The sequence below is a fragment of the Nonomuraea rosea genome (genome assembly GCF_039539705.1).
Taxonomy (GTDB): Bacteria; Actinomycetota; Actinomycetes; order Streptosporangiales; family Streptosporangiaceae; genus Nonomuraea; species Nonomuraea rosea.
Map to the genome: position 1 here is coordinate 1 of NZ_BAABDQ010000034.1, position 55,640 is coordinate 55,640.

Sequence of the window (55,640 nt, forward strand, 5' to 3'; positions counted from 1 at the left end):
CCTCGCCCTGGGAGCCACCGCCTGACACCACAACCACCACCCAAACCGACCACCCCCCCGAACCCACCCCGGCACAACCACAGCCCAAACCGACCACCCACCCCGGCACCCTCGCCACACGCGAGCAGCGCCGGGGTTTCCGCTTTCCACCACCCCGACCCGCGCCTATGAGCCGCGCCACGAGCGCCGTGCGGGAGGCCGGACCGGCGGGCGCGGTGCACGCCATGCCGCCATGCCGGGCAAGGGCTCGGAGACGTCTCGGCACTGCTGCGCGCCCTGGTCACCGCCGGGCCGGATCCCGCCGGGGTGCTAAGTGCACATGAGCGGAGCCGGCGCTCTCAGCTCCGGCGTCCGCAGCCGGTGGTCAAGGGCTGGTTCGCGTTCCCGGCCGCTTCATCGGGCCCAGCGCCGCAGGTCGGCGATGGCCTTGGCCTTCTGCTGTGGTGGCAGCTCGGCGATCACGTCGCCCAGGAAGACGTGGTGGACGCCGGGCGCGGTGTAGACGGCCGAGTCGCGACTGCCCCGCCCGAGCCGGTACGGCTCAGCGGTCATCGGATCGTTGCCCCCGTTGACGAACATGAGCCTGCTACGCGAGCGTCTCACAACCTAGACGCATCGCAAATACCCACAAGCCCGACATTTCCTACTTGATGTGCATGTTACGCTCATCGGCATGCGCACCGTCTCCCTACCGGCTGCTGCCCTGGTCACCGCACTCGCGCTGACCGCGTGCGGCGCGAACGCCCAGCCGGCCGCCTCCCCCGGCAAGTCCGTCATCCTCATCACGCCCAACCCCGTGGGGACGAACAGCTTCCTGCAGCTCAGCGTCAAGGGCGCGGAAGCGGCGGCCAAGGAGATCGGCGCGTCGTTCAAGCTGTACGAGAGCAAGGACCCGACGAGCATCGCCCAGAACCTCGACGCCGCCGTACGCGCCAAGCCCACCGTGATCGTCGGCGTCAGCTTCTCCTTCGACGACCTGTTCGCCACCGTGCCGAAGCAGCAGCCCCAGCAGCAGTTCCTCCAGGTCGACTCCTGCGCCAAGGACCAGGCGGCCAACCTCACCTGCGTGTCCTTCAAGGAGCACGAGGCCGCCTACCTGGCGGGGGTGGAGGCGGGGCTGCTGTCCAAGAGCGGCAAGCTGGGCGTGGTGGCGGCGATCGACTCGCCGTTCGTGCACCGCTGGATCGACCCGTTCTTCGCCGGGGCCAAGTCCGTCAACGCCGGGGCCACCGGCACGCCGCTCTACGTGGGCGGCAACAACCCCTTCAGCGACCCGGCGCGGGCCAAGTCGCAGGCCCAGACGCTCACCGGACAGGGCGCCGACATCGTGGCCGCGGCCGCGTCCGGCGGCAACCAGGGCGTCTTCGAGGCGGCCGCCGCCGCGGGCGCCAAGGCATTCGGCGTGGACGTCAACCAGTGCGCCCAGAGGGCCGGCACCGTCATCGACAACGTGCTCAAGCACGTCGACGTGGCCGAGAGCGCCGCGCTCAAGGACATCGCCGCGGGCAAGGCGGGCGGCGTGAAGGTGTACGGGCTGAAGGAGGGCGGCGTCGGCGTCAACGCGCTCGCCGGCGACCTGGCCTCCTCCGGCTGCACCGTGGCCGCGAGCCCCGAGGTGGTCGCCAAGGTGAAGCAGGTGCGCGACGACATCGTGGCGGGACGCGTGACGGTCGCCGACCCGCTGACCGGATGAGCACGCCCGCCGTCGAGCTGGTCGGCATCACCAAGCGCTTCGGCGGCGTGCTCGCCAACGACGACGTCTCCCTGACCGTCGAGCGCGGCGAGGTGCACGCCGTCGTCGGCGAGAACGGGGCAGGCAAGTCCACGCTCATGTCCGTCCTGTACGGCCTGCACCGGCCGGACGCCGGGCACGTGCTGCGGGCCGGGACGCGGGTGCGGCTGCGCTCCCCCGCGGACGCCGTGGCGCACGGGCTCGGGATGGTGCATCAGCGTTTCCGGCTGTTCCCCGGGCTGAGCGTGGCCGAGAACGTGGTCATCGGGGCCGAGCCGGTGCGGTACGGCGCGCTCGACCGGGGCGCCGCCCGGCACGCGGTCGCCTCCCTGGCCCAGAGGTACGGGCTCGCGGTCGATCCCGACGCGCGGGCCGGTGACCTGCCGGTGGGGACGCGGCAGCGGGTCGAGATCCTCAAGGCGCTCTACCGGCGGGCCGAGGTGCTGATCCTGGACGAGCCCACCGCCGTGCTCACCCCCGGCGAGGCCGAGGGGCTGTTCAGGATGGTGCGGGAGCTGGCGGGCGAAGGCGTGTCGGTGCTGCTGGTCACGCACAAGCTGGAGGAGATCCTGGCGGCGGGCGACCGGGTCACGGTGCTGCGCGGCGGACGGGTGACGGGACGCTTCGCCACGGCGGACACCTCCGCGGACGAGCTGGTCCGCAGCATGATCGGCCGCTCACTCCATACAGCCTCGCCGAGTCTCTCGCCGCCGGAGGCCCAGGCCCCGCCGGGCCACGGCCCCGCGGGTGGGCCGGCCGCTGGGCCGTACCTGCTGGAAGTTCGTGACCTGCACGTTCGCGACCGGGACGGTGTGCCGGCGGTGGCCGGGGTGTCGTTCGGGGTGCGCGGCGGCGAGATCGTCGGCATCGCGGGCGTCGCGGGAAGCGGGCAGCGCGAGCTGGTGGACGTCGTGACCGGGCTGCGGCGCGCCGGATCCGGCACCGTGCTGCTCCACGGCGAGCCCGCCGCCGGCGGCAGGGAGCCCAGGGTGGCCTACGTGCCGGGCGACCGCGCCGGGCGGGCGACCGCACCCGGCATGTCGCTCGCCGACAACCTGCTCATGGGCGATCAGCGCGGCTTCGCACTGAGCCCGGGAGGGGTCCGGCGGCGGGCCGCCGAGCTGGTCGAGCGGTTCTCGATCCGGGCCGCCTCCGTGCGGACGCCCATCGCCCACCTGTCCGGCGGCAACGCGCAGAAGGCGGTGCTGGCCAGGGAGCTGTCCAGGGACACGCCGGTGCTGGTGGTGGAGGAGCCGACCCAGGGGGTGGACGTGGGCGCGCAGGAGCAGATCCACGCCCTGCTGTCCGAGGCGCGCGCCGCCGGGCGGGCGGTGCTGCTGCAGTCGAGCGAGCTGTCCGAGCTGCGCGCCCTGTCGGATCGGATGCTGGTGATGTTCGAGGGCCGCCTGGTCGCGGAGCTCCCGGTCGCGGAGGCCACCGACGAACGCGTCGGCGCCGCCATGACGGGCAACGACGCCACCCGCGCCCCGGAGCCCTCGGGGGAGGCTCTCGGATGACGCCGCCACCGCGCACCGGGGCGGTGCGGGTCGTGTGGTCGCCGGCCGTCGTGGCCGTGGCCGGGGCGCTCCTGCTCACCACGCTCGTCATGCTCGCCGTGGGGGTGGATCCGTTCCTCGCCTATCCGGCGCTGGTCCGGGGCGCGCTCATGGACGGCAACCTGGAGTACACCCTCGCCGCCTACGTGCCCACCCTCGGCATGGCCGTGGCGTTCGCGATCCCGCTGCGGGCGGGCGAGTTCAACCTGGGCGGCGACGGCCAGCTCTCGCTGGGCGGCATCGCGGCCGCCGCGCTGGCCCTGCACGCCGGGGGCTCGTTCGTGCTGCCGCTGGTCGGGGCGGCGCTGGCGGGGGCGCTGCTGGCAGGCGTGTCCGCGCCGCTGCGCACCAGGCTCGGCATCCCCGCCATCGTCAGCACGCTGCTGCTCAGCGCCCCCGCCGTGTCCCTGGCCTCCTACCTGGCCCGCTTCCCGCTGGCCGAGCGGGGAACCGGGCTGGCGCAGACGCCGCTCCTGCCGGACGCGGCCCACCTGCCCGCGCTGGGGTCGAGCACGTACGTGACGATCGCGCTGCCGCTGGTCGCCGTCCTGACGGTGCTGTGGCTGCTCGCCGACGCCCGCACCGTCCCCGGGTACGAGATCCGCGCGCTCGGCGCGAACCGGGAGTTCGCCCGGTACGGCGGCGTCCGGGTGAACCGGCTGGCGGCCGTGACCCTGGCCGCGGGCGGCGCGTTCGCCGGTCTGGTCGGCGGGCTGATCGTGCTGGGCGCGCCGTACCGGTTCGTGGACGGCGCGCTGACCGCCCCCGGCTACACCTTCACCGCGATCGCGGCCGTGCTGCTGGCCGCCGGACGCCCGCCGGCGATCCCGGCCACGGTGGCGTTGCTGACGATCCTGCAGGCCGGCGGCCAGGGCATGGAGCGGGAGGCGGGCGTGCCGAGCCAGCTCACCCAGATCGTGCAGGGCCTGATCATCGTGTTCGTCGCGGTGACCACCGTCACGAGGACGCTGCGGGCGAGGAGTCGCGCATGAACGCGTTCCTGGCCGCCGTGCTCACCGCCACCGCGCCCGTCGTGCTGGCCGCCCTGGGCGGGCTGCTGTGCTCGGTCTCCGGCGTGTTCAACATGGCCCTGGAGGGCCAGCTCCTGTGGGGCGCGTTCACCGCGGTGCTGTTCAGCCACCTGACGGGCAGCGCGTGGCTCGGCGTGGCGGGGGCGGTGCTCTGCACCACCGTGTACGCCCTGCTGCTGTCGGTCCCGGCGGTGAGCCTGCGCGCGGACCCGGTCGTGGTGGCGGTCGGCACGAACCTGCTGGCGCTCGGCCTGACCGCGTTCCTCATGCGGCAGATCTTCGGCAGCGGCGGCACGTTCAGCTCGCCCGAGCTGGCGGGCCTGCCGACGCTGGCCGCGCTCGGGCTGGACGTGCCGATGCTCGGGCCGCAGTCGCCGCTGGTGCCGGTCGCGTTCCTGCTGGTCGCGGCGGCGGCCTGGTGGCTCGGGCGGACCCGCTCCGGGCTGCGGCTGCGCGGCATCGGGCAGCACGCCGAGGCCGCCGAGTCGATCGGGCTGCGCGTGAGCGGCTACCGGCACGCGGCGGTGCTGGGCGCGGGCGCGCTGTGCGGGCTCGGCGGGGCGCAGCTCGCGCTGGGCAACGTGACGCTGTTCAGCGAGGGGATGAGCGCGGGGCGCGGCTGGGTGGCCGTGGTCGCGGTCATGCTCGCCGGCGCGCGGCCGTGGCTGGGCCTGGGGGCCTGCCTGTTGTTCGGGGCCGCGGAGGCTCTGGGGTTCCGGCTGCAGGGGCTCGGGCTCCCGCAGCAGGCCGCCGACGCGGCCCCGTACGTGATCACGCTGCTCGCCCTCGTCGTGGTGGCGGCGGCGCGCAGGAAGGAGACGACTGGATGAACGGCCCTGTGCTGGCGGACTCCGTGCGGTTCGCCGGGGACGCGGTCGAGATCCTCGACCGCCGCGTGTACCCGTTCGAGGTGCGATGGGTGCGCTGCGCCACGAGCGAGGACGTCGCGGCGGCCATCGAGCAGATGGTGACGCAGAGCTCGGGCCCGCTGTTCGCGGCTACGGCCGGGATGGTGCTGGGCGCCCGCGAGGCCAGGCGCGATCCGCCGGCGGAGGCGGCGGCCCGGCTGCGGGCCGTGGGAGCGCGCCTGGTCGCGACCCGGCCGACGAACAACCACATCAGGGACGCGGTGCACGCCGTCCTGTCGGGGATCACCGCCGAGCACGGAGACGCGCTGGTCGCGGCCGTGGAGCGGGCGGCGCGGGCGCATGACGCCGCCTACCGGGCGCGCAGTGACGCGCTGGGCGAGCACGCCGCCTCCCTGCTCCCCGACGGCGCCCGCGTGCTCACCCACTGCTGGGCCGACGCGTACCTCATCGGCACCGTGCGGGCGGCTCAGCGGGCCGGCAAGCGGCTGGAGTTCGTCTGCACGGAGACGCGGCCGTACCTGCAGGGCGCCCGGCTGACCGCGGCCACGCTGGTCGAGATGGGCTACCGGCCGACGCTCATCACCGACGGCATGGTGGCCGCCGCGCTGTCCGACGGCCTCGCCGACGTCGCGCTGACCGCCGCCGACCGCGTGACACTGGACGGCCACGTGATCAACAAGGTCGGCACGCTCGGCGTCGCGCTCGCCGCCGGCGCGTTCGGCGTCCCGTTCTACGCCCTGGTGGACGCGCCCGACCCGCAGGCGCCCACCGCCCAGGACGTCGTGATCGAGCGGCGCGACGGCGACGAGGTGCTGTACGCGCTCGGCCGCCGCACCGCAGCGGACGGAGTGACCGGCTATTACCCGGCCTTCGACGTGACCCCGCCCCATCTGGTGACCCGCATCGTGACCGAACGCGGCGTCTACCAGCCCGACCGAGTGAAGGAGAGTCTGTGAGACGCGTGGTGGTCGACACCGACACCGGCATCGACGACGCCCATACCCTGCTGTACCTGGCCGGCCGGCCCGACGCCGAGATCGTCGCGATCACCTCGGTGTACGGCAACTGCTCCGAGGAGGACGCCACCCGCAACATCGGCTACGTCAACGGCCTGCTCGGCCTGGACGTGCCGGTGGCCAGGGGCGCCGCGGAGCCGCTGCGGGGCCCGGCCCACATCGCCGGGTACGTGCACGGCAAGGACGGCCTGGGCGACCTCGGCCGCGACCGGCCGCTGCCCGCGGTGGCCGCGGAGTCCGGCCCGGAGCTGCTGGTACGCCTGGCGAACGAGCAGCCGGGCGAGCTCGACCTGCTGGCGCTGGGCCCGCTCACCAACCTGGCGCTGGCCCTGCGTCTGGACCCCGAGCTGTTCACCAAGTACCGCTCGGTCGTCCTGATGGGCGGCTCAGGCCCCTACGCCCCGCCCGGCACGCTGCTGATGATCGACGCCAACGTCAACAACGACCCCGAGGCGGCCCGCGCGGTGTTCGCCGCGCCGCGCCGCGAGCTGGTCATGGTCGGTGTGAACGTGACGGCCGGCACGATCCTGGACGAGCGCGCGATCGCCGCCCTGCGGGCCTCCGGAACGCCGGTGGCCCGGTTCGCGGTCGAGATCCTGGACGCGTACCTGGACTTCTACCAGAACGAGTGGGGCCGCCGGATCATCCCCCTGCACGACCCGCTCGCGGCGGGCGTGCTGCTGGACCGCACGTTCGCGACCGCCTGGACGGACGGGCCGGTCAACGTGCGCGGCGACGGCTTCCTGTGGCGGGCCAGGCTGATGCGCACGCATGACGGGCTGCCGCCCGCCTTCGCCTATGACGCCGCGCCTCCCACGCGGGTGATCACCGCGGTGGACGCGTCCCGGTTCGTGGCCGACTTCGTGGAGGTGCTGACGCGATGACCACGATCGTGCTCGACATCGAGGGCACCACCAGCTCGACGGAGTCCGTCCACGTCGGCCTGTACGCCTACGCCCGCCCCCGGCTCGGCCCGCACATCGACGCCCACCACGACGACCCCGTGGTCCGCGCGGCGCTGGCCGAGATCGGCGCGGACGACACCGGCGCGGCCGTGCGCGTGCTGCACGGCTGGATGGACGGCGACGTCAAGGCCACGCCGCTGAAGACCCTGCAGGGCCGGATCTGGGCGGAGGGCTTCGCCGCCGGCGAGCTGACCGCCCACTTCTTCCCCGACGTGCCGCCCGCGCTGCGCGCCTGGCACGCGGCGGGGCACCGGCTCGCGGTGTTCTCCTCCGGCTCGGTGGCCAGCCAGCGGCCGTGGTTCGCCCACGCGGCGGACGGCGACCTGTCGGCGCTGGTCGGCCACTGGTTCGACACCGTCAACGCGGGCCCCAAGCGGGAGCCGGTCGCGTACGAGCGGATCGCCGGGACGCTCGGCGACCCGGCCGGGCTGCTGTTCCTGTCCGACGTCCCGGCCGAGCTGGACGCCGCGGCGGCGGCCGGCTGGCGCACCACGGGAGTGCGCAGGCCGGGCGAGCCGAACGCGGCCACGCCGTTCGACCCCCATCCCGTCATCGCGACTTTCGAGGAGGTCCGCCCATGAGCGGCGTCGAGACCACGCCGGCCGCCGAGCAGGTGCACGCGGCCGGGGCCCGGCTGGCGGCCGAGGCGGCCCGCTTCACCGGCATCGGCTGGATGCGCGGCACCTCGGGCAACATCTCGGAGGTCGTCTCCCGCGAGCCGCTGCGGCTGGCCGTGACGGCCAGCGGCCTGGACAAGGGCGAGCTGTCGCCGACCGACGTGGCCGTGGTCGGCCCGGTGGGCGAATCGGTCGCGGTGGCGGGCGTGACGCCGCTGCGTCCGTCCGCCGAGGCCGGGCTGCACGCCCGGGTGGCGGCCCTGACGGGTGCGGACGCGGTCGTCCACGTCCACGCGCTCAACGCGGTGGTGGCCGGGCATCGCTGGCCGGGCGGGGTGCTGCTGCGTGACGTGGAGACGCTCAAGGGCATCGGCCGGCTGGCCCACGACGACGAGGTGACGATCCCGGTCATCGGCAACAGCCAGGACATGGGCGAGCTGGGCGACTGGTTCGAGTCCGCCTACGACCCGCGCACGCCCGCCGTCATCGTGGCCGGGCACGGCCTGTACGCGTGGGGCACGGATCTCAAGCACGCCCGCCACGTCACCGAGTGCGTGGAGTGGCTGCTGGCGTACGCGCTGGCCACGGCCTGACGCGCACCGGCTGGGAGGCTTCGCCGCCCTCCCAGCCGTGCCCCCCAGCTGTGCTCAGGCGGCCGTCTCGGTCAGCACCTGGCCCACGCGCTCGAACAGCGGCTTCGGCTCGACGTTCGTGCCCGGGTCGACGAGCAGCAACCGAGCCGCGGCCAGCACGGCGCGGATGGCGCGGACGCGCTGCTCCTCGGGCAGGGACTCGATGTCGCTGACCCGGGAGAAGCCGATCACCCGCCGGGCCGCCTTGACCGCCGCGAACGGCGCGGCGTCGGCGTACACCCCGGCCAGGCAGCGGTCGAGGCCGATGACGCGCGGGTCGGCACGGCCCGGCCACAGCTCGGTGAACTCGTCGGCGAAGCCCTGCCAGGTCTCCGCCGCCTGGGCCAGCACCCACGCGGCGTGCGCGGCGTCGCCCTGGACGACGGCGCGGGCCGCGGCCAGCACGTAGTTGCCCCACAACGCGCCGACGTCGAAGCCGATCGGCCCGTAGAAGGCGAACTCGACGTCGAACGCCTTGGCCGAACGGGGCTCGTCGCGCACCAGCACCGAGCCGGTGTGCAGGTCGCCGTGGATCAGCGCCTCGGCGTGCGTCATGAACGCCAGCTTCGCCGCGCCGACGGCGGCCCGCACGTCCGGGTCGCCCGCGTACGCCGCCACGTCGGCCTCGTTGGCGGGCAGGATCAGGTTGTGCTCGTGGGTGATGTACGGCTCGGTGAAGACCAGGTCCTCGGTGATCTCGCACAGCTCCGGGTTGGCGGCCGTGGCCAGCGCCGCCTTGTGCCCCTTGGCGCCGAGGCCGAACACCGAGGTCCCGAACGCCACCTTCGCGACGTAGCGCCCTATATCGGCGGCGGCGCCCTCGTGCCGCAGCCCCTCGTTGAGCGCGCCGCGCCACACGCGGTGGTCCGACAGGTCCTCGATGGCGATGACGTGCCGGTCGGGGTCGGCGTCGTAGAGCTCCGGCACCAGGCCGGGGGCGACCCGGTTGTGCACGCGCAGCGCGCGGCCCTCGATGCCGTTGCGTTCCGGGGTGATGGGCCAGGTGGGGTCCACCCGGACGTACGGGAGCGCCTGCTTGAGCACCAGTCCCCCGTGCTCGGCCGCGGCCACGAACACCAGGTTGAGATTGCCGTCGCCCACCTCCCGCACGTGCGAGACCGCGCCGAAGCGTTCGAGCGCGGGCCGGGCCGCGACGTAGCCGGCCACGGTGTCCACCGTGAGGAGCTCGTAGCTCACCTGATCCTCCTGAGCGTGTAACTGGTCACGAGCGCGCCGACCAGCAGCGCGCCCTGGACGAACGTCTGGGCGTAGTAGGGGGCGTTCAGCATGGTCAGGCCGTTGATCATGACGCCGATGAACAGCGCGCCGACCACCGTCCCGAGCGCGTTGGGCCGGTTGGCGCCGAGCACCGCGAACCCGATCAGCGCCGCGGCCACCGACTGCAGCAGGTACGGGTCCCCCGCGCCCACGTCTCCCCTGCCGAGCCTGGCCGACAGCAGGATCCCGGCCACGGCCGCGCACACCCCGGACACGGCGTAGGCCAGCGCACGGTAGCGGGCCACGCGGATGCCGGCCAGGCGGGCGGCCTCGGGGTTGCCGCCGATCGCGTACAGGGCGCGGCCCCAGCGGGTGTGGTTGAGCAGGACGTACACGGTCGCGGCGAGCAGCGCGAACACCACGACGGGGACCGGCACCGAGGCGATCGTGCCGCCGCCGAGCCAGGCGAATCCCTCGGTGTAGCGGCCGGGCGCGGGGGCGCCGTCCACGGTCATCCCGGGGGCGACCGACTGGCCGCCCGTGACGATCAGCGCCAGGCCCTGGAAGAGGAAGAGCGTGCCGAGCGTGGCCACCAGGTCGGGGACCTTGGCGACCACGGTGAGCAGCACGTTGACGGCGGCGACGAGCAGGCCGGTGAGCAGCCCGGCGACCACGGCGGTGGCGCCGGTGAGGTTGAACCGGACCATGGTCAGGGCGGTCACCATGACGACGGCGCCGACGCAGGCGCCGGCCGAGAGGTCGAAGCCGCCGGTGGTCATGGAGACGGTGACGCCCAGGGCGACGATCCCGACCACGGCGACGGACTGCAGGACGACCAGGGCGTTGGGGTACGTGGCGAAGGCCGGGCGCAGCAGGGAGAACAGGACGAGCATGGCGGCCAGCACGCCCAGCAACCCGTACCGGTAGGCGACGGCGGCCACCCGCGACCCGGCCGTCCTGGCCTTCGGGGCGGCGCGGCCCGTGGTGGAGGTGGTGGCGGTCATGCGAGCTCTCCGTGCTGCTGGTCGTGCGGGTCTCCCCGCCGGGATGCCGGACATCAGGGCGGCCAGGCGTTCCGGGGTCGCCTCGGCGATCGGGAGCTCCCCGGCGGCGGTGCCCTCGTGCAGGACCAGCACGCGGTCGGCCAGCCCCCGCAGCTCCTGCGGATCCGAGGTGGCGACGACCACGGCCGCCTGCTTCGCCCGCTCGCGCACGACGCGGCCGATGTCCGCGCGGGCGGCCACGTCCACGCCGCGGAAGGGCTCGTCGAGCACCAGCAGCCGCGGCTCGCCGGCCAGCCATCGCCCGACCACGACCTTCTGCTGGTTGCCGCCCGACAGCGCCTCGATGGGCGCGTCGTGACCCGGGCCGCGCACGCCGAACAGCTCGATGACCCGCCGGGCGGCGTCCGTCTCCGAGCGCCGTCCGAGCAGCCCGGACCGGCGGCTGTGCCGCCGCAGCCAGGGCAGCGTCACATGGGCCCGGACCGACCAGCCGGGGACGATGGACTGCGCCGCCCGTTCCTCGGGCGCGAACGCCACCCCTCTGTCGATCGCCGCGCGGGGGTCCTTCGGCCGGTACGGCGCGCCGTCGAGCTCCAGCCGCCCCGACAGCAGCGGCCTGGCCCCGCCGAGCTGTTCGAGAACCTCGGTCTTGCCGGCGCCCACCAGCCCGGTCACGCCCAGCACCTCACCCGCGCGCACCCGCAGCCCGAACGCCGGACTGCCGGCCACGGCACGCACTCCCTCGGCGACCAGCACGTCCGGCACCGGCCCCGCGCTCTCCGGCGGTCCCGCGCTCTCCGACGGCTCCGGCTGCCTCACGCCGCCTGACGGGACGGCCGGGGCGGCCGGGGCGGCCGGGGCGGCCGGGGCGGCGGCGGGCGCGTACCCGCCTGCGGCGACCGGGCCGAGCATGGCCGCGACGATCGACTCCCGGGACACCGGCGCGGTGAACGTGGCGGCCAGCTCGCCGTCCCGCAGGACCGCCACCCGGTCGCACAGGGTCTCGATCTCCGCCAGCCGATGCGACACGTACAGGACGGAGACCCCCTGGGCCGCCGCCTCCCGCACCCGCACGCCGAGCGCGTCCGCCTCCACCTCCGACAGCGTCGACGTCGGCTCGTCGAGGATCAGCAGCCGCGCCCGCCGGGCCAGCGCCCGTGCGATGAGGATCTGCTGCCGCGCGCTCGCGGACAGGCTCTCCACCGGGACGTCCAGCGGCAGCCCCAGGTCGGGGGCGACCGCGGTGGCGGCGGCGCGTACCCGCGCCCGGGTCAGGAACCAGCCGCCGCCGGCCGCCAGCGAGTCGAGCGTCAGGTTCTCGGCCACGCTGGCCCCGAACACCACCCCGTCGTCGATGTTCTGGTGCACGGTCTGGACCCCGGCCGCCTGCGCGTCCAGCGGCCCGCCGAACTCCAGGGGCCGCCCCTCGTACGACAGGGTGCCGGACGTCGGCGGCGTCGCCCCGGACAGGATCTTGATGAGCGTGGACTTGCCCGCCCCGTTCGTGCCGATGAGCCCGACGATCTCACCGGGCCGCAACTCCAGGGTGACCGACGACAGAGCCCTGGTGGCCCCGTACACCTTGGAGACGGACGTGACCGCGAAGGTCACGACGCCGTCCAGGGCACGCGTGCCACGTCGGGGGTCGTCAGGCCGGGGAAGGCCCGGGTGAGCTGCTCGACGCTGGTGATGCCGGCGTCCCGCAGCCCTTTCTGGGTGATGAGCGAGGGCGGCACGGTGAGCGCGCGGTCCACGTTCTCCCCCGCAACGAGCAGGGCGGCGGCGCGCACCGCGACCCGGCCCACGTTGGCGGGGTCGGTGGCGGAGGTCGCCACCCACGGGCTGTCCGGCTCGGTCATGACGCCGATGTCGGCGGTGGAGACGTCCGCGCCGTAGATCTTCACCTTGCCGGCCAGGCCCAGCTCCTTGACGGCCAGCGCGGCGCCCTTGGCGAACTCGTCGTACGGCGCGAAGATCGCCTTGGCCCCCGGGTTGGCCTGGAGCGCCGCCTTGGCCTGGTCGGCGACCGCCGAGGCGGTCGAGCTGTTGACCACGCCGATCTGCGCGACCTGCTTGATGCCCGGGTTGTCCTTCTTGAACTGCTCCCAGGTCTCGTTGCGCCGGTCGAGCGGCGCGAAGCCGGCCACGTACACGTAGACGACCTCGCCGGAGCCGCCCGTGTCGGCCTTGAGCGCGCCCAGCGCCTGCTCGGCGATCGCGTGGTCGTCCTGGCTCAGGGCCACGGCCTCGGAGGCCCCGGGATCGACGTCGAACGCGACGAGCGGGATCTTCGCCGCGACCGCCTTCTTGACGGCGGGCTGCACGGTCTGGGCGAACCCGTGGTCCACGATGATCGCGTCGGACTTCGCGGTGACGGCCTGCTCCAGGTTGAGCGCCTGCTTGTCGTTGTTGCCGTCGCCGCTGGAGACCTCCAGCCGCACGTTGAGCGCCTTGGCCTCGGCCTGCGCCCCGGCCAGCCACTGCTCGAAGTAGTCGCCGGAGGAGAGCTGCCGTACCAGGGAGATCCGCACGTCCCCGCCGGCGAACTTCGCGGGCACGGGCGCGGACGGGGCGGAGGAGGCGGGGGCCGAGGAGGCGGCGGCGGGCGAGGGTGCTGACGTCGCGGGAGCGCCCTGGGAGCAGCCGGCCAGGACGAAGAGGGCCACAACGCCCAGAAGTCGTGCGGGTTTCACAGGGCGGACTATATCCCACAATTCATACACATATAGTAGGATTTACCTCCATGACGTACCTGACCGTGTACACCGACAGCGAAGAGCCCGAGACCCTCCTGGAGAGCGAGGACGCCGCGGAGATCGCCGCGACGCTCAAGGAGATCGACGTCGTCCTGCGCCACTGGCAGGTCGTCGAGGACCTGCCTCCGGGCGCGGGCCAGGAGGAGATCCTGGCGGCCTATCGCGAGCAGGTGGAGCGCGTCATCGCCGAGGAGGGCTACACGTTCGTGGACGTCGCGCAGCTCCACCCCGACAACAGCGCCGACTGGCCGGAGCGGGCGGCGGCGGCCCGGCAGAAGTTCCTGTCGGAGCACACCCACGACGACGACGAGGTGCGCTACTTCGTCTCCGGCTCGGGCATCTTCTACCTGCACGTGGCCGGCAAGGTGCACGCGGTGCTGTGCGAGGGCGGCGACCTGCTGAGCGTGCCGAAGAACACCACGCACTGGTTCGACATGGGCACCCGGCCGGCCTTCACCGCGATCCGCTTCTTCCACGACGACGACGGCTGGATCGGCGACTTCACCGGCAGCCCCATCGCCGCGCGCATCCCGGACTTCGACACGATCGCGGCGAACCGCGCGGCCAGGGCGAGCTGAACGCGACCGCCGTTCCCCTGTCCCCGCGCCGCCGAACCGGAGGCTCTTTCATGCGCTCGCACTGGTTCCTGCCGACCACCGGCGACGGCCACGACGTCCGCTCGGCCATCACCACGACCGACGCCTTCCGGCCGGCCGCGCGCGCGGCGACCGTCCCGTACCTGACGCAGGTCGCCAGGGCGGCGGAGGAGGCCGGGTTCGAGGCCGCGCTCACCCCGGTCGGGGCCGGCTGCCCCGACCCGTGGATCGTGTGCGCCGCCGTCGCCCAGCACACCGACCGGCTGAAGCTGCTGGTCGCCTTCCGCACCGGGTACGCGCTGCCCACCCTGCTGGCCCAGCAGGCGCAGGCGTTCCAGGAGATCTCCGGCGGCCGGCTGCTGCTCAACGTCGTCACCGGCGGCGACCCCGTGGAGCAGCGCGCGTACGGAGACTTCCTCGACCACGACGCCCGCTACGCCAGGACCGGCGAGTTCCTGCACGTGCTGCGCCGCGCCTGGGAGGGCGTGCCGTTCGACCACCAGGGCGCGCACTACCGGGTGGAGGGCGGCGGCCTGGCCGCGCCGCTCGACCCCCGGCCCGAGCTGTACTTCGGTGGCGCCTCCCCCGCCGCCGAGCAGGTCGCCGCCCGGCACGCCGACGTGGTGCTCATGTGGGGCGAGCCACCGGCCGCGATCGCCGGGCGCGTCACGCGGCTGCGCGAGCTGTCCGCCCCCCTGGGGCGCGAGCTCCGGTACGGCCTGCGCGTGCACGTCATCGCCCGCGACACCTCCGAGGCGGCGTGGGCCGAGGCCGATCGGCTGCTGGCGGGCATGGATCCGGCGCGGATCGCCGAGGCCCAGCGCCGCTTCGCCCGCTACGACTCCGTGGGCCAGAGCCGCATGGTCGGCCTGCACGCCGGCGACACCCGCGACCTGGAGATCCATCCGGGGCTGTGGGCGGGCGTCGGGCTGGTCCGCGAGGGCGCCGGCACCGCTCTGGTGGGCTCGTACGACGAGGTCGCCGGGCTGATGCGCGCGTACGCGGCGGCGGGCGTGCACGAGTTCGTGCTGTCGGGGTGGCCGCATCTGGAGGAGGCGTACCGGGTGGGCGAGTACGTCATCCCCCGCCTGGCCGTCCAGCACGCAGGACTGTAGCCCGCCGCCTTGACGATCCCAGCACGCTCCTCGCCGCTCATGCGGAGGAGCGCTGAACGACCTGCGGGATGGAAGGGACGACGTCGAGATCACGAGGATGGCCCGACAGGCCGGCCACGACCGTTTCGGCCCGATGCCGGCCGGCTTCGCGCAGGTCGTAGCGGACGGTGGTGAGCGGCGGCAGCGCCGGCGGCGCGGTTGCGGTGTCGTCGGCGCCGCAGCGATCACTCCGGTCAGCGCCGTGCTCCCCGACCTTTCCGACGACTCCCGGTGCGCACTACGTTCCCAGGGGATTTGACACCCACGCCCTCCGCCGGCACCGGCAACAAACCGAATGCGCGGAAGCGACCGGGTGGTGTTGCATACAGACGTGACCGGCGGACCTGACGGCAGGGGACGACGACGGCCTCCTGGTCTGCCATGTCCGGCCGCGCCGGCCTGGTCACGGCGCGTCAGACGCCCGGCCGGCCAGGGCCTGCGCCGCACACATCAACCCCGGCAGGGAGAGGCACCGAACACGTGAAGGACACCGAGATCCCGCGGGCGGTGGCCGCGGCCGTCGACACGGCCGCCGAGTACGGTCTGGGCGCCGACGACGCCGCTGTGCTGCACAACTCGAACCGGATCGCCGTCCGGCTGCGGCCCAGCGGCGTGCTCGCCCGGGTCGCGCCCCTCTCGCACCGCCTCGACTTCGAGGTCGAGATCGCCCGGTGCCTCGCCGGGACCGGCAGCCCGGTGGCGGGTCCCGATCCGAGGGCCGAGCCCCGCGTCCATGTCCGCGACGGCTTCGCCGTCACCCTCTGGACCTACTACGAGCCCACCGCCGCACCCGAGAACCACCCGCCCGCCGCCTACGCCGACGCCCTGGCCCGGCTGCACGCCGGCCTGCGCCGCATCAACCTCGCCGCACCGCACTTCACCGACCGCGTCGCCGACGCCCTCCGGGTGGTCGAGGACCCCGCCGTCAGCCCGGACCTCGGTGCCACGGAACGCGCCCTGCTGACCGGCACCCTCCACGGAATCAGCCGCGCGATCCTGGACCGCGGCACGCCGCAACAGCTCCTGCACGGCGAACCGCACCCCGGCAACCTGCTCGCCACCGCGGACGGACCGCTCTTCATCGACCTGGAGACCGTCTGCCGCGGACCCGTCGAGTTCGACCTCGCGCATGCTCCGGAGGACGTCGCCGCGCACTACCCGGGCGCCGACGCCGGGCTGCTCGCCGACTGCCGGATCCTCAGCCTCGCCCTCGTGGTCTCCTGGCGCTGGGACCGCGACGACCAACTCCCCGACGGGCGCGAAAGGGGCCGGGAGTGGCTCGCCCAGTTGCGGGCCGCCCTCGACCGCCGGGAGCACGCCGCCGGCGGCGGCGGCCACTGAGCGGCGCCCGCACATCACCGCCGCCGGAGGCCGCGGGAAAAACGACTCGGTATCTCCGTGCCGCGCTCGACGGGGACCGCCGGTTCGGCGAGTTCCATCGGAGGCTCGGCGTGGCGAAGAACATCCTCGCCGTACGCTCGTCGACGCCGGCATTCTGACGATCGTGCCGGCCTCCGGCGGCGGAGCCCACCACGAGTACGTCCTCACCCCGGAAGGCGAAGCCCTGCGTCCTGTGATCGCGGCGCTGCGGCACTGGGGCGAGCAGAACTGCGCCCCAGGAACCGGATCAGGCGCATAGCCCGGTCTTTCGTCCAGCAGCCCCGCGACGAAGGAGAGGCCCTGTGCCGCGGTCGACGATCAAGGTCGGCTCGCTGAGTTTCGACGCGCTGGTGGACGGCCCGCCGGATGGGGACCTCGTCATCCTCCTGCACGGTTTCCCGGAGAGCTCTCTGCAGTGGACGGCACACGTCACAGCGCTCGCCGAGGCGGGATACCGTGCCGTGGCGGTGGATCAACGCGGATACTCCCCCGGCGCACGCCCGCCAACACCCGCGCGCAGTCCGTCCTGCTGGTGCCCAATACCGAGAGAAAACGGGAGTGGTGTGAAGGTGAAGTGACGGGCTGGTGCCGGTGGCGCGCCAGAGCACTGAGCACGGCCGGAATTGCCCGCGCCGGGCGATCGAGGTGACCGCCTGGGGACGGAGCACGCAGGCTCCTGCCGTAGGTGGAGCTCCTCCTCGGGACCCTGGCGGATCAGACGGGTGGTTCCAGCATGGGTACGAGGAACCGCCGGGCCACTGCGGCCAGTTGCGCGTCGTCGTCCAGGTCGATGACGGCACTGGGGATCGCCAGGAAGGAGGTGGAGATCCGCACCATCATCTCGGCCACGAGGTCGACGTCCAGGCTGTCCGTCACGTTGCCCGCGCGTTGCTCGCGGCGGAGCTGGCCGGCGACGAACTGCCGCACGGTCGCGAGGGTCTGGCCCCCGTCAGCCATCATGGAGGGCATGAGCAGGTCTGGTTCCGTGGCGATGAGCCCGCCGATCAGTGGGTTGCCGCGAATGGCCCGCAACGAGGTGACGAAGCCCAGGACCACCCTGTCGGCAGCGGTGTCGGCCTGTTCGATGTCGATGAGGAATTGGTCGAAGTAGCGGCGGAACTCCCGGCGCACCACGTGTTCGACCAGCGTGTCCTTGGTGTCGAACCGCCGGTACACGGTGATCCGCGACACCTTCGCCAGCCGGGCGACGTCCTCCATGGTGGAGCGCCTGATACCCATCCGGCAGAACTGCTCGTACGCCGCGTCAAGGATGCGCGTCCGTAGCTCGTCGACGTCGTTCACGCCTTCGACGGCATCGACGTAGGCGCGCTCCAGTAACGACTCCGAGCCCGCCATGAATCCGGATAGCGCAGACTCCACGGTCACCTCCTGTAGGGATTGTGCCTCAAAGCGGTCTTGTGATGCCTGTCACACTGTGCTCTGATGATACGCAGAACCATTGTCTGTTTCTCAGTATCACTCACTTCTCAGCCTCGGGCAGAGCGGGACCCTCACCTCGAAGGAGTACAGACATGGCAGAGTTGAGCAGGCGCGACATGCTGATCTCGGGCACCACCCTGGGAGCGCTCGGCGCCTTAGGCGTGGCCTCTCCGGCCCAGGCGGACTCCCTGTCCGACGGCTGGACCTGGCCGGCCAGCGGTTCGATCGCGGGCTCCGGCAGCGGCGCCGACCCCCGATGGGTGTGGGACGACGTGGCCGATCCGCTCCTCGCCTCACTGTTCGACCGCGGTCTCATCCCCGAGGTCAACCGGCTGCTGTACGACTGGAACCGCAACGACCAGCCACTGCCCGCAGGCCTGCCGGAAGACCTGCGGGCCTTCATCGAGCAGGCGCGCCGGCTGCCGTCGTGGGTCAACCCCGCCACGCTGGACGCCGGGGCCCGGTTCCATGCGCTCAAAGGGAACTACATCGTCGTCCTCACCATCGTCGGCGCCGGCATGCTCGCCACCGCCATCCCCAAGGAGGCCCGCGCGGTCTACTACTCCGCAGGCGGTGCGGATCTCAAAGACCGGGTCGCCAAGACGAACATCCTGGCGTATGCGGTCAGGCCCCAGAACGCCTGGGCGGCCGGCGGCACGGCCGTGGTGGAGGCCGTGAAGACCCGCCTGGTACACGCGGCGGTGCGGCACCTGCTGAAGTCGTCTCCCCACTGGTCCGGCCCCATCCCGATCAGCCAGGAGGACATGCTCGTCACGTGGCACACCCTGGCGACCTACTCCATGCGCGGAATGCGCGAATGGAAAGTGCGCATCTCCTCCGCCGAGGCCGCGGGGTACCTCCAATCGTTGCAGGTGATGGGGCACATGCTCGGCATCAGGGACGAGTTCCTGCCCGCCACCTGGGATTCGTCCTACACCCAGTCGGACATCGTGCTGCCCAGGAACATGGGGCCGACCTCGGAGGGGGTGGAACTGAACGCCATCCTGCGCGGCATGCTCGCGGAGATGACCAGCCCCGGCGGCATCGACAAGCCTCTCGTCAACGCGTTCTCCAGGTACCTCACCGGCAACCAGGTGGCCGACTGGAACGGCATCCCACGCCAGCCGCTGTCCGACCCGGTGGTCAAGGCCGCCTGGCCGCTGCTGGTGCAGTTCCGGGAGGGTCTGATCGGTCTGCCGCTGGTGCCCGCCACCGCCTGGCTCCTCGACGAAATGATCAAGAAGTGGACCACGTACTACCTCACCAAGGGGGCACAAACCAAGATCGTGATTCCGACCGGCAACCGGCCCAGCTGATCACGGCCCAGGGGCGCCTCTCGCCTGGGCGTTCATCGGCCTTGAAGCAGTCCGGGAACGTTGCCGCCGGGTTCGGTGACGGTGGCCACCAGGCACCCGTCCTGAACCTCGCCATGCCGTAGTTCCCCGCTCACCGATACTCGGGCGGGCTACGGCCGGTCTCAGGGGTTCTGGAAGGTCACTTCCGGGTTGGCGGGAGACGGGCCGTTCAGCAGGGGCTGGTGCTCGCCGTGGAGGTGCTGGTCGAAGAAGGCGCCCACGTACGCCGTGGTGATCTCGCCCGGCCGCTTGCCCGACAGCGGCGCGGCAGGGTCGATGATCCCGGCCTGCCCGCCCAGGATGGGCAGGTCGATGAAGGTGAAGTGGCCGGAGTCGGCCACGGTCAGCCAGCGCTTCCAGCCGTCCAGGCGTCGCCAGTCCCGCGGCCAGGTGGTGTCGGCGGAGCCGGGCGAGTGCTGGGCCTTGGTGCCGAGCACGAGGAACGGCCGTTTGCCGAGGCCGGAGACCGGGACCGGGGCGAAGAACGAGCCGTCCAGGTTCACCCCGGCGCGGACGCGCCGGTCGGTGGCCATGACGCTCGCTGCGGCGTTGCCGCCGAGCGAGTGGCCGGCGGCACCGACCAGGCGCGGGTCGATCATCCGCCAGTGCTTCCACGAGGGTGCCGAACGTACGGGGTGGGTCAGCCGGTCGATGACGAAGGACAGATCGGCTGCCCGGTTGACCGCGGCCTTGGCCATCAGTTCCTTCTCCACCGTCCCGCATGCGACGCAGGTCAGGGTGCGGCCGCCGGGGAAGGTCGTGCCGAACGACTCGTAGGCGTGATCCACGAGGGCGACGACGTAGCCCTTGGAGGCGAGGTCGTCGCCTTCCTCGCCTCTCCGCAGGCGAGCTGGGTGACCGGGCAGAACATCCGCGTCAACGGAGGCGTCGTGTAAGCCCGGCGAGCAGGCGGGCGCAGCTGAAAAGCCGCTCATGGCTTCGCGGATCGCAAAACGCCCAAAGAGGGACATTAATTCGTCGCATTAATTGATTATCTTCTCTCGTGAAATGAATGAATGAGATTCCGTCGCGGATTTAGTGAACTGGTAAAGTGCGATCGTGAATCCTCCCTTCACGCCCCTCGCTCCTGACGACCCTCCCGAGATCGGCGGATATCGCCTGGTGGCGCGGCTGGGGGCGGGCGGGATGGGCCAGGTCTACCTCGCCCGCACCCAGAGCGGCAGGCGCCTGGCCGTCAAAGTGATCCGCGCCGAGTTCACCGGGGATCCGGAGTTCCGGCGGCGGTTCCAGCAGGAGGTCTCCGCGGTCGAGCGGGTGCAGAGTCTCTACACCGCGCCCGTCGTCGACGCCGATCCTCAGTCCAGGACGCCCTGGCTGGCCACCGCCTACGTCCCCGGGCCCTCGCTCGACAAGGCCGTCAGCCGGCACGGCCCGCTCCCTCCCCGCACGGTGCTGACCATGGTCTGCGGGGTGGCCGAGGCGCTGCAGGCCATCCATGGCGTTCAGGTGGTCCACCGCGACCTCAAACCGTCGAACGTGCTGCTGTCCCCCGACGGCCCCCGCGTCATCGACTTCGGCATCGCCAAGGCCGTCGACGCGACCCCGCTGACCGGCACCGGCATCCGCATCGGCACGCCGCTGTTCATGGCTCCCGAGCAGGCGCTCGGGTACCCGGCCGCGCCGCCGGTCGACGTGTTCGCGCTCGGCGGTCTGGCGCTGTTCGCGGCGACCGGCCGCACCCCGTTCGGCGAGGGCCCCGACCCGGCGGTGCTCTACCGCGTGGTGCACGACGAGCCTCGGCTCGACGGCTGCCCGCCAGAGTTGCGCGATGTGATCGCCCGCTGCCTGGCCAAGGACCCGGCGCACCGGCCGACGCCACGCGCCCTGGTGACCGAGCTCGAACGGTACGCGCAGACGGGGCCGCAGTGGCTGCCCCCGGAGCTCACGCATTCTTTGCCCGGCTACGCGGCCCCGCCCTTTCCTCCCCCGGCTCGCGCACGCAGGACGTTCGGGCTCGGAGTCGTGGCGAGCGCCGCCATGGGCGCTGCGCTGATCGCGGGCGCGGCCACAGCCGTACTGCTCAGCCAGGACCCCGCCAGCGGCACTCCGCTCGCTCAGCCCGCCGCGACCGTCACGGTCACCGAACAGGCGCCCGAGAGCAGGCCCACCACCGATGCCTCCGCCGAGACCACGCCGAGCCCCGAAGGCACGGCGACGGAGGGCTCGGTGACCGGAGCGAAGGCGGGCACGCTGCTCGGCACGTACAAGGGCATCAATGTGACCCAGTACTACTCGGTCAACTTCACCGACGACCCCACCCACCCGAAGGAGGGCAACGACGGGGACGTCAGCTACGGCGCCATCGGTCTCGAGGCGGACAAGATGGCCGTGCTCGAACCAGGACAGACCGGCACCTACCAGGCGTGCGTCGACAACACCAAGTACCTGACCGCCTACGACGCCGACGAGGCCAAGGGCAGGCTGGTGTGCGTCTACGCCGAGAACACGATCGGTCTCGTCAAGGTGACGAAGATATCCGAGGACGCCAGTGATTACATCACCATGGATCTGACAGTCTGGCAGCGCTGACGCCACGACATCGGGGCTCCAGGAGCTTGCGATGGCCGGGATCATCGATCCTGGCCAGCCATCCGCCGAGCCAGCAACACGGTCGTCTTGGCGTTGGCCGGTTACTTGGCAGCGCGCGCCACCGGCTGCCTGAGCATCGTCCTGGGCTCAGGATCGGTGAAATCGGTCAAGTAGATCTCGTGGTGCAGCCCGTTGCGTACCAGACCGTGCTCGGCCATGAACGCCTCCATCACGTCGAGCGACGCCTTCTCCTCGCTGTAGGGCCCCTCGTGGAGCAGCTCCACGCACTCGCCCTCGGTGAAGGTGACAACCTGGACGCGGTCGACGGCCGCGCCGGAAGCGCGTGCCTGCTCACGCGCCGCCTCGGCCGCCCCCGGCGCGGGCATGCCGGGCAGCGGCAGCAGCAGATGCCACCGCCACTGATCGCGCGGCACCTCCAGCGGGGGGCGAGAGGTGTCCTCCACCCACCAACGGCCCTCCAGCGGCCCCGCGGGGCCGCCCATGGCGGAGGCCACGGCGTACAGGGCGCCGATCGCCGAGACGTGCTCGCTCCCGCCGGGCTCGCCCAGACCGGTGACGTTGATGCAGGTGACGGGGGCGCAGTGGATCAATCGCGGTGTCATTGTTCCTCCAAAGGAATCATCAGATGGCCCCGCCGACGCCTGACGGGTCCGCCGCCACGCGTCGCGCTGGTTCGGCGACCACCATGCCCCCAGCCTGGGGTCTCCCCGTGGGGGAGAGTCCAGCCGGAACGGCCGGCCGCGTGGGAGACTTGCGCCCGGGCGGCCGGCGGATCCGTCACCCGATGGCGTACGCCCGGGTGCATGTGATCACCCGCCACGTCCGTGACCTTGGCGCGCAGTGCGACGAACCCCGGGGGCGGCCGGGTTCGTGATCCGGGCCGTCCATCCGGAGCCGGCGTGGGTCAGCCGGACCCGGCCGCCCGGCGAGCCGTTCGAGAACGGCACCACGATCGACGGCCTGGGCGGTGCCGGACTCGTGGCTGGTGGAGAACGGGCAGCAGCCCTCCCCCTGAGCAGCCGACCAAGGACTTCGCCTGCCTGCTCAACGAGGACAGCGGCCTTTGAGGACTGGCTAAGATCGTTAAGCCGCATCAGGCAAGGAGACTGACCGCGATCGCCTGCGACCGTGAAGGAGCCGCTCATGACCGCCGACCCCACGATGGCCCGGATCGGCCAAGGGGTGGAGTTGCATCACCACCAAGGTCAGCGTGAGGCCGCTCGCGAGTTGTTCGCGCAGATCTGGGACGACATCGGCGGCGAGCAAGGCGACCCGCTGCATGTTTGTGTCCTCGCCCACTCGATGGCCGATGTGCAGGACGACGTGGACCAGGAGCTGATGTGGGATCTGCGGGCGCTCGCCGCCGTCGGCCTGATCACCGATGAGCGGGTGGCCCAAGCCGGAGTGCCGCTTTCGGTGGCGGCCCTGTATCCGTCGTTGCACCTGAACTTGAGCGAGTGCTATCGCAAACTGGGCGATCTCGACCGTGCCCGTGAGCACCTCCAGCAGGCGCGGGACGGGATCGGCGCACTGGGCGACGACGAGTACGGGCAGCTCATCAAGGATGGCCTGGAACGGGTGGCCGAACAGTTGGATGAGACCGTCTGACCGCGAGCCCAGGCAGCAGGTTGCCCGTGACCATCGCCTCCGCCGGGCCGCCGACAGGGGTGGACCGGGGGGCTGGGGCTCGGACACCCGCTCAGAGATGACGGCTCGCTGTCATGGTGGGAGCCCGGTCCCCATCCGAACACGACCTAGGCCTTCGTTCCCAGCCGCAGTTGGCTCCTCCGGCCGATGAATGCCGGCATCGTCCCGGCAAAACTTGATCTCATGATCAAAACAGTGGTCAGAACGGTAGCACTCGGGATGGCGCTCACCTTGGCCGCTCCTGCGGTGGCTGAGGCCACCGCCCTTCCAGCGGCCGTGACCTGGAGTCCCTGCCCGGAGGATCCCGCCGTGGAATGCGGCGCCCTTTCGGTTCCGGTCGATTGGGCTGAACGCGATGGCGCCACCATCCAGGTGGCGCTGGCCCGCCGAAAGGCCACCCGCCCGGACGCACGTATCGGATCTTTGGTGATCAACCCCGGCGGGCCGGGCGGCTCCGGGGGCGCTGTGAAGACCCAGCAGGAGACGCCGTTCCCGGCACAGGCCATCATCTGCCAGGACGGGTCGCTACCCGTCCCCTCCTACCGCGAATGGGCGGCGCATGAGCGCCGGACGAGGAAGATCGCCCCGGACATGCGGTACTCGACCCTGGCGGTGAACTTCGCCGCCATCTGCCTGGGCCACCCGGGCCCGGTCGCCAATCCGCAGCACCGGCTGCGCGTCCGGGGCAGCGCCCGGCTGCTCCTCGTCAACGCCTTGCACGACCCCGCCACCGGGTACGCCTGGGCGACCGGCGTGAGCCGCCAGCTCAAAGAGCGGGCCGTCCTGCTCACCTACGAGGGGTGGGGCCACTCGGTCCACCACCGGGGCCCCTGCGTGACCGGCGCCGTCGACCGCTACCTGATCTCGCTCGCCCTTCCCCGGCCGGGCGCCCGCTGTCCCGCCGTACCGTCCGGCGCCGACGAACCCTGGTCTTCCAGCGCACGGAGGTTGCGGGTGGCCACCCCGGTGCCGCGTGCCCGCGGTCACGATGCGCTCGCTTTCGCGGTACGGGCCTTCGCCGACCTGCGCTCTCGCGCTGCGGACGCGAGGCGCAGGACCACTGAGCGGAGGGCTTCGGCGGGACGGTTCGACGGCACGAACAACTGCTGCTTCACCCGGGCGATTCGCTGATGCCTGGTGATGGACGGGCGCAGCCGTGACTCCCAGGCGGTCAGCGCGGCGTCGAGGTCGTCGGGGTGCTCCCGCAGTGCCCGGCCGAGCTCGGCGCCACCTCGGAGGGCGGAGCTGGCGCCCATTCCCGAGTAGAGATTCAGGCACCACGCCGCATCGCCCACGAGAACGACCTTTCCTCTGCTCCACCGGGACATCTTCACCTGGTGAACCGAGTCGAACAGGAAATCCGGCGTCTGCTCCAGGGAGCTCAGGGCGTGCCGTACCACGGGGTCGTCCATATCGGAGAACGCCGTGCGCAGCCGCTCGATCCTGGATCCGGTGAACTGTCCTTGGACGTCCTCGGTCCGATAGGTCAGCAGGGCGGTCGGGGGCCGGTCGGCGAACCCGAACACCCATGCCCCACGGCCCTCGCGGGCGCTGATGATGCTGTCCGCCTCCTGGAAAGTCGGCACTTGTTCCTGGAGCTGGAACGCGCAGATGATCGCGTCCCACGCGGTCATGTAGTGCTCGTCCGGGCCGAAGACCGTGCGGCGCACGTTCGAACGCAGTCCGTCGGCGCCGACGACCAGGTCGAAGCTTTCGCGGTACCACGCGCCGGTGCCGGCATCTTCGAGCAGCACGCGCACGTCGGCACCGGTGTCGTCGATCTCGACGGGTCTCGTCGCGAACCGCACGGCGATGGGCTCGCTTGTGCCGTCCCCGCGGATGCCTTGCCAGAGGGCGGCTTCGATGTCCCCGCGGACCACCGCCGCGGGATCGCCCGGCTGGTGCAGGAATCCCAAGCCCGGCTCACGGGTCCCACGCCGGGTCAGCGACCACGCCTTCCCGCCGTCGGGCGGGTTGCGGAGGTGCAGGTGACCGGCGATCCCGAGGTCGGCGGCGGCCTGCCTGCCCTCCGGCATGAGGCCGACGAAGTAGCCGCCCGTTCGACGTTCCGGGGCCCGTTCGACGATGACCGGCTGCCAGCCTGCCTGTCGCAGCCCGATCGCCGCGGACATGCCGGCGATCCCGAGCCCGACGACCAATGCGCGTTTCTGCATGATGCCGTTTCCCTTCTTTCGAGTGAGGTCCGGTCAGCCTGGGACGCCAGCCCGGCTGAGCGGGTGGCCGGTGTACGGCACGTCCGCGCAGACAGGTGTCGATTCATGGGTGATGACGACCGCAGCACGCATGACACGCTCCTGAACTAAGTTCGTTTTTGACGTCACCACCGTGCCTGAACTTTGTTAAGGTGTCAACTGTGGCGAAGGGCATCACGCGGGAGCGGATCGTGGCGGCGGCACTCGAGGTGCTCAACGAGAAGGGCATGGACGCTCTCACCGTCCGTGCGCTTGCTTCCCGGCTCGGCGTGGGAGCCCCCGCGCTCTACTGGCACGTCCGCAACAAGCAGGAGCTGCTCGACGAGATGAGCACGTTCGTCATGCGCCGTGTCACCCACGCCCTCTCGGGGATCGCTCCCGGCGCCGGCTGGCGTGCCGACGTGGCCGCCTACGCCCGTGTCCTGCGCTCGGAGTACCTGCGCCACCGGGACGGAGCGCGCATCTTCAGCGGCACCCGCTTCTCCGACCCCGAGGTGGTGAAGTCGAAGGAGTCCTGGCTCGGGCGCTTGACGGCGGCCGGGTTCTCACTGGCCGAGGCGGACGACGTCGTCGACGTGGTCACCGCCTTCGTGGTCGGTTTCGTGATCGAGGAGCAGGAGCGCAGCCAGTCCGCCGACGCCGACCCGGCCCGGTACTCGCTCGCCGGGCGCGACGCGTGGCTGGGTGAAGGCGCCGAGTTGGTCAAGGCCGCCGGGCACCTGCGCGACGACGGCGACCGGAGGTTCGAACGGCAGCTCGGCGTCGTTCTCGACGGGCTGGCCGCTCAGTTGCGCTGACGGTCCTCCGACGAGGGTCGGGGAAGCTCGGCACGCCGTTGTCCCGCATGCAATCGGCGTATTCGAGCTTGTCCGCCACCGGCCAGGAATCCTGGAGCGCGGGGGCAGGCCGGCCATCGTTTCATCGGCCTTCGCCTGCGGACGAAACGTCGTCGAAACCGGTGTTGCGGGATGCTGGCTGCGGTGGTGTGTCCGTAACGAAAGGAGTTGCCGGTGCGCGTTCTCGTGGTGGAGGACGACGAGGTGACCGCGCAGACGGTGGCCACGGGGCTGCGCAGGGCCCAGATGGCCGTGGACGTGGCGCTCGACGGCTTCCTCCGGTGCTGTGCCACGGAGATCTCGCGCTCGACACCGCGCGGCGCCGGGTCAGCAAGGGGGACCGGCCGCTGGACCTGGCCCCGAAGGAGTTCGGCGTGCTGGAGCTGCTGCTGGCCGCCAAAGGACGGGTGGTCTCCGCCGAGGAGCTCCTCGAACGGGTCTGGGACGAAAGCGCCGACCCGTTCACGAACGCCGTCAAGATCACCGTCAGCAGACTCAGGACCAAGCTCGGTGACCCGCCGATCATCGAGACGGTGGCCAAGCACGGATACCGCATCTGATGGCTGTGACGGCTCCCTTTCCCCTCGTCACGCGGCTCGCCGGCCGCCTGCCCCGCCACACCGTACGGCTGCGGCTGACGCTCCTGTACGGAAGCCTGTTCCTGGTCTCCGGCACCGTCCTGCTCGCCATCACCTACGCACTGATGCGGCAGGCGGTCAGCGGCTCCATGGCCACGAGCTTCATCTCCTCCTCGCCCGGCGACGTCTCCGCGCCCCCTCTGAACATGCCGCCCGGCAAGTCCGGCGCCGTGCAACTGCTCCCGGCCGAGCTGCAGCAGGCCCTGGAACACCAGCGGGCCGAGGCTCTGCACCAGCTCCTGATCAATTCCGGGATCGCGCTCGCCCTCATGTCGGTGCTCTCCGTCGCGCTCGGCTGGATCATCGCCGGACGCGTCCTGAGCAGACTTCGTACGATCATCGCCACCGCCCAGGACATCTCGGCGACCGACCTGCACCGGCGCCTGACCCTGGACGGCCCCGCCGATGAGCTCAAAGCGCTCGGAGACACCATCGACGGCCTGCTGTCCCGCCTGGAAGCGTCCTTCCAGGCGCAGCGACAGTTCGTCGCCAACGCCTCCCACGAGCTCCGCACCCCGCTGACCCGTCAGCGGGCACTCGGCCAGGTCGCCCTGTCCGACCCCATGGCCAGCACGCAGTCGCTGCGCGAGGCTCACGAGCAGATCCTCGCCACCGGAGCCCACCAGGAACGCCTCATCGAGGCGCTGCTCACCCTGTCCCGCGGGCACGCGGGCACGCGGGCATCGAGGTCCGCCATGCCTTCGACCTGGCCCAGCTCACCGAGGAAATCGTCGAAGCCCGCCATGCCGAAGCCCACCGGCGGGACGTGACGATCCGCCCCTCTCTCGGCACCGCCCTGACGGCCGGGCACCGTCCCCTCGCCGAACGCCTGATCGCCAACCTGGTCGACAACGCGCTCTGTTACAACACCGCGCCCGGCTGGGTGGAGGTGGAAACCCGCGCCGACCACGGCTGCGCCGTACTCACGGTCAGCAACCCGGGTCCCCTGGTCGCGCCGGACACCGTGGAACGCCTCTTCCAGCCCTTCCAACGCCACGGCACCGCCCGCACCGCCCGCCCAGACGGCCTGGGACTCGGCCTGTCCATCGTCCAGGCCATCGCCACCGCCCACGACGCCACCGTCACCGCCACCCCCAGAGCCGAGGGCGGCCTGACCATCACCGTCACTTTCCCACCCGCCCGCGGCATCACCGGCCGCCATCGCGACCACCGATGACTGTCATAGATGGAAACGGCGCTCTGCGCCTCCGTCTCGGCGCGCTCTGCGAAGCCCGGACGAATTTTGAGGTCCGCCACGTCCGAAGGCTCGCCGATCTCAACGGGCCCTCGCCGGCAGCGTGGGCGAGCGCTTTCACGGTCGTGCGAGCGCTTTCACAGGCGTGCGTGCGCTTTCACAGGCGTACAGGCGTCGAGCGGATCCTGACCAGCTCGCGGGTGAAGTCCCGCGACGACAGCCAGAGCTTGAACATGATCGCCGCCTCGAACACCAGCAGCATCGCCGCCGCGCCCAGCGTAACGAGCACGATCGCCCCGGTGAGCGGGCCGACGATGAACACCGCCATCTGGAACTCGATCCCGCTGACCAGGTGCGCTCTGACCCGGTGGTCGCGCAGCCAGTCGCGTACCCGGATGTACCAGGGGAAACGCGTACGGAAGTCCTGCTGAAGGTCCACCTCCGGCTCCTCCGACAGGACGGGGGCGACACCGGTGGCCTCCTCGATCGCCTCGTTCAGCTGACGACGCATCTGGCGGCGTACCTTGGCGAGCTGGAGCGCGTCCACGTACCTGAGCATGTCGAGGAAGACCACCAGGACGCCGAGGACGAGGTAGAACGCCTCTCCCGTGTACTGGAACTGGCCCCACATGAGCGCCAGCGCGCACGTGAGCACGCGGATCCGGTCGAAGACGTAGTCGAGCCAGCCGCCCAGCACGGTGCCGGTGCCCTTGAGGCGGGCGATCTTGCCGTCCACACAGTCCAGGACGAAGCTCAGGTGGTACATGAGCGCCCCGGCGACCAGCCATAACGGCTCGCCCATGAGGAAGCAGCCCGCCGAGCCGAGGCCCAGCAGGAAAGCGCCCCAGGTGATCTGGTTGGGGGTGATGGCGGTACGGTTCGCCAGGCCGACCACCAGCCGACCGGCCAGGGGATCCACCAGGAACACCGTCCACCAGGCGTCGCGGGACTTGAATGTCTGCGTACGCACCTCTTCCAGCGTGAACATCACTTCATAGGCCCTTCGTCAGTCCACCCGATTTGCTTATATGCAGTGAAATAGCCGATTTGCACCTCGCGGCCGTCGTCGGTCGTGGCCCTGCTCCTCGTCTCCGCGGCCAGCGGCAGCCCGCTCTCCGGGTCGATCACCAGCCGCTCGTCGTCGAGCCCGTTCTGGTAACTGAGGCCCTGCCCCATGCGGCCGAGGGGGTCGGTGACCGCGCCCTCCGGCCGCATGCCGGGAATCGAGGCCAGGATCTGGTACGCCGCGGAGCGCACCTCCGGCCTCACCGGCAGCGCGGTGATGAGCTCCAGGCAGGTCGCGCGCAGCTCGGCCTCCATCTCCCGCCCGACATATGCGCCTTTCTCCCGAGCGATGTGCGTCACGAGGAACGCGCGCAGCGCCGTGGGGTCGGTCGGGATCGTTCTCAGGGCCTTCCAGTCGATGAGCTGCTTGGTCAAGATGCCGCCGGCGTCGCGCCACCTGACCCGATGCGGCCCGCTCCTCGCCTCCCCCGGCGCCGCCCCGACCAGCGCCTTCGGAGCCACCTTGCCCAGTCCCGTCACGTCCGCCGGGTACTGCCAGGCGGTCGGCTGCCCCGCGGCCCGCCACGCCGCCTCGTCCTCCATCGTGGCCGGGCTCGCGCCGAGGTACCTTCCGCTCCACCGGTCCTGTACGCCGTACCGCCTGGTCAGCCACGTTTCGCGAGCGGACTCGCGCTTGATGACGTACCGGCGGTCGGGCGAGAGGATCAGCTGACCGGTGACCACGCTGGTCCGCCAGTACGCGCCGTCCGAGGGCGCCTTGGCCGTGGCACCGGCGGCGGCCAGCAGGATCTGCCGAGCTTCCGGCCCCCTTGAGGGAGCCACGGTGGGATCGGGCGAGAGCCGCGCCAGCGAGCCGGACGGGACGCCCACGGCCAGCGCCAGCGCCACGGCGGCGGCCGCGCCTGCCAGCCCGTTCCGCACGAAGGCCCACCGCATCGGCCGCTGCCGCTTCATCGCGCCCAGCCGGAGCTCGCGCTTCGGCTCCTCTTCGGGGAAAGCACTGACGGTTGTGGTGGCGGTGGCCAGCTCAGCCAGCAAACTGGCTCGCCCCGAGTGGACCACGTCCGCCGTAGGCCCCGACGCCTTGAGGAGCTCACGCACGGCTGCCAGCTCATCCGGACGCCTGTCGATCTCACCCATCGACATCTCCTCCGATCATCGGGTTGACGCCGCCCAGAGCCCGGCGGAGCTTCTTTCGCACCCTGTTGAGCCGAGATCCGACGGTCCCGTACGGAATGCCGAGCGTCTGCGCGACCTCCTCATAACTGAGCTCGGCGAGCGCGACGAGAAAGAGCGCGTCACGATCACCGGCGGACAGCCGTTTGAGCGCCTTCGCGAGCCGCCCCCGTGCGCTCGCGGCGGCCATGCGCGTCGTCACCCGGTCCTCGTACCCGCCGTCCGCCACCTCGCCGGCGGGCGTCCGCCGAAACGCCTCCAACCTGCGGGTCTCGCTCCGCTTGTGCTGGGCGAGCAGGTTGGTCGCGATCCCGTACAGCCAGGGACGCACGGCCCCTCGCGCCGGGTCGAACGTCTGCCGCTTCCTGAACGCCACCAGGAACGTCTCAGCCGCCAGATCGTCGGCGACCTGCGTGCCGAGCCGCCCGGAGACGTACCGGTGTATCTCATCGAAGTAGCGGTCGTAGAGCACGGCGAACGCGTCCGGGTGGTGCCACGACCGCTCAATGAGCGCGGCGTCATCGGCTGCCACCGGCACATCCGGAGGTGCGGCCATGCGTAAGCTGTCCCTTCTTTGGGCTACACCTCTATTCCGCCGAAGCACCGATCCCCTTCGCACTTTTCACGAAATTTCCCCCACGCCCCGCACAGCAGCAGGCATCGCCAAACGGACCAGCCACCCGCTGCTCCGCGGAAGAACCCGAGGCCAAGACCACGCAGAAGTAGACCAAGACTCCAGCTGAGCCAGCTTCGGCCGGCGCGCTGACCACGGGGTTCCGGGCCCGACGCACTTCTTCGCCCCCCGGCGCCGCCTGAACGGCAGGACGGCTTCCGGCGGGCGGGCAAGAGGCACTCACGTACGTGGGAGCGTAACGATGACGACGAGCCCGCCGCCCTGGCGCGGCCGGGCGGTGACGTCGCCGCCGTGCGCCCGCGCCACCGATCGGACGATCGACAGGCCCAGGCCGACGCTGCGGCCGGTGATCACGCGTTCCGCACCGAGCCGGTGAAACGGCTTGAACAGCGCCGGAATCTCATATGACGCGACTGCGGGGCCGCTGTTGGATACCTCCACCTCGGTCCCCCCATCGAACAAGGTACGGCTGGCGACCCGCACCCAGCCGCTGCCGTCGCCGGTGTCATGCCGGATGCCGTTCTCGACCAGGTTGTGCACCAGGCGTTCGAGCAGCATCGCATCGCCTGCGGTCTGCGCGGGGAAGGCCGACTCATGCACGGTGACGCCTGCCTGCTCGGCCTCCGCAGCCGTCTGCCCCACCACGTGGCTCACGACCTCGGCCAGCTCGACCGGTGACCGATCTCCCACCTCGTGATCGGCCCGGGCGAGCAGCAGCAGCCCGGAGATGAGCCGCTCGTGCCGCGCGTTGATCTCCAGCAGGCTCGCGCCGAGCTGCTTGACGTCGGGCGAGGCCGTCCGGCGGTGCATGGCCCGCTCGATCAAGGCCCGGTTGAGCGTCAGCGGCGTACGCAACTCGTCGGAGGCATGGGCCACGAACCTGCGTTGGCCGTTGAAGGCGTGGCCGAGCCGCTCCACCATGGTGTCGAACGCGCCGGCCAGCTCCTTGACCTCGTCCACCGGCCCCCGCAGCCCGATCCGCTCGTGCAGGCCACGGTCTGCGGCCGGGGCTGCGGCGATGCGCCGCGCGGTCGCCGTCACCAGGCGCAACGGGGCGAGCATCCGCCCGGCCACCGCCCAGCCCAGCGCGGCGGCGAGGAGGCCGACCGCGCCCAAGGCGACGGCCCCCTGAGTGACCAACGACGTCACGGCCGCCTCACGCAGCTCGGCCTCCTGCGCCTGCACCCAGCGCAGCGCGTCCGAGCCCTGCATCACATACCCGCCGGGCATGAAGATGGACAGCATCGCCGGTCCGCCGCTGGACGCGCCATAGCGGGAGACGAACAACTGCGACAACTGCCGGTTGAACAGCAGGTACGTGACCGTGAGCAGAGCCAGGCCGGCGGCCACGAACAACGCTCCGTACACCAGAGTGAGCCGGGCTCGCAGCGTGAGGCGAGGTATGCCGAACGGTGGGCGCCTCATGGAAGCCGGACCATCACAGTCCGCACCAACGTGACTGTCGCGGCGGTCAGCCTGAACCCTTCTGCTGTCGACAGGACCTGCATTCCATCCTCCTGTGTGTGTCCTCCGACCATGCCGCAGCCGCTGTTTACTTGGCGTTACCGAGCAGGAGATGAAGTCGGAGTTGCTCCTGCGCCCGGTCTTCCAACGACTCGAACCCCGCATCCGCGCGCACGTGCTGACCTGCCGGCCGGCGGGCATCGTGGCAGCTTCGGAATGGACGCGGTCAACGGATTTCACGCTGGCGTCAATGGCCACCTGTGTTTATAGGCAGCAGCGCCCGGTACGGACGCAACCACTCCAGCGCCCATCCTCTATCGCCTGATGAATCGGCGATACGTTCCCGAAACCGCCCAACCGTTAAAACAGGGGGGTCGGCTGACCACAGCATTATCTTTAGCGAGGAGATTCCATGTACAAACGACGTCTCGCGGTGCTCGGCGCGGTCGCCGTATGCGCCATCGCCGGCCTGGGCGGCTCCGCGATGGCCGACGACCACTCCCCCACCGCTGGCACGAAGGTGACCTGCACATCGGCTGACGGCAAGACCGTCGAGAATCCCCCCGCGCTGCCGGAGGGCGCACAGGAGGGCTTCAAGAAGGGCGTTATGATCTCGCCCGACGGTGAGGTCAAGCACTTCGGCTCGGACGAGACGACCGGAGACGAGACGACCGGAAACAGGACCGGTGACGTGATCATCAAGGAGGAAGGGTCCGATGAGACTCCGACGCCTCCGACCGGCGCACCCAACCTGACCACCCCATCCGGCGCACCCAGCCTGACCACCCCGTCGGACGCGCCCAACCTGGCGGCCCCGACCGAGGGCGACAAGGCCGAAACCTTCAAGGTCATCTGCCTGAAGGCCGAATAAGGCATTAGGCCGGGCACGACGGGTTCGGCCCGCGCGCCCTGTGCTCGAAGCGCCCGGCGGCGTCCACCGGTCCCACATCCTGGCGGCGCCGTCGGGCAGTCGGCACTCCAGGCCACCCCATCTACAATCCGGCGTGCAGCCGACTACTTCGAGATGACCGAAGAAATCACCGAGGCTAGTGACACAACATGCTGACCGACTTTTACACTTCTCGTCACCATGCGCGACCCACCGATCACTGATCATGAATTGACGATCTCTGGCGAAGATTGATAACGTCCCCGTAACGTGCATCCTCCCCGATTCGCGAAGTCCTGGCTGAACAAAATTCAGACGTTTTCGTCAGCCCGACATCATGAGATTTGAATCGACGAGACTGGAGAATGACATAAAGACATCCCTTGGGAGTTACGTCTCCGCCGCCGTCGCCATGGCGTTGATCGCGTCCGCCCTCACCGCAGGCGTCACCGCGAGCGCCGAGTCCCAGACACGTGAATCGACCGACAGCTTATCGGCTGTGGAGGCACGGCCCAACGACGGCTCCGGATATTGGCCGGACTTCTCGAACCCCGGCTATGCCAACACTCCGGCCAACGCCGGCGGCCTGGGCCTGGGCGCGTACCCAGGCCAACTCACCGACTATGCGCCGAACATGAGCGCCAGCAAGCCATTGAGACTCGAATTTCCGGATAACAGCGTCATCTCCTTCAAACGCTTCCTGGCGCTGAAGGTAATTATCTACGGCGACAATCTCACATTCGTCGGCTGCTCGTTCGAGGGCACCAATCCCAACGACAACCTCGTCCAGATCTACTCGGACAACAACATCAAGTTCCTGTACTCGACGTTCAAGCCGAACTCCTACTCGATGCCTCCCGGAAACGACGGCACCGTCTCGTCATCCCCTACCAAGCCGGGCACTCCGTTCGACAAGTCCTGGCAGCTGGCGACGACGATGAAGGAAGCCGTCGCCGTCATGGACCACAACGACATCTGGGGCAACGCCGGGATGATCATGGTGACGGGATTCCCCGGACGCCCGTCGACCTGGACGAACAACTACATCCACGACATGGCCGATACGTCACATGACGTCTACCACCATGACGGCATAGGCCCGCAGAGCGAAGGCGACGGCGGCCCCATGATCGTTCACCACAACACCCTGGCCTCCCTGGGCAACACCAACGGCCTGGCCCTGCAGGGCAGCGGTGTCTACGACCACATCTCTGTCACGGACAACTATGTCTCCGGCTGGGGTTATGCGCTGAGCATCGGCGTCGTCAACAACGCCACCAACATCACCGTCACCGGCAACATCTTCTCGGCCGAACTCGAGCAGCTGTACGGCTTCCTGTACGGCAACATCTGGGGCGGAACAGCCCGCGGCTCCACCTGGCGCGGCAACCTCATCCAAGCCCGCGCGGGCGACGGCAACCAAACCTACTCAACGGCCGACAACGGCAAATATCTTTGGCCGACCGGTTCTGCCAGCCATACCACCGACTACACCGGCTGAGTCCGGCACAGCACGCTCGGTGACGCCGTTGCCGAGCGTGCTGCCACGCGGTCCGACCCCGTCGCCACGACTCCCTCCTCTTGCATGCATCGCGGCTGGTGGCCGTTCGCGGATCGGCTGGGCGAACTCGCCGAGCTCCGCCCCACCACGGTGCGCGCACTGGACGATGACGAGCTGGCTGCTGGCCGGGGAGCCCTCAGGACGCCGGTTGTGCCGCGAAGCCGTCGAGAAGCAGGTCGGCGACGTGGGGGCCAATGGTGGAAGGGTCGGTACGCAGCGTACGGGCGAATCGGGTGACGACGTGCAGGGTGCCGGTGATGGCTTGCGGGAGCAACTCGGGCGGGAGGTCACGGCGGAGCAGTCCTTCCTGCTGGCCACGCTTGACCAGGGCGAAGACGGCTTGGTGCATGCGCCGGGAGGCCGGAGGCGGTGACGGGCGGTGCGACTCGGCGGGCAGGGGCTGCCATTCGGAGCTGACGGCGAGCACCGGGTAGCGCTGGATGATGGCGGCCATCTCGATGATGAGCGCGCGCAGTGCGGCCACCGGGTCGAGGTCGCCGTCCAGGGCGTTGGTGATGGCTTGCTGGGCCTCGGCGGCCGCGGTCTCGAAGATGGCCAGGCGCAGGGCTTGACGGTTGGGGAAGCGGCGGTAGACGGTCATGCGCACCAGGCCGGCCTCCTCGGCGATGCGCTGGACGGTGGCGTTCGGATCCTCGGCCAGCACCCGGGCAGCGGTGGACAGGATCAGCGCGTCGTTGGCGCGGGCGTCGCTGCGCAGCCCTCGACGCCGTGATGGGGCCGGTGGCCGGGTCGCGGAGCTCATTCGTTAAATGTTACACATCTGCCTCAGGTAGTGTCCTAGCTTCTGCGGCATGTCCCCTCCACCGGCAACGCAACACGGGCGTATCGACGCGAATCTTCTGCAACTAGGCCTGGTACTGGTGCTGGGCATCGTGATGAGCATGCTCGACACGACCATCGTCAACGTGGCGCTGAGCACGCTCGGCCGCGAGCTGGACGCCGGCCTGGCCACGACCCAGTGGGTGGTGACCGGCTACATGCTGGCCCTGGCCGTGGTGATCCCGGCCACCGGGTGGCTGACGGACCGCTTCGGCGCCAAGCGGCTCTTCGTACTGGGCGTGACGCTGTTCACGGCCGGATCGGGCCTGTGCGCGGCGTCCTGGGATGCGGGCAGCCTGATCACCTTCCGGGTGGCGCAGGGCGCGGCCGGGGCGCTGCTGATGCCGGTCGCGCAGACCATCCTGGCCAGGGCCGCCGGGCCCGACCGGATGGGAAGGGTGATGACCCTGGTCGGCGTGCCCGCCCTGCTCGCGCCTGTCCTCGGGCCGGTGGCCGGCGGGCTCATCGTGGACCACCTGCCGTGGCGCTGGATCTTCCTCATCAACCTGCCGGTGGGCGTGGCGTCGGTGCTGATCAGCATCCACCGGCTGCCCGCGGACCCGCCTCGAAGCCAGGGCGGGCAGCGGTTCGACTTCGGCGGGCTGGCACTCCTGGGGCCCGGCCTGGCACTGCTGGTGTACGGGCTGTCGCAGGCGGGTCACACGGGCACCTTCAGCGCCCTCGGCGTGTGGGGCCCGATGGCTGGTGGCGCACTGTTGGTGGCGCTGTTCGTCGGATACGCCCGCAGGCGGGGCGAACGAGCGCTGATCCCGCTGGCCTACTTCCGTGACAGGGCGTTCGCCGGCGCCGGCGCCGTCGGAATCATGATCAGCGTCAGCGTCTTCGGCGTGATGCTCCTGCTGCCCCTGTACTACCAGCAGGTCCAGCACCACAGCGCCCTGGCCGCAGGCCTGCTGCTGGCCCCTCAGGGCCTCGGCACCGCCGTGTCCATGCCGATCGCCGGCATGCTGACCGACAGGGTGGGCCCGCGCCGCGTGGTCGTGACGGGGATGGCACTGATCGCGCTCGGCACGCTGGTGCTGACCCAGCTGCCGGACGGCATGCCGGGCTGGGCGGCGGCGCTCGCGCTGATCGTGCGAGGTCTGGGGTTCGGCGCCGCCATGATGCCGGCGATGGCGGCCGGCTACCGCAACCTGCCCGCCTCGGCGGCCGGACACGGCAGCAGCGTGCTGCAGATCTTCTCCCGCCTCGGCGGGACGATCGGGGCCGCCCTGATGGCCGTGATCCTCACCCATACCGGCGACTTCGGCACCGCGTTCTGGTGGGCCACCGCCATCACGGCCGCCGGCGCCCTGTGCGCTCTCCTGCTACCCGGCGGTACCGCCTCGGCTCGAAACCAACCCAAGGAGCAACAATGATCAGCAGAGAGATCCACCTCGTCCGCCACCCCGACGGCGAGCCCCGCCTTGCGGACTTCCGCCTCGTGGAGGTCCCTCTCCCTGCCCTGGGCGACGACCAGGTGCTGGTCCGCAACCGGTACTTCGCGCTCGCCGCCGTCATGCGCACGCTGATGACCGGCGCCGACATCGGCATGCCGCTGGGCACCTACCGGCCCGGCCACGCCCTGTTCGGCTCCGCACTGGGAGAGGTGATCGACGCCGGGCCGGCCGCCAGGAGCACCCTGAACATCTTTCCGCCGGTTCGCTGCAAGATCGACGGTTGCTTAATTTCCTATAAGTTGGTAGGAAATGCATGTGTCCTTGCGACATGTGCCCGTCCAAGAGCGCCCGGCCCCACGGAGCGACCGCTGTGACCTCTCCACCCCCCATGCCCACCGCCGCCGTCCCCGTGCAGGAGCGCCTCGATCCCCGTGTCCGGCCTGGGGTTGGATCGGCCCGGACGAGGCGGGCGGCCCAGCGAGTGGGTGTGCGCGTGCTCGCCGCCCTGGCGTTGCTCGGCTTGTGGCAGTTGGCCGCCACCGCGGCGAACAACCCGTCGTTCGTACCCGCTCCCCGCGCGGTGTGGGATCAGCTCGTACGGCTGTCCACGACGCATGAGGGCATCCGCGGCTACAGCGGCAGCCTGCTCGTCGAGCACCTGGGGGTGAGCCTGCGCCGCATCCTCATCGGCTCCGCGATCGGGGTGGCGGCAGGGCTCCTGCTGGGCGTCGTCCTCGGCACCGTTCCGTGGATCCGCGTTGTGGCCGAGCCGGTGGTCACGTTCGTACGGGCGCTGCCGCCGCTGGCGTACTTCAGCCTGCTCATCATCTGGTTCGGGATCGACGAGACGCCCAAGCTGTGGCTGCTGGCCATCGCGGCGCTGCCGCCGGTCGCGGTGGCCACGGCGGCGGCCGTGCACGGCGCCCCGCGAGACCTTGTCGAGGCGGCCAGGGCGCTGGGCGCGTCACGGCGGAACGTCGTCCAGGACGTGGTGCTCCCCCATGCGCTGCCGGAGATCTTCACCGGCGTGCGCCTGGCCGTCGGCATCGCGTACTCGTCGGTGGTCGCCGCGGAGACCGTCAACGGCGTGCCGGGCATCGGCGGCATGGTCCGGGACGCCCAGCGCTACCTGCAGACCGACGTCGTGGTGCTCGGGTTGTTCGCCATCGGCATTTCGGGGTTGCTCATCGACGGCCTGCTGCGGGTCGCGGAAAGGCGGCTGATCCCGTGGCGCGGCCGTTCATGACTCTGAAAAGGAAGCTCTCCATGTCACCACCCCGTCTCGCGTTCCTGCTCCCCATCGTCCTGATCACCGCTCTGACCGCGTGCGGCAACGGCGCCGCGTCGGCGGGAGGCGGTACGGCGGCCAAGAGCATCCGCATCGCCTACCAGGCGTTCCCCAGCGGCGATCTCATCGTGAAGAACAAGAAATGGCTGGAGCAGGCGCTTCCGGGCTACAGCATCCAGTGGACCAAGTTCGACTCCGGCGCCAGCATCAACACCGCCTTCGTCGCCAAGAGCGTGGACATCGCCGCCATCGGGTCGAGCCCGGTCGCCCGCGGCCTGTCCGCCCCGCTCAACATCCCGTACCAGGTGGCGTTCGTGCTGGACGTGGCCGGTGACAACGAGGCCCTGGTGGCCAGGAACGGGAGCGGCGTCGAGAAGATCGAGGACCTGCGCGGCAAGAAGGTGGCCACGCCCTTCGCCTCCACCGCCCACTACAGCCTGCTGGCCGCGCTGAGCCGCGCGAAGGTGCCCGAGTCGGCGGTCAAGCTCATCGACCTCGAACCGCAGGACATCCTCGCCTCCTGGACCCGCGGCGACATCGACGCGGCCTACACCTGGCTGCCGACGCTGAAGGAGCTGAAGAAGGGCGGCAAGACGCTGATCAGCAGCCGCCAGCTGGCCACGGCCGGCAAGCCCACGCTGGACCTCGGCGTGGTGTCCACCGCGTTCATCCAGGCCCATCCGGAGGCGGTGGACGCCTGGCGCAAGGTCGAGGCCAGGGCCCTCGATCTGATCGCCGGCAATCCCGACGAGGCGGCCACGGCCGTGGCCGCCGAGCTGAACCTCGCCAAGGACGACGCCAAGGACCAGCTCAGCCAGGGCGTCTTCCTCAAGCCCGCCGAGCTGGCCTCCGCCGAATGGCTGGGCACCCCGGGCGATCCCGGTGCGCTGGCGCAGAACCTGGTCAGCGCCGCGCAGTTCCTCAAGGAACAGCAGAAGATCGATGCCGTGCCCGACCTGGCGGCCGTGCAGCAGGCCATCTACAACAAGGGCCTTCCCGATGTCCTCGGCTCCTGAGGGCGCCGCGGTCCACGCCTGCGACGTCGAGCACGTGTACGGCAGGGGCGCCGACGCTGTCACAGCTTTGGGGCCGGTCTCGCTCGATGTCCCGCAGGGATCGTTCCTCGTGATCGTCGGCGCGTCCGGCTGCGGCAAGAGCACGCTGCTGCGTCTGATCGCGGGGTTCGAGCGGCCCACCTCCGGCACCGTGCTCACCAACGGCGCTCGGCCCGCGCCCGGCCAGGGCGCCGGGATCGTCTTCCAGCAGCCCAGGTTGTTCCCCTGGAAGAGTGTGGGCGGCAACGTGGAGCTCGCCCTGCGCTACGCGGGCGTACCCCGCGAAGAACGCGCTCGCCGGGTCCGGGAGCTCCTGGAGCGGGTCGGTCTGCGCAACGTCGCCCACCGCCGGATCTGGCAGATCTCCGGTGGTCAGCAGCAGCGGGTCGCCCTCGCCAGAGCGCTGGCGGCCGACAACCCGCTGCTGCTGCTCGACGAGCCGTTCGCCGCGCTGGACGCGCTCACCCGGGAGCGGCTTCAGGAGGACCTGCGGCTGGTGAGCGCGCAGACCGGCCGGACTTCGGTGTTCGTCACCCACAGCGTCGAGGAGGCCGTGTTCCTCGGCAGCCGGGTCGTGGTGCTCACCAGAAGGCCCGGCCGGGTCGCGCTCGACCTCGACATCCGCCTGCCACGCACCGGCCTCGAGCCCGACGAGCTACGCGCCCTGCCCGAATACGCCGCCCTGCGCGCCACGGTCAGCCAGGCCGTCCGCGCCGCCGCCTGACAGCCCCGCTTCCGACCACCTCGAAGGAGACGGCACATGTCCACGCCGACCGCCACCACGCTCACCCTTGATCCGCTCGGACCTCATTTCGGCGCCCGCGTCGAAGGGCTCGACCTGGCCACCGCCCACGACGACGACCTGGTCGCGGTACGAGCCGCGCTCATCGACAGGAAGGTGCTCTTCTTCCCCGGGCAGACCCTCGACGCCGACGGCCAGGTCGCCCTGGGGCGGCGGATCGGCGAGCTGACCGCTTCCCATCCCGTCGTCGGCGGAGTGGATGAGGCGCACCCGGAGATCTACGCGCTCGACAGCGCCGACAACGGCTTCGCCGACGTGTGGCACACCGACGTCACGTTCATGGCCCGCCCCCCGCTCGGATCAATCCTGCGCGCCGTGATCCTGCCGCCCAGCGGCGGCGACACGAGCTGGGCCAACAGCCAGCTCGCCTACGACTCCTTGTCCGCCCCGGTACGCGCACTGGCCGACCAGCTCACCGCCGTGCACGACGGCAACCGCGAGTTCGGTTACTACCTGGCCCAGCGTCGCGGCGGCCAGGGCAGCGTCTGGGACGGCGAAGTCGTGACCCGGCTGGACCCGGTGGAGCACCCCGTCATCCGCGTCCACCCCGAGACAGGCCGCAAGGGCATCTTCGTCAACCCCGGCTTCACCTCCCACATCGTCGGCGTCTCGGACGCCGAGAGCCGCGCCATCCTGGACCTGCTCTACGCGCACCTCACCAAGCCCGAGCACATCGTCCGCCACCGCTGGAGGCCTGGCGACGTCGCCATGTGGGACAACCGCGCGACGGCCCACTACGCCAACCGCGACTACGGCACCGCTCACCGGGTCATGCACCGCATCACCCTGCGCGGCGACCGGCCCTTCGGCCCGGCGGCCTCTCGCTGATGCCGCGAGGTTCGTGATCCCCCGGGGACCTTCCGCCAGGCATACCGTCCAGGCCGAATCCGGTGGACTCGCCGCTGCGGCAGCGTTCGTACTGTCAGAGTGCCGTTGGAATGTCGTCCGAGAGTCCGCCGGTCCGATCACCGGATCGGACCGATCGGCGTTCCCAGACCAGGGCCGCGACCACGCCGATGGCATAGGCGACCAGATCCCATGGGTCGGGGAACGCGCCGACCAGGACACCGCCGAAGCCCGGCGGGGTCGTGCCGACTATTTGGTAGATCTCGACGGCGGCGGCGATCGCGGCCGTGGCCAGGGTGCGGCGTGCGGCGGTGGTGCGCCACAGCAGCCCCAGGAACGCGTAGACCAGCATGGTGGCGGCGACGTCGCTCACGTAACCGCGGATGAACGGTTGTCCCGGGCCCCGGTAGAAGAGGGTGAACGCGCCGACGGCGAGGGCGACGCCACCCAGAAGGAGCATGGCGCGGCGCATGAGATTGACACCTTCTCCGGGCTCAGCGATCAGGACGAATCCGATCATAGAGCTCGTCCCCTGAGACCTCGCCATCACGGAGACAATGAGCCCGGCTCGGAGTCGGTGGGTGACTGTTCGACCGGGAAAAAGATCGGGCTGAGCAGGTGCTGCGTGCGGTCCGGCGTCGGCTGGTTGGCCAACAGGGGCAGGATCACGCGACGGAACTCGCTGATCATCTCTTCCAGCTCGCCGCGGGTGAGCCAGACGGCGTGCTGCCGGTAGCCGACGAGATCCGCCACCGGGTCGACATCCTCGCGGTCGAGATAGGCATTGAACTCAGTGATCAGGACGGCCATCGAGGTGGCGAAGACGCGCCGGTGGTCGTCGGGCGTCATGGCCGCGAGTGCGTCGGCGTCGAGGACGGCTCGGTCGTGGCGTAGCCGGTAGCGGCGCTCCACCGCCCCGCGCACCCGCCTCTCGCCCGCCACTTCCAGGATGCCGCCGGCCGCGAGCAGGTCGACGTGCCGATAGACCATGGCCTTCGAGGTGTCGGGGATCCGTGCGCAGAGCTGGCCGGTGGTGAGCTCCCGCTCTCCGCGCATCGCATGCACGATCCGCAGCCGCACCGGATGCGCCAGTAGCTCCAAAGTGTCCACGATGCAATAGTCTCATGCTGTGCTACCGTTCGCAAAATAGTAGAAAGCATGGTGTCGGCATGACCCTGGGAACGGATCCGGCGGCGATCGCCACGGCGTCCGCCGAGACGCTCTGGCACCGCGCCGACCGGCGATCGCCCGGCTCCTGTCCGCTTTCAGACGCTGACCACCCCCTCGCAGGAAAGGCACAGCAGTGATCGACGAAACCGCCGCAGAACAACAGCTGGCCTGGCTGCTGGACGCCTCCTTACGGGGTCCGCTGCCGGACGGCGAGATCCGTCAGCACCTGGCCCCGGCCCTGCTGGAGGCGAGCGGCGGACCGGACGGAATCAACGCCGCACTGGCCGCAGTGGGCCCGCTCACCCTCCGCGAAACCCTCCGCGAAACCCTCACGACGCGACCGGACCAGGTCCAGGCAGCCGTGCACAGCCGCACCACGGCTACCGCATCACGGTGCACGTGGAGGCGGCGGGGCGCGTGGACAACCTGCGCCTGACTCCAGACGAACCCGAGCCGACCTCGTGGACCGAGATCGACGCACGGCTGGCCGAGCTGGGAGCACGCGTATCCTTCGCCGCGGCGCAGATCGAGCCGGACGGACAGTGCCAGCTCGCGCACGGCCTCGACGCGGACACGCAACGTCCGATCGGCTCGGCGTTCAAGTTGTACGTGCTGGGCGCGCTCGCCCAAGCCGTCACCGAAGGACGGCTGTCGTGGAACGAGCCGCTGGCCATCCGCGACGAGTACAAGAGCCTGCCCTCGGGCACCCTGCAGAACTGCGCGGCCGGCACCATGCTCCCGCTGTCGGAATACGCCGATCACATGATCTCGATCAGCGACAACACCGCCACCGACCACCTCATCCACCGGCTGGGCCGGGACGCGGTGCGACGCCAGTTGCCGCTGTTCGGCCACCGGCAGCCCGATGCGAACGTCCCGATCCTCACCACCAAGGCTTTCTTCCAGCTCAAGGCCACCTCGGATGAGGGCCGGGCACGGCAGTACCTGGCCCTGCCGACCCGCCGGCGCATGGCCGCGGTGCTGGAGCTGGAACGGTCACCGCTGCCCGAAATACCCGAGACCTGGTCCCAACCCAGATACATCGACCAGATCGAGTATTTCGCCTCGCCGGCCGACATCTGCCACGCCTACGCAGGCCTGCTACGGCTCGGCCAGCCCGAGATCCACCACGCTCTCTCGCTCAACGACGACGGACTTCACCTCGACGCCTCCCGATACCCGGCAGTCTGGTAGAAGGGTGGCAGCGAGCCCGGCGTCGTGACCCTGCACTACCTCGCCCGCACCGCCGACGGCCGTGCGCTGGCCACCAGCCTCATGGTGTCCGACCCCACCACCGCACCCGACACGATCGACGTGGCGGCCAAGAGCCAGTCCATCGTCCGGGGAGCGTTTCACCTTCTGACACGGTGACCGCGCGCAATCGCCAGCAGCGCCGGCAGCTCAGAAATACCCGGCCCAGCCCGACCTGCGGGACTGCGCGATTCCGAACTGGTTGGCGCCCTTGCCGTTCCAGATGTACAGGCTGCCGTTGTGGGTGGCGGCGAGATCGTTGATGCCGTTCTGGTTGATGTCGCCGGGCGTCATCAAGGTGCTCGCGTACGGTTCCCAGCCCGGTCCGATTTCCTGGCCGGCGGTGAAGTTGTTGGCGCCCTTGCCGTTCCAGATGAGGAGAGTGTGGTCGGCCTTCCTGACCGCCGCCAGGTCACCGATCCCGTCGCCGTTGAAATCGCCGCCGATCGGCCGGGTGTAGCCGTCCCAGCCGGAGCCGATGGCGGTCCTCGGGCCGAAGGCGTTACCGCCCTTGCCGTTCCAGACGTACAGCGTGCCCTTGTCCGTGGCCGCGATGTCGTCGTTGCCGTCCTGGTCGATGTCGCCGAGCGAGGCCAGCGTGTCCTCGTACGGCGCCCAGCCCGCCCCGAGCGGCTGGGCGGCGGTGAAGTCGTCGGCGCCCTTGCCGTTCCAGATGTGCAGGGTGTGGTCGTCCTTCTTCGAGGCGGCCAGATCGGTGAGGCCGTCGCGGTTGAAGTCGCCCGCGATCGGCCGGCTGTAGGCGTCCCAGCCGAGCCCGGCAGGCGTGGCGGCGGCGAAGCCGTTGGCGCCCGTGCCGTTCCAGATGGTCAGCGTCCCGGTGGCGGCCGAGAAGAGGTCGCCGACCCCGTCGCGGTTGAAGTCCTGGTTCGCGCCGGTCATCACCGCGTAGTGCGAGCGGAGCTCTGCCGCTGTGAGCGCGCGGTTGTACATCGCGAACTTCCCGATCGCCCCCTTGAAATAGGAGTTGAAGTTGCGGGTGCCCAACCGGACGGGAGCCGAGCCGGGCCTGGGCTTGACGATGACCTCGTCCTCCTTGCCCGGGCGATAGACCAGGTTGTCAGAGCCGGAGAGCACGCCATTCTTGTAGATGCGCACCTTGCCGTATGTGCCCTCGGAGGTGTCGAACGTGATCGCGACGTGCATCCACTGGTTGACCGTCAGCACGTGCTGGAAGGCGGCGCCGGCCCCGAATCCGCCCTCGGGGTTCCAGGCATAGCCGGAGACGCGGTTGGGGCGCTCCGGGTGGGACTTGTTGTATATGCGGCCGGCCCACTCCTGGTCGCCGCCCGCGTTGGACTTCGTCCCCTTCCCCAGGAAGTAGATGTAGCCGTCTTGTTCCACGTCGGGGAAGTTCAGGGCGTGCGGCCTGATCCACGCCTCCACGGTGAACTTCCCGGTGGTCGAGATGTGGAAGGCATTGGCGTTGGGCACCTCGAAATAGCCAGACGTGCCGTCGAAGACGGCGGCGCCGTCCCTGTTGGGGAGTTGTACGGAGCTCGTGACGTTGCGGAAGGTGCCCTTGTACCCGTTGCCGGCCCGGTCGAGCTCCGTACCGGCCGACGGGTGGGACAGCCGCCAGTAGGCCGCAGGTTCGTGTGAGAGGACCAGCTGGTCGTACGGGCTCAACCCGCTTTCCCGCGCCGCGGCGGGCTCCGAGACGGCCACGGCCGTCGACATCGCTATCAAGGCGGCACAGACGCCGGTCTTCACCCATCTCATGAGCCCGCAGATTAGGGAGCGCCGGTATAGCGGCGGTATGTCTCCCGAGGGCCGGGGGCGGGCGAATGCCACCACGCCGCTCGGCCACAGCTCAGGGCGCCGTGCCGGATCGCACAACCTTGATTGATTCTCGGCTTCCGTGATACGAATTGCGCAAATATCGGTCCAGTCCGTAAATGGAAGGCAGTACCCCCCATGCCGTTCAACGCAGTCGTCGCGGTCGCTCTGGCCGCCGGCCTGGTGACCGGAGCGCCCGCGCCGGTCGTCGAGGATCTGGGGCCCGCCTCTTCGGTGACCTCGATCAGCGGATCGGAGTTCGTCGGCGACAAGCTCTATGTGGCCACCGGCGGCATCAAGCCGACCAGGATCGGCGCCTACGACCCCGCCCAGCGCAAGGTCACTTCGATCACCGAGCTGCCCTCGGGCGACGGCGCGTGGGCGACCGCCGCCGTCGGCACCGACCTGTACGTGGGCACGTACACGCCCGGCGATCTCCACAAGGTCGACACCACGACCGGCGCCGCGGTGAAGGTGGCCGACGTCAAGCCCGACAACTTCATCTGGTGCCTGGACGCCGCGAGCGACGGCAAGCTGTACGCGGGCACGTATCCAGGCGGCCGGGTGGTCGAGTACGACCCGGCCACCGGCAAGACCCGTGACTTCGGCCAGGCCGTCGCCGGCGAGCAGTACGTCCGGAGCATCGCGGTCGACGACACCACGATCTACGCGGGCGTCGGCGCCAAGGCACACCTGATCGCCATCGACCGGGCCACCGGCGCCAAGCGCGAGATCCTCCCGCCCGAGCTGGCCGACCGCACCTTCGTCGGCACGCTCGCCCTGGAGCAGGGACTGCTGGCCGCGGGACTGTCGGCGACCGGTGACATGATGCTCATGGAGACTGCGGACCCCTCCACATACACGCTGGTCGACGCGCCCGGCGACTCCTATGTGACCGCCATCGGCATCGACGCGGCCAACAACGACGTCTACTTCGGCACCCGGCCCTCGGGCACGCTCTACCGCTACGACCGCGACACCGCCACGACGGAGAAGCTCGCCGTGCCGTACGACGGAGCGTCCTTCGGCCGGATCTTCCTGCGCGGCGGCAAGGTCGTCGGCGTGCTCACCAGCTCGGTCGTCGAATACGACCCGGCCACCAACGAGCTGACCGGCCTCGACCTCACCCAGGCCGGGATGCCGCCCGCGCCCGAGCTGGCCATGGCCATCACGGCGACCGAGGATCAGGTGCTGGTCAGCGGCAAGGCGGGGGTTCAGGTGCACGACCTGGCGGCCGGCACGAGCACGCGCACGTTCCTGCCCGGCGAAGCCAAGGTGATGACTCCGATCCGGGACCAGGTCTACCTGTCGGTCTACACTCTGGCGTACCTGTTCCGCATGCGCCCCGACGGCTCCGGCCTGCGCCGGCTCACCCGCGTCGGCGCCGAGCAGAACCGGCCGCTCGGCGCCCACTACGACAAGCTCACCCGGCGGCTGCTGGTCGGCACCCAGCCGGAGTACGGCCTGCACGGCGGCGCTCTGGCTCTCTACGACCCGCTCACGAACGCCGTCGAGGCCTTCCGCGACGTCATCCCGAACCAGTCGGTACGCGCCATCACCAGCCTGCCCGGCACCGCCTACATCGGCAGCGAGATCTACGGCGGCCTCGGCACCACCCCGGTCGAGTCGGAGGCCAAGCTCGCCGCCTTCGACCTGCTCACCAAGAAGGTCCGGTGGAGCCTGACGCCGGTCCCGGGCGCCAAGCGGATCGCCGCGCTGACCGAACAGCGGGGCAAGCTGTACGGCATCGCCTCCACCGGCGTCGCCTTCGAGTTCGACCCCTGGAGCAAGAAGGTCACCAGGACCGTCCCGGTTCCGGTGACGGCCGGAGGCACCGGCACGCTGATCCAGGCCGACGGCAAGATCTACGGCACCGACGGCAAGGAGATCTACCGCCTCGACACCAGGACGATGACGGTCTCCACGGTCGTGTCCGGCCTGGCCGCGCAGACGTACGGTGACCCGATGCTGGCCGCCTCCCCGGACGGCCGCACCCTCTACACGCTCAAGGCCCGCAACCTCGTGCGGATCAAGCTCTGACCGACGTTTATGACCTGGGAGACGGTACGGCGAGCGTCTCCCTCCCCGGTCGGCGTACCCATCAGGATCCTTCGGCCGAGGATTCTATGGGTGCGATGTCATCCACGAAGCCCCACAGATCGGATGCCCCGTAGCGCAACATGTCTCGATATAGCCCAACAAAACGGCAATGGGTCGCTACAGTCTGAGATCCGTCGCCCTCGTCCCTGGAGTCACTCTCGTCATGCCGAACGTAGAACCGCTCCGGCAGGGCGACCCATCGGTGGTCGGCACGTACCGTCTGATCGGCCGGCTGGGTCAGGGCGGGCAGGGTGTCGTCTACCTCGGTCAAGCGGGTGACGGCAGGCCCGTGGCGGTCAAGGTGCTGCGGACCAGGGACGAGCGGCTGGTCAAGGAGATCGACGCCGCCCGCCGGGTCCAGCCGTTCTGCATCGCCCAGGTGCTGGACGCCTCGCTGGACGGCGTGCCGTACATCGTCACCGAATACGTCCAAGGCCCTTCGCTCCAGGAGGCGGGCCGCCACCAGGGTGCCGACCTGCAGCGGCTGGCGGTGGGCACGGCCACCGCGCTGGCCGCGATCCACCAGGCGGGCATCGTCCACCGGGACTTCAAGCCCGGCAACGTGCTGCTCGGCGCGGACGGCCCGCGGGTGATCGACTTCGGCATCGCCCGCGCGATGGACCAGGCTCGCACGGCCACCAGCAGCATCGTCGGCACCCCTGCCTATATGGCGCCCGAGCAGCTCGCCGGTGAGCTGGTCGGCCCGGCGGCCGACGTGTTCGCCTGGGCCTCGGTGATCACCTTCGCCGCCACGGGTTCGCCACCGTTCGGCGAGGACTCGCTGCCCGCGGTGATCAACCGCATTCTGCACAACGAACCCCAGCTCGCCGACCTCCCGCAACCGCTGCGCGGCATCGCCCTGCGGTGCCTGGCCAAGAATCCCGCCGATCGGCCGACGATGCAGGATGTGATGTTGCGCCTGCTCGGCGGCCAGGCGGCGGTGCCCGCCGCACCGGGGCCGGTGCCCGCCGCACAGCGCCGGAGACCCGCGCCGAGCCGGCGTACGGCGGTGGTGGTGGCCACGGCCGGGGCGGTCGCCATCGCCGCGATCGCCACCACCGCGGCGCTCGCGACGTTCTCCGGCGGCCCAAGCCCGAGCCCGGCCCCGAGCCTGTCCGCCCTGGCCCAGCCGGCCACCACGAAATCCACGACCAAGAAACCCGCCACGACGAAACCCGCGACCAAGAAGCCCGCCACGCAACGGCCGACCGAGAAACCCACGGCACAACGATCGACGGACAGGCCCACCACGCAACGGTCGACCAGCCGGCCGACCGTGCGAAGCACGCCCAAGCCCGCGGCCAGGCCGAACATCCGGATCCTGTCGGTGGAGGCGATGGGGAACAAACACCCGCCCTCCGACTGCCTCTACGGCGCCACGTTGATGAAGGCCATGGTGGAGGGGCCGCCGGGCATCGACTTCACCTACTCCTGGATCTTGGACGGCAAGGTCGTGACGACCTCCCAGTGGAGCACCCGTGAAAGCGCCACGCAGCTGCCCCAGTACGGCCCCATCACGGAGCTCGGGACGCACCGGGTCGTGCTGAAGATCGCCTCACCCGTCAGCATCCAGCGCAGCGTCACCTTCGAGAACTGCGACGACGACTGATGGGCCCCCTGGCTCCCGGAGACCCGGAATTCGCGGGCCGGTATCGGCTCCTGTCCCGGCTGGGCGAGGGCGGCCAGGGCGTGGTCTACCTGGGCCAGGCCCCGGACGGCCGGCGGGTCGCGGTCAAGGTGCTGCGGAACGGGGACGAGCGGCTGGCCAAGGAGATCGACGCCGCCCGCCGGGTCGAACCGTTCTGCATCGCCCAGGTGCTGGACGCCTCGCTCGGCGGCATGCCGTACATCGTCACCGAATACATCGAAGGTCCCTCGCTCCAGGAGGCGGGCCGCCATCACGGCGCCGACCTGCAGCGGCTGGCGGTGGCCACGGCCACCGCGCTGGCCGCCATCCACCGCGCCGGCGTGGTACACCGGGACTTCAAGCCCGGCAACGTGCTGCTGGGCCCGGGCGGCCCGCGGGTGATCGACTTCGGCATCGCCCGTGCCACCGACACCTCCCTCACCGTTACCAGCAGCATCATCGGCACCCCCGCCTACATGGCGCCGGAGCAGCTCGCCGGTGCGCCGGCGGGGCCACCGGCCGACGTGTTCGCGTGGGCCGGGGTGATCGTCGCCGCCGCGACGGGCACGCCGCCGTTCGGCAACGACACCATGCCGGCAGTGATCAAGCGTGTCCTGAACGACGAGCCGTACGTGGGCGATCTGGCTCCGCCGCTGCGCGAGATCGTGCTCGACTGCCTGGCCAAGGACCCGGCCGACCGGCCCGGCATAGAGGAGGTCCTGCTCCGCCTGCTCGGCGGCACGCCGCCCACGCACCCGGGACGGCGGAACAGGACTCAGCCCGTACGGCGGGGCGGCAAGCGCATGCTGGTGCTGCCGATCGTCGGGGGCGTCACGGTCACGGCCCTGGCCACCGCGGCGGTGGTGTGGTGGTGGCCGCCATCGACCGCACAGACCATCACAGCTCAGCCCGGCTCATCCCTGCAGCCGAGCTCATCCCCTCACCCGACCTCGACTCCCACGCCGACGAGGAAGAAGACCAGGAAACCGGGCCCCGCCTCCACGGCGAAGCCGACCCCGACGGCTGTGCCCAAGACGACAACGAAGCCCACAGCCCAGACATCGACCGCCCCCAAGCCCACGCAGACCACGTCAGAACCCAGGACCGGCGGCGGAGTCAGCGTGTCGATCCACATGCAGGGCGCCAAGCTGAGTCAGGGCTGCTGGAGCAGCGGCACGACCGTCTACGCCGTGCTCAAGCCCACCGGAGGGCGCGTCGAGTACACCTATCGGTGGATCGTCAACGGCGTCGACAAGGGGCGCAGCCCCTCGCTTCCGCTGACCTCGACGCTGAAGCAGTACGGGCCCCAGGGATTCGACTCACCGAGCCGGAACCGGATCACCTTCAAGCTGCTGACCCCGCAACAGGTGCAGCGCTCGGTGACCTTCGAGATCTGCCCGCCCTTCACCACCCAGTGAGCGCCTCGATCGGCGGTGCCGCTCCTCGGCTCGACGGCGGCGACGGCTTCTCCCGTGGTGACGGCGCTTTCGGGAGTCATGTGCAGCCCTCCACGAGGAACGGTCAGCCGAACCGCAGGACGAACCGCCCGCGAACGCCGCGCCGTTCGAGCGAGCGATGCGCGTCGGCGGCTCGGGAGGCCGGCAGTTCGCCGGCCACGCGGACGGTGAGCCGTCCTTCACCGGCGAGTTCGGCGAGCCGGTCGAGCTCGGCCGCGGCCTCGACGTAGTCGCGGACGAAGACAGGGGCGACGCGGACCCGGTCGCTCCCGTCGCCCTGGTAGCCGCGGACGGTGACGACGGTTCCACCGTCCTTGACAGCCGGGAGCGCGGCGGCCTCCAGCACGGCGGCGTCGAGGAGCCCGTCGACGCCGCCGGGGTGGTGGCGGCGGACCTTTGCGGCGAAGTCGTCCCCTCGCGGCACGACCTCGTCGGCTCCGCAGTCGCGGACGAAGGTCTCGTCCTGCCGACCGGCGTCGGCGACGACGACCAGCCCGGCCTGCTTGGCGAGCTGGACGAAATATCCGCCGACGGTGCCGGCGGCGCCGGTGACGGCGACCGTCGCGCCGGCCGGGAGCGCCAGCGTGTCGAGTGCGAGCCGGGCGGTGAGCCCGTTCATCGGGATGGTGGCGGCCTGAACGTCCGAGAGCCCGGCCGGGATCTTCGCGACCGAGCGTGCCGGCACGACGAGGTCTGCCCGGTAGCCGCCGTGCTCGCCCGAGGGCACCACGATGGCCATGACGGCGTCCCCGATCGTGAACGGGCGGTCGACGGCGGGGCCGATTTCGGTGATCACGCCGGCGACCTCCATGCCCGGCACCCGCACCGCGTCCGCCTCATCCTGTCGCGGACGTGAACGGATCATCGCGTCGGTCGGGTTCACCGTGGCGCTGGTGACCCGGATCCTGACCTCGCCGGGACCGATCGGTTCGGCCGCCAGATCGAGCTCGCCGAGAGCGTCCGGTCCGCCGGGTTGTGTCACTCCGATTGCTTGAACCACGGTTGTTCGTCACTCCTTGTTCGTTGCTGCCCGGGTGGTGATGGGCAGGACTGAGCGCGCCGCTGACATCAGCCGCGACGTGTGCTCAACCCCATCCGGCTATGGCGAGGTGGGGGCCTGAAGACCCTCGAGCAGCAGGCTGCACACCTCGTCGAGTTCGGTGTCGATGCCGGGGTTCTGCCATTCGGCCGCGTGGGCGAGGTGGTTGAACTTGGCGGTGGCGTGGAAGACCACGCGGGCGGTGGCCTCCGCGTCCTCGGTGCGGAGGCTGCCGTCGGCGGCGCCGTCGGCGATGATGGCCGTCAGCTGGCCCAAGAGGTCGGCGACGTGGCCGGTGGCGACGCTGCTGTGCGCGGTCGCGAGGATTCCATAGGCGGCGAACAGCTCCGGGTCCTCGCGAATCTTGGCCTGCTTCACGGCCAGGACGGCGTGCAGCCAGGTGCGCAGCCGCTGCACTGGCGGGACCGCACCGTCGGCGGCGATGACGGCGAGGGTGTCGCGGTTGCGGTCGAGCCAGCGCCGGGTCACGGCCTCGCGCAGCGCCTGCTTGGAGGGGAAGTGCTTGTAGACGGCGGCGTGGCTGACCCCGAGTGTCCGGGCGACGTCGACGACGGTTGCCTTGTCCGGTCCGTGGCGGCGCAGGATCTCCTCGGTGGCCGCCAGGATGGCGTTCGCGTCCAGCGGGATTCGGGCTGGCATCAGCGCCTGCCGCCCGTTCGCTCGCTGTCCAGCAGCGCGAGCAGGGCAGGGGCATAGCGTTCTCCCGCGACCGCCCCTCGGGGGACGGCCTGCTCGATCACGTCCAGGTCGTCCTCGGTCAGCCGCAGGCCGGCGGCGTCCACCGCCTCGGTGATGCTGTGCGGTCGGCTGGCCCCGACCAGCGCGACGATGTCGCGGTGCCCGCGACCCTGCGCGAGCACCCACGCGATCGCGAGCTGTGCGACCGTGGCGCCGCGGGAGGTGGCGATCTTGCGCAGCCGCTCGACCAACGCGAGGTTGGCCTCGATGTTGCCGGCGGCGAAGCGGGGCAGATGCCCGCGATGCCGTGCGTCGCCGGCATCCGGTCGCCATGTCCCGGTCAGCATTCCTTGGGCGAGCACCCCGTAGGCGGTGACGCCGATGCCCAGCTCGCGGCACGTGGGCAGGATCTCGTCTTCGACGCCGCGGCTGAACAGTGAGTACTCGATCTGGACGTCGGTGATCGGGTGCACGGCGTGGGCGCGGCGGATCGTCTCGGCGCCGACCTCGGACAGGCCGATGCCGCGCACATAGCCCTTCTGCACCATCTCGGCGACGGCGCCGACGGTCTCCTCGATCGGGACAGCGGGGTCCAGCCTGGCCGGGCGATAGATGTCCACGCAGTCGGTGCCCAGCCGCTGCAGCGAGTAGCCCAGGAAGTTCGGGATCGCGTCGGGCCGGCCGTTGATGCCGCGCACGCTGCCGTCCACACCGAACAACGCGCCGAACTTCACGCTCACCACGGAGCGGTCGCGAGCGCCGGGTCGCAGCGCCTGCCCGATGAGCGTCTCGTTGTGCCCCATCCCGTAGTGGTCGGCCGTGTCGATGAACGTGATCCCGGCGTCGAGTGCGTTGCGAAGCGTCGCGATGCTCTGCTCGTCGGCCCTGCGTCCGTACGCGCCGGACATGCCTGCACAACCGAGCCCGACCGCCCCCACACAGACGTCGGCGCCGAGTGTTCTCTGCTCCATACGGCAAACGCTAAGCGGGTTGGTTACAGATGTCAAAACTTGTAACTTGCTACCTTGGTTCGTTACGGGTCCGCCGTTCGGGGAGCGGGCCGGCGAGGTCCCAGCCCTTGGCCAGCAGCGCGTCAACGGCGGCGACGGCCGCCGTCAACCGCTGCTCGTGGGAGCCGCGGAGCTTGACGTGGGGACGTCCGGTGCGCTCCAGTTCGTCCTGGAAGCGTACGGTCATCCAGGGGCGGAGGTGTTCCCCGTCGCGCAGCCCGTCGTCCTCGAACGGCACGCCCTCGTGGTCGGTCAGCAGCCACAGGTGCTGCCGCCCGCGGCCGGCGATCCGGGCCACCTCCGGATGGCTCCCGCCTACGTAGCGCTCGTGCCAGATGGTGGTGGCGAACGCGTCGGTGTCGCAGAACAAGACCGGGCTCCCGGACCGGGCAGCGGCGTCCTCGTCGCGCTCCTGACGCCGGGCGATGTGCGGGAAGTCGTCGGAGGCGAGGGTGACGTCGGCCCACCGCGCGTCGGGCCGGACGGCCCTCAGCGCCGCCAGCTGCTCCGCGCTGAACGTCCGCCCGTACTCCGGCACCCACGTCGTGGCGGCCCACGGGCCGCCGCGCCGGCGGTAGTGCTCGGCGAGCGCGCGCGTCATGGTGGTGGTGCCGGAGGACTCCGCGCCCAGGACGACCACGCGGCGGGCGAGGCCCGCCCGGACCGCGGGGGCGAGGAAGTGCCAGGTGCCGGCTGGGTCGCGGCGCACCGCGGTGCCGGACACCGGCTGGGCGAGGCGCTCCGGGTCCACGCACACCGCCGTGGCGCCGAACCTCCTGCCGAGTTCCTCTCCGTAGTCCTCGGAGGTGAAGACCGCGTCGACCGGCTCGGGGACGGCCCGCCGGAAGACAGCCATGTGCGTGTCCCAGACGGACGGGTCGCCGATGTCCACGGGGTGGTCATCCACAGTGCCGATGACCCTGACCCCGGGGTGGACGTCCCGCATCCAGGCGACCCGGTCGCCGAGCGGGATCGACTCGATGGTGGCCGCGCACACCAGTACGGTGAGCCGTTCGCAGCGGGCTGCGGCGGTCGTCACGAGGTGGTGGTGGCCCGCGTGCGGCGGGTAGAACTTGCCGAGCACCAGGCCGTGGCCGAACCGCCGGGTCACTTGACCGCCCCGGCCGGGTCGCTCACCGCGAGCGCCACGTCACGCCGCCAGCCGCGCAGGCCGAGGACGCACAACGTCAGGAAGCCGGCGTACAGGATCGCGGTGAGGTAGAGCTCCTTGTACGCGTAGAGCGGTATGTAGACCAGGTCGGCGGCTATCCACAACCACCAGGACTCCAGCCGCTTGCGGCACTGGCCGTAGGTGGCGGCCAGTGACAGGCACGTGGTGAGGGCGTCCCAGAAGGGCACGGTGGAGTCGGTCATCCGGGCGAGGAACACGGTCAGGGCGGCGACGCCGGCGGCACCGGAGACGAGCAGCCAGATCCACTCGACGCGGCTGGTGCGGCGCACCGGGAGCACCTGGCCGGGGCCGCCCCCGCGGGCCCAGGTCCACCAGCCGAAGCAGGCCAGGGCGATGAAGACGATCTGCAGGCCGGCGTCGGCGTACAGCCCGGTCTGGGTGAACAGGACGATGAAGAAGACGTTGTTGGCGATGCCGATGGGCCAGTTGGCGATGTGCTGGCGCGCCACGAGCCAGACGCACAGCGCCCCGGTGGCGAACCCGAGGACCTCGGTCCATGTGAGGCTCACACCCCACCCCCTTATTGTCAAAGTGACTCTAAGGGGTGGGGCGGGGTTGCGTCTCGGTGCTTTCCCGAAGTCCGCGGTCAGCCCCTCCCCGGCAGCGGCGGGTTCGAGTATGGGCGCAGATACACTTCCAGCGTCTCCCAGCTCACCCTGGCCCTTGTTGAGCAGTTCCGACAGTGTCGAACTCGGCAACCCTTCCGTCGGCCGGTTGCCGGGGTTGGCTGCTTTGTCGAGGTCGGCGTATGAGCGACCCGCCCGTAAGGCATGCAGCGCGGACCTCAGCCGGGCAGACCGCGGAACCCGTCCCCGGTCAGCAGCGGCGCGTGCCACATGAGCACGAACAGCGGCCAGCGTTCCCGCCCGCAGGAGCACCGCGGAAGGGCCCGGTTG

The 55,640-nt window shown here is 70.8% G+C and carries 55 protein-coding genes and 2 pseudogenes; 35 read left to right on the forward strand and 22 right to left on the reverse strand.

The window, feature by feature from the left end; genetic code table 11:
- Nucleotides 1-393 precede the first annotated feature (393 nt).
- Nucleotides 394-603: a hypothetical protein gene (locus ABEA43_RS48720; protein WP_345572926.1), complete on the reverse strand. Its 210-nt coding sequence runs from the start codon at nucleotides 601-603 to the stop codon at nucleotides 394-396.
- Between the two features lie 70 nt (nucleotides 604-673).
- On the opposite strand from ABEA43_RS48720, the gene ABEA43_RS48725 reads away from it, so the two are divergent.
- Genes ABEA43_RS48725 through mtnB form a run of 8 tightly spaced genes read left to right on the forward strand, consistent with a single transcriptional unit; the run spans nucleotide 674 to nucleotide 8,379 of the window.
- Nucleotides 674-1,693 carry a BMP family ABC transporter substrate-binding protein gene (locus tag ABEA43_RS48725; RefSeq protein ID WP_345572927.1) on the forward strand — a complete coding sequence of 340 codons (1,020 nt, stop codon included), beginning with the start codon at nucleotides 674-676 and terminating at the stop codon, nucleotides 1,691-1,693.
- Nucleotides 1,690-3,249, forward strand: coding sequence for an ABC transporter ATP-binding protein (locus tag ABEA43_RS48730; RefSeq protein ID WP_345572928.1), 1,560 nt, complete (start codon nucleotides 1,690-1,692; stop codon nucleotides 3,247-3,249). Before ABEA43_RS48725 ends, ABEA43_RS48730 begins: the two co-directional genes overlap by 4 nt.
- Complete coding sequence (locus ABEA43_RS48735) at nucleotides 3,246-4,280, forward strand: ABC transporter permease (protein WP_345572929.1); 1,035 nt, start codon at nucleotides 3,246-3,248, stop codon at nucleotides 4,278-4,280. Before ABEA43_RS48730 ends, ABEA43_RS48735 begins: the two co-directional genes overlap by 4 nt.
- Nucleotides 4,277-5,149, forward strand: coding sequence for an ABC transporter permease (locus ABEA43_RS48740; RefSeq protein ID WP_345572930.1), 873 nt, complete (start codon nucleotides 4,277-4,279; stop codon nucleotides 5,147-5,149). The genes ABEA43_RS48735 and ABEA43_RS48740 overlap by 4 nt, the downstream gene beginning before the upstream one ends.
- A complete protein-coding gene (locus ABEA43_RS48745) occupies nucleotides 5,146-6,144 on the forward strand; it encodes a s-methyl-5-thioribose-1-phosphate isomerase (RefSeq protein ID WP_345572931.1) in 999 nt (332 codons plus the stop codon). Before ABEA43_RS48740 ends, ABEA43_RS48745 begins: the two co-directional genes overlap by 4 nt.
- Nucleotides 6,141-7,088 (forward strand): nucleoside hydrolase, encoded by a 948-nt coding sequence (locus tag ABEA43_RS48750; RefSeq protein WP_345572932.1) that lies wholly within the window; start codon nucleotides 6,141-6,143, stop codon nucleotides 7,086-7,088. The genes ABEA43_RS48745 and ABEA43_RS48750 overlap by 4 nt, the downstream gene beginning before the upstream one ends.
- Nucleotides 7,085-7,750 carry an acireductone synthase gene (gene mtnC, locus ABEA43_RS48755; RefSeq protein ID WP_345572933.1) on the forward strand — a complete coding sequence of 222 codons (666 nt, stop codon included), beginning with the start codon at nucleotides 7,085-7,087 and terminating at the stop codon, nucleotides 7,748-7,750. The genes ABEA43_RS48750 and mtnC overlap by 4 nt, the downstream gene beginning before the upstream one ends.
- Nucleotides 7,747-8,379, forward strand: coding sequence for a methylthioribulose 1-phosphate dehydratase (gene mtnB / locus ABEA43_RS48760; RefSeq protein ID WP_345572934.1), 633 nt, complete (start codon nucleotides 7,747-7,749; stop codon nucleotides 8,377-8,379). Before mtnC ends, mtnB begins: the two co-directional genes overlap by 4 nt.
- Nucleotides 8,380-8,433: 54 nt before the next feature.
- Here mtnB and mtnK read toward each other — a convergent pair whose 3' ends face one another.
- The 3 genes from mtnK to ABEA43_RS48775 are packed head-to-tail and all read right to left on the reverse strand — an operon-like array spanning nucleotide 8,434 to nucleotide 13,333.
- Nucleotides 8,434-9,615 carry an S-methyl-5-thioribose kinase gene (gene mtnK / locus ABEA43_RS48765; RefSeq protein WP_345572935.1) on the reverse strand — a complete coding sequence of 394 codons (1,182 nt, stop codon included), beginning with the start codon at nucleotides 9,613-9,615 and terminating at the stop codon, nucleotides 8,434-8,436.
- A complete protein-coding gene (locus ABEA43_RS48770; protein WP_345572936.1) occupies nucleotides 9,612-12,251 on the reverse strand; it encodes an ATP-binding cassette domain-containing protein in 2,640 nt (879 codons plus the stop codon). Before ABEA43_RS48770 ends, mtnK begins: the two co-directional genes overlap by 4 nt.
- The gene (locus ABEA43_RS48775) at nucleotides 12,248-13,333 is read right to left on the reverse strand and encodes a substrate-binding domain-containing protein (protein WP_345572937.1); all 1,086 of its coding nucleotides are present in this window, start codon (nucleotides 13,331-13,333) and stop codon (nucleotides 12,248-12,250) included. The genes ABEA43_RS48770 and ABEA43_RS48775 overlap by 4 nt, the downstream gene beginning before the upstream one ends.
- Before the next feature lie 50 nt (nucleotides 13,334-13,383).
- On the opposite strand from ABEA43_RS48775, the gene ABEA43_RS48780 reads away from it, so the two are divergent.
- Nucleotides 13,384-13,974 (forward strand): 1,2-dihydroxy-3-keto-5-methylthiopentene dioxygenase, encoded by a 591-nt coding sequence (locus ABEA43_RS48780; protein WP_345572938.1) that lies wholly within the window; start codon nucleotides 13,384-13,386, stop codon nucleotides 13,972-13,974.
- A gap of 50 nt (nucleotides 13,975-14,024) precedes the next feature.
- Nucleotides 14,025-15,107 carry an LLM class flavin-dependent oxidoreductase gene (locus ABEA43_RS48785; protein ID WP_345572939.1) on the forward strand — a complete coding sequence of 361 codons (1,083 nt, stop codon included), beginning with the start codon at nucleotides 14,025-14,027 and terminating at the stop codon, nucleotides 15,105-15,107.
- Nucleotides 15,108-15,144: 37 nt separating this feature from the next.
- Here the strand turns inward: ABEA43_RS48785 and ABEA43_RS68355 are convergent.
- Nucleotides 15,145-15,312, reverse strand: a pseudogene (locus ABEA43_RS68355) (substrate-binding domain-containing protein); the annotation flags it as partial.
- Nucleotides 15,313-15,626: 314 nt separating this feature from the next.
- On the opposite strand from ABEA43_RS68355, the gene ABEA43_RS48790 reads away from it, so the two are divergent.
- The 3 genes from ABEA43_RS48790 (at nucleotide 15,627) to ABEA43_RS48800 (ending at nucleotide 17,104) form a co-directional block, all read left to right on the forward strand.
- On the forward strand, nucleotides 15,627-16,487 hold the full coding sequence (locus tag ABEA43_RS48790; RefSeq protein WP_345572940.1) for a phosphotransferase: 861 nt from the start codon (nucleotides 15,627-15,629) through the stop codon (nucleotides 16,485-16,487).
- Between the two features lie 13 nt (nucleotides 16,488-16,500).
- The gene (locus ABEA43_RS48795) at nucleotides 16,501-16,785 is read left to right on the forward strand and encodes a winged helix-turn-helix transcriptional regulator (protein WP_345573048.1); all 285 of its coding nucleotides are present in this window, start codon (nucleotides 16,501-16,503) and stop codon (nucleotides 16,783-16,785) included.
- Between the two features lie 91 nt (nucleotides 16,786-16,876).
- A complete protein-coding gene (locus ABEA43_RS48800) occupies nucleotides 16,877-17,104 on the forward strand; it encodes an alpha/beta fold hydrolase (RefSeq protein ID WP_345573049.1) in 228 nt (75 codons plus the stop codon).
- Nucleotides 17,105-17,240: 136 nt separating this feature from the next.
- On the opposite strand, the gene ABEA43_RS48805 is transcribed toward ABEA43_RS48800, so the two are convergent.
- Entirely contained in the window at nucleotides 17,241-17,882 is a 642-nt protein-coding gene (locus tag ABEA43_RS48805; protein WP_345573050.1) for a TetR/AcrR family transcriptional regulator, read from the reverse strand.
- 176 nt (nucleotides 17,883-18,058) lie between these two features.
- Here ABEA43_RS48805 and ABEA43_RS48810 point away from each other — a divergent pair, with 176 nt between their 5' ends.
- A complete protein-coding gene (locus ABEA43_RS48810) occupies nucleotides 18,059-19,282 on the forward strand; it encodes an oxygenase MpaB family protein (RefSeq protein ID WP_345572941.1) in 1,224 nt (407 codons plus the stop codon).
- 161 nt (nucleotides 19,283-19,443) lie between these two features.
- Here ABEA43_RS48810 and ABEA43_RS48815 read toward each other — a convergent pair whose 3' ends face one another.
- Nucleotides 19,444-20,256, reverse strand: a complete 813-nt coding sequence (locus ABEA43_RS48815) for an alpha/beta hydrolase family protein (protein ID WP_345572942.1) — start codon at nucleotides 20,254-20,256, stop codon at nucleotides 19,444-19,446.
- Between the two features lie 124 nt (nucleotides 20,257-20,380).
- On the opposite strand from ABEA43_RS48815, the gene ABEA43_RS48820 reads away from it, so the two are divergent.
- Nucleotides 20,381-21,871, forward strand: coding sequence for a serine/threonine-protein kinase (locus tag ABEA43_RS48820; protein ID WP_345572943.1), 1,491 nt, complete (start codon nucleotides 20,381-20,383; stop codon nucleotides 21,869-21,871).
- 101 nt (nucleotides 21,872-21,972) lie between these two features.
- On the opposite strand, the gene ABEA43_RS48825 is transcribed toward ABEA43_RS48820, so the two are convergent.
- A complete protein-coding gene (locus ABEA43_RS48825; protein ID WP_345572944.1) occupies nucleotides 21,973-22,494 on the reverse strand; it encodes a GyrI-like domain-containing protein in 522 nt (173 codons plus the stop codon).
- A gap of 541 nt (nucleotides 22,495-23,035) precedes the next feature.
- On the opposite strand from ABEA43_RS48825, the gene ABEA43_RS48830 reads away from it, so the two are divergent.
- Complete coding sequence (locus tag ABEA43_RS48830) at nucleotides 23,036-23,500, forward strand: tetratricopeptide repeat protein (RefSeq protein ID WP_345572945.1); 465 nt, start codon at nucleotides 23,036-23,038, stop codon at nucleotides 23,498-23,500.
- Between the two features lie 630 nt (nucleotides 23,501-24,130).
- Nucleotides 24,131-24,424 (forward strand): annotated as a pseudogene (locus tag ABEA43_RS48835) (alpha/beta hydrolase); the annotation flags it as partial.
- Nucleotides 24,425-24,522: 98 nt separating this feature from the next.
- On the opposite strand, the gene ABEA43_RS48840 reads toward ABEA43_RS48835, so the two are convergent.
- Nucleotides 24,523-25,713, reverse strand: a complete 1,191-nt coding sequence (locus ABEA43_RS48840; RefSeq protein WP_345572946.1) for an FAD-dependent monooxygenase — start codon at nucleotides 25,711-25,713, stop codon at nucleotides 24,523-24,525.
- A 200-nt stretch (nucleotides 25,714-25,913) separates the two neighbouring features.
- On the opposite strand from ABEA43_RS48840, the gene ABEA43_RS48845 reads away from it, so the two are divergent.
- The 4 genes from ABEA43_RS48845 (at nucleotide 25,914) to ABEA43_RS48860 (ending at nucleotide 28,403) form a co-directional block, all read left to right on the forward strand.
- Nucleotides 25,914-26,549: a TetR/AcrR family transcriptional regulator C-terminal domain-containing protein gene (locus ABEA43_RS48845; RefSeq protein WP_345572947.1), complete on the forward strand. Its 636-nt coding sequence runs from the start codon at nucleotides 25,914-25,916 to the stop codon at nucleotides 26,547-26,549.
- Nucleotides 26,550-26,869: 320 nt separating this feature from the next.
- Nucleotides 26,870-27,148 (forward strand): winged helix-turn-helix domain-containing protein, encoded by a 279-nt coding sequence (locus tag ABEA43_RS48850; protein WP_425570542.1) that lies wholly within the window; start codon nucleotides 26,870-26,872, stop codon nucleotides 27,146-27,148.
- Entirely contained in the window at nucleotides 27,148-27,996 is an 849-nt protein-coding gene (locus ABEA43_RS48855; protein ID WP_345572948.1) for a histidine kinase dimerization/phospho-acceptor domain-containing protein, read from the forward strand. The genes ABEA43_RS48850 and ABEA43_RS48855 overlap by 1 nt, the downstream gene beginning before the upstream one ends.
- A complete protein-coding gene (locus ABEA43_RS48860; protein WP_345572949.1) occupies nucleotides 27,993-28,403 on the forward strand; it encodes a sensor histidine kinase in 411 nt (136 codons plus the stop codon). The genes ABEA43_RS48855 and ABEA43_RS48860 overlap by 4 nt, the downstream gene beginning before the upstream one ends.
- A gap of 175 nt (nucleotides 28,404-28,578) precedes the next feature.
- On the opposite strand, the gene ABEA43_RS48865 is transcribed toward ABEA43_RS48860, so the two are convergent.
- The 4 genes from ABEA43_RS48865 to ABEA43_RS48880 form a co-directional block, all read right to left on the reverse strand.
- The gene (locus ABEA43_RS48865) at nucleotides 28,579-29,391 is read right to left on the reverse strand and encodes a CDP-alcohol phosphatidyltransferase family protein (protein WP_345572950.1); all 813 of its coding nucleotides are present in this window, start codon (nucleotides 29,389-29,391) and stop codon (nucleotides 28,579-28,581) included.
- Between the two features lie 17 nt (nucleotides 29,392-29,408).
- Complete coding sequence (locus tag ABEA43_RS48870; RefSeq protein ID WP_345572951.1) at nucleotides 29,409-30,587, reverse strand: CU044_5270 family protein; 1,179 nt, start codon at nucleotides 30,585-30,587, stop codon at nucleotides 29,409-29,411.
- Nucleotides 30,580-31,155 carry an RNA polymerase sigma factor gene (locus ABEA43_RS48875; RefSeq protein WP_345572952.1) on the reverse strand — a complete coding sequence of 192 codons (576 nt, stop codon included), beginning with the start codon at nucleotides 31,153-31,155 and terminating at the stop codon, nucleotides 30,580-30,582. Before ABEA43_RS48875 ends, ABEA43_RS48870 begins: the two co-directional genes overlap by 8 nt.
- 321 nt (nucleotides 31,156-31,476) lie before the next feature.
- Nucleotides 31,477-32,682: a sensor histidine kinase gene (locus ABEA43_RS48880; RefSeq protein ID WP_345572953.1), complete on the reverse strand. Its 1,206-nt coding sequence runs from the start codon at nucleotides 32,680-32,682 to the stop codon at nucleotides 31,477-31,479.
- Nucleotides 32,683-33,133: 451 nt separating this feature from the next.
- On the opposite strand from ABEA43_RS48880, the gene ABEA43_RS48885 reads away from it, so the two are divergent.
- Nucleotides 33,134-33,592: a hypothetical protein gene (locus ABEA43_RS48885; protein ID WP_345572954.1), complete on the forward strand. Its 459-nt coding sequence runs from the start codon at nucleotides 33,134-33,136 to the stop codon at nucleotides 33,590-33,592.
- A gap of 430 nt (nucleotides 33,593-34,022) precedes the next feature.
- On the forward strand, nucleotides 34,023-35,111 hold the full coding sequence (locus ABEA43_RS48890; protein ID WP_345572955.1) for a hypothetical protein: 1,089 nt from the start codon (nucleotides 34,023-34,025) through the stop codon (nucleotides 35,109-35,111).
- Between the two features lie 196 nt (nucleotides 35,112-35,307).
- On the opposite strand, the gene ABEA43_RS48895 is transcribed toward ABEA43_RS48890, so the two are convergent.
- The gene (locus ABEA43_RS48895; RefSeq protein WP_345572956.1) at nucleotides 35,308-35,934 is read right to left on the reverse strand and encodes a TetR/AcrR family transcriptional regulator; all 627 of its coding nucleotides are present in this window, start codon (nucleotides 35,932-35,934) and stop codon (nucleotides 35,308-35,310) included.
- A 49-nt stretch (nucleotides 35,935-35,983) separates the two neighbouring features.
- On the opposite strand from ABEA43_RS48895, the gene ABEA43_RS48900 reads away from it, so the two are divergent.
- Genes ABEA43_RS48900 through ABEA43_RS48925 form a run of 6 tightly spaced genes read left to right on the forward strand, consistent with a single transcriptional unit; the run spans nucleotide 35,984 to nucleotide 41,384 of the window.
- Complete coding sequence (locus ABEA43_RS48900; RefSeq protein ID WP_345572957.1) at nucleotides 35,984-37,390, forward strand: DHA2 family efflux MFS transporter permease subunit; 1,407 nt, start codon at nucleotides 35,984-35,986, stop codon at nucleotides 37,388-37,390.
- Nucleotides 37,387-37,785, forward strand: a complete 399-nt coding sequence (locus tag ABEA43_RS48905) for a hypothetical protein (protein ID WP_345572958.1) — start codon at nucleotides 37,387-37,389, stop codon at nucleotides 37,783-37,785. The genes ABEA43_RS48900 and ABEA43_RS48905 overlap by 4 nt, the downstream gene beginning before the upstream one ends.
- A complete protein-coding gene (locus tag ABEA43_RS48910) occupies nucleotides 37,782-38,657 on the forward strand; it encodes an ABC transporter permease (protein WP_345572959.1) in 876 nt (291 codons plus the stop codon). The genes ABEA43_RS48905 and ABEA43_RS48910 overlap by 4 nt, the downstream gene beginning before the upstream one ends.
- A gap of 20 nt (nucleotides 38,658-38,677) precedes the next feature.
- Nucleotides 38,678-39,715: a taurine ABC transporter substrate-binding protein gene (locus tag ABEA43_RS48915; RefSeq protein WP_345572960.1), complete on the forward strand. Its 1,038-nt coding sequence runs from the start codon at nucleotides 38,678-38,680 to the stop codon at nucleotides 39,713-39,715.
- Nucleotides 39,699-40,478: an ABC transporter ATP-binding protein gene (locus tag ABEA43_RS48920; protein WP_345572961.1), complete on the forward strand. Its 780-nt coding sequence runs from the start codon at nucleotides 39,699-39,701 to the stop codon at nucleotides 40,476-40,478. The genes ABEA43_RS48915 and ABEA43_RS48920 overlap by 17 nt, the downstream gene beginning before the upstream one ends.
- A 36-nt stretch (nucleotides 40,479-40,514) precedes the next feature.
- Complete coding sequence (locus ABEA43_RS48925; protein WP_345572962.1) at nucleotides 40,515-41,384, forward strand: TauD/TfdA dioxygenase family protein; 870 nt, start codon at nucleotides 40,515-40,517, stop codon at nucleotides 41,382-41,384.
- Between the two features lie 94 nt (nucleotides 41,385-41,478).
- Here ABEA43_RS48925 and ABEA43_RS48930 read toward each other — a convergent pair whose 3' ends face one another.
- Nucleotides 41,479-41,874 carry a DUF2809 domain-containing protein gene (locus tag ABEA43_RS48930; RefSeq protein ID WP_345572963.1) on the reverse strand — a complete coding sequence of 132 codons (396 nt, stop codon included), beginning with the start codon at nucleotides 41,872-41,874 and terminating at the stop codon, nucleotides 41,479-41,481.
- A 74-nt stretch (nucleotides 41,875-41,948) separates the two neighbouring features.
- Entirely contained in the window at nucleotides 41,949-42,482 is a 534-nt protein-coding gene (locus ABEA43_RS48935; RefSeq protein WP_345572964.1) for a helix-turn-helix domain-containing protein, read from the reverse strand.
- Between the two features lie 223 nt (nucleotides 42,483-42,705).
- Here ABEA43_RS48935 and ABEA43_RS48940 point away from each other — a divergent pair, with 223 nt between their 5' ends.
- The 3 genes from ABEA43_RS48940 to ABEA43_RS48950 are packed head-to-tail and all read left to right on the forward strand — an operon-like array spanning nucleotide 42,706 to nucleotide 43,943.
- A complete protein-coding gene (locus ABEA43_RS48940) occupies nucleotides 42,706-43,008 on the forward strand; it encodes a hypothetical protein (protein WP_345572965.1) in 303 nt (100 codons plus the stop codon).
- On the forward strand, nucleotides 42,966-43,766 hold the full coding sequence (locus tag ABEA43_RS48945; RefSeq protein WP_345572966.1) for a serine hydrolase: 801 nt from the start codon (nucleotides 42,966-42,968) through the stop codon (nucleotides 43,764-43,766). The genes ABEA43_RS48940 and ABEA43_RS48945 overlap by 43 nt, the downstream gene beginning before the upstream one ends.
- A gap of 24 nt (nucleotides 43,767-43,790) precedes the next feature.
- Complete coding sequence (locus ABEA43_RS48950) at nucleotides 43,791-43,943, forward strand: hypothetical protein (RefSeq protein ID WP_345572967.1); 153 nt, start codon at nucleotides 43,791-43,793, stop codon at nucleotides 43,941-43,943.
- Between the two features lie 30 nt (nucleotides 43,944-43,973).
- Here the strand turns inward: ABEA43_RS48950 and ABEA43_RS48955 are convergent, their stop codons facing one another.
- Nucleotides 43,974-45,563 (reverse strand): FG-GAP-like repeat-containing protein, encoded by a 1,590-nt coding sequence (locus ABEA43_RS48955; protein ID WP_345572968.1) that lies wholly within the window; start codon nucleotides 45,561-45,563, stop codon nucleotides 43,974-43,976.
- Nucleotides 45,564-45,758: 195 nt separating this feature from the next.
- On the opposite strand from ABEA43_RS48955, the gene ABEA43_RS48960 reads away from it, so the two are divergent.
- The 3 genes from ABEA43_RS48960 (at nucleotide 45,759) to ABEA43_RS48970 (ending at nucleotide 50,765) form a co-directional block, all read left to right on the forward strand.
- Nucleotides 45,759-47,660 carry an outer membrane protein assembly factor BamB family protein gene (locus ABEA43_RS48960; RefSeq protein WP_345572969.1) on the forward strand — a complete coding sequence of 634 codons (1,902 nt, stop codon included), beginning with the start codon at nucleotides 45,759-45,761 and terminating at the stop codon, nucleotides 47,658-47,660.
- A gap of 223 nt (nucleotides 47,661-47,883) precedes the next feature.
- On the forward strand, nucleotides 47,884-49,329 hold the full coding sequence (locus ABEA43_RS48965; RefSeq protein ID WP_345572970.1) for a serine/threonine-protein kinase: 1,446 nt from the start codon (nucleotides 47,884-47,886) through the stop codon (nucleotides 49,327-49,329).
- A complete protein-coding gene (locus tag ABEA43_RS48970; RefSeq protein ID WP_345572971.1) occupies nucleotides 49,329-50,765 on the forward strand; it encodes a serine/threonine-protein kinase in 1,437 nt (478 codons plus the stop codon). The genes ABEA43_RS48965 and ABEA43_RS48970 overlap by 1 nt, the downstream gene beginning before the upstream one ends.
- Before the next feature lie 103 nt (nucleotides 50,766-50,868).
- On the opposite strand, the gene ABEA43_RS48975 is transcribed toward ABEA43_RS48970, so the two are convergent.
- The 5 genes from ABEA43_RS48975 to pnuC all read right to left on the reverse strand — a co-directional run bounded on the left by ABEA43_RS48975 (nucleotide 50,869) and on the right by pnuC (nucleotide 55,253).
- Complete coding sequence (locus ABEA43_RS48975) at nucleotides 50,869-51,786, reverse strand: NADP-dependent oxidoreductase (protein WP_345572972.1); 918 nt, start codon at nucleotides 51,784-51,786, stop codon at nucleotides 50,869-50,871.
- Between the two features lie 117 nt (nucleotides 51,787-51,903).
- Nucleotides 51,904-52,503, reverse strand: coding sequence for a TetR/AcrR family transcriptional regulator (locus ABEA43_RS48980; protein WP_345572973.1), 600 nt, complete (start codon nucleotides 52,501-52,503; stop codon nucleotides 51,904-51,906).
- Nucleotides 52,503-53,513, reverse strand: a complete 1,011-nt coding sequence (locus tag ABEA43_RS48985) for an aldo/keto reductase (protein ID WP_345572974.1) — start codon at nucleotides 53,511-53,513, stop codon at nucleotides 52,503-52,505. The genes ABEA43_RS48980 and ABEA43_RS48985 overlap by 1 nt, the downstream gene beginning before the upstream one ends.
- Before the next feature lie 49 nt (nucleotides 53,514-53,562).
- A complete protein-coding gene (locus ABEA43_RS48990) occupies nucleotides 53,563-54,663 on the reverse strand; it encodes an AAA family ATPase (RefSeq protein WP_345572975.1) in 1,101 nt (366 codons plus the stop codon).
- Nucleotides 54,660-55,253: a nicotinamide riboside transporter PnuC gene (gene pnuC, locus ABEA43_RS48995; protein ID WP_345572976.1), complete on the reverse strand. Its 594-nt coding sequence runs from the start codon at nucleotides 55,251-55,253 to the stop codon at nucleotides 54,660-54,662. Before pnuC ends, ABEA43_RS48990 begins: the two co-directional genes overlap by 4 nt.
- Between the last annotated feature and the right edge of the window lie 387 nt (nucleotides 55,254-55,640).

Coding starts and splice junctions, on each gene's coding strand:
- ABEA43_RS48725 (WP_345572927.1), top strand. CDS start 674: ATGCGCACCGTCTCCCTACCGGCTGCTGCCCTGGTCACCGCACTCGCG.
- ABEA43_RS48730 (WP_345572928.1), top strand. CDS start 1,690: ATGAGCACGCCCGCCGTCGAGCTGGTCGGCATCACCAAGCGCTTCGGC.
- ABEA43_RS48735 (WP_345572929.1), top strand. CDS start 3,246: ATGACGCCGCCACCGCGCACCGGGGCGGTGCGGGTCGTGTGGTCGCCG.
- ABEA43_RS48740 (WP_345572930.1), top strand. CDS start 4,277: ATGAACGCGTTCCTGGCCGCCGTGCTCACCGCCACCGCGCCCGTCGTG.
- ABEA43_RS48745 (WP_345572931.1), top strand. CDS start 5,146: ATGAACGGCCCTGTGCTGGCGGACTCCGTGCGGTTCGCCGGGGACGCG.
- mtnC (WP_345572933.1), top strand. CDS start 7,085: ATGACCACGATCGTGCTCGACATCGAGGGCACCACCAGCTCGACGGAG.
- mtnB (WP_345572934.1), top strand. CDS start 7,747: ATGAGCGGCGTCGAGACCACGCCGGCCGCCGAGCAGGTGCACGCGGCC.
- ABEA43_RS48780 (WP_345572938.1), top strand. CDS start 13,384: ATGACGTACCTGACCGTGTACACCGACAGCGAAGAGCCCGAGACCCTC.
- ABEA43_RS48785 (WP_345572939.1), top strand. CDS start 14,025: ATGCGCTCGCACTGGTTCCTGCCGACCACCGGCGACGGCCACGACGTC.
- ABEA43_RS48805 (WP_345573050.1), bottom strand. CDS start 17,882: ATGGCGGGCTCGGAGTCGTTACTGGAGCGCGCCTACGTCGATGCCGTC.
- ABEA43_RS48810 (WP_345572941.1), top strand. CDS start 18,059: ATGGCAGAGTTGAGCAGGCGCGACATGCTGATCTCGGGCACCACCCTG.
- ABEA43_RS48815 (WP_345572942.1), bottom strand. CDS start 20,256: ATGAGCGGCTTTTCAGCTGCGCCCGCCTGCTCGCCGGGCTTACACGAC.
- ABEA43_RS48825 (WP_345572944.1), bottom strand. CDS start 22,494: ATGACACCGCGATTGATCCACTGCGCCCCCGTCACCTGCATCAACGTC.
- ABEA43_RS48830 (WP_345572945.1), top strand. CDS start 23,036: ATGACCGCCGACCCCACGATGGCCCGGATCGGCCAAGGGGTGGAGTTG.
- ABEA43_RS48840 (WP_345572946.1), bottom strand. CDS start 25,713: ATGCAGAAACGCGCATTGGTCGTCGGGCTCGGGATCGCCGGCATGTCC.
- ABEA43_RS48855 (WP_345572948.1), top strand. CDS start 27,148: ATGGCTGTGACGGCTCCCTTTCCCCTCGTCACGCGGCTCGCCGGCCGC.
- ABEA43_RS48870 (WP_345572951.1), bottom strand. CDS start 30,587: ATGGGTGAGATCGACAGGCGTCCGGATGAGCTGGCAGCCGTGCGTGAG.
- ABEA43_RS48880 (WP_345572953.1), bottom strand. CDS start 32,682: ATGAGGCGCCCACCGTTCGGCATACCTCGCCTCACGCTGCGAGCCCGG.
- ABEA43_RS48885 (WP_345572954.1), top strand. CDS start 33,134: ATGTACAAACGACGTCTCGCGGTGCTCGGCGCGGTCGCCGTATGCGCC.
- ABEA43_RS48890 (WP_345572955.1), top strand. CDS start 34,023: ATGGCGTTGATCGCGTCCGCCCTCACCGCAGGCGTCACCGCGAGCGCC.
- ABEA43_RS48895 (WP_345572956.1), bottom strand. CDS start 35,934: ATGAGCTCCGCGACCCGGCCACCGGCCCCATCACGGCGTCGAGGGCTG.
- ABEA43_RS48900 (WP_345572957.1), top strand. CDS start 35,984: ATGTCCCCTCCACCGGCAACGCAACACGGGCGTATCGACGCGAATCTT.
- ABEA43_RS48905 (WP_345572958.1), top strand. CDS start 37,387: ATGATCAGCAGAGAGATCCACCTCGTCCGCCACCCCGACGGCGAGCCC.
- ABEA43_RS48915 (WP_345572960.1), top strand. CDS start 38,678: ATGTCACCACCCCGTCTCGCGTTCCTGCTCCCCATCGTCCTGATCACC.
- ABEA43_RS48920 (WP_345572961.1), top strand. CDS start 39,699: ATGTCCTCGGCTCCTGAGGGCGCCGCGGTCCACGCCTGCGACGTCGAG.
- ABEA43_RS48925 (WP_345572962.1), top strand. CDS start 40,515: ATGTCCACGCCGACCGCCACCACGCTCACCCTTGATCCGCTCGGACCT.
- ABEA43_RS48930 (WP_345572963.1), bottom strand. CDS start 41,874: ATGCGCCGCGCCATGCTCCTTCTGGGTGGCGTCGCCCTCGCCGTCGGC.
- ABEA43_RS48955 (WP_345572968.1), bottom strand. CDS start 45,563: ATGAGATGGGTGAAGACCGGCGTCTGTGCCGCCTTGATAGCGATGTCG.
- ABEA43_RS48960 (WP_345572969.1), top strand. CDS start 45,759: ATGCCGTTCAACGCAGTCGTCGCGGTCGCTCTGGCCGCCGGCCTGGTG.
- ABEA43_RS48965 (WP_345572970.1), top strand. CDS start 47,884: ATGCCGAACGTAGAACCGCTCCGGCAGGGCGACCCATCGGTGGTCGGC.
- ABEA43_RS48970 (WP_345572971.1), top strand. CDS start 49,329: ATGGGCCCCCTGGCTCCCGGAGACCCGGAATTCGCGGGCCGGTATCGG.
- ABEA43_RS48980 (WP_345572973.1), bottom strand. CDS start 52,503: ATGCCAGCCCGAATCCCGCTGGACGCGAACGCCATCCTGGCGGCCACC.
- ABEA43_RS48985 (WP_345572974.1), bottom strand. CDS start 53,513: ATGGAGCAGAGAACACTCGGCGCCGACGTCTGTGTGGGGGCGGTCGGG.